The organism is Bradyrhizobium diazoefficiens (assembly GCF_016616235.1).
GTDB lineage: Bacteria > Pseudomonadota > Alphaproteobacteria > Rhizobiales > Xanthobacteraceae > Bradyrhizobium > Bradyrhizobium diazoefficiens_H.
Genome location: NZ_CP067100.1, coordinates 6259486 through 6315766, shown reverse-complemented (window position 1 = coordinate 6315766; position 56281 = coordinate 6259486). Strand labels below are relative to the sequence as shown.

The following is a 56281-nucleotide window of genomic DNA, read 5'->3' as shown; positions in this document are numbered from 1 at the left end:
GACGACAATATGATCGCTCATGTCGGCAAGTTTCGCGCTCGCGACTGAAACGCGGCCGTCGTTCGGCCGTGGCAGGACAAAGGCCGAGGCGATCGGCGCGATGGTCCGGCATCCCGCGATGATGCCAATCTCATAGTCGGGCGAGGGCAGACCAGCGAGCACCGGGTCCGGGACGGTCGTCAGCTGCAAGCCGGCGGGGCCGAAAACGGCGCGGTAGATCGAGAGCTCTTTCAGGAGATCGGCGACCTCGCTACCGCCGTTGGACGTGCCCAGCATCACGACGCGGCCGAGCCGTATCGGGCGGTGTCTTGCGATATAGACCCGCGTGAGCAGTCCGCCCATGGAATGCGCGACGAAGTGGACCGGGCCGCCACATTGTTTCGCAAAGCCGGCGATCGACAGGTGGATATCATCGGCAAGCGCGTCGCCGAGCACGCCAATTTGCTGCGCTCGCTGTTCGAGCACCGGATGGAGGACGACCGTCCTTATCCTGACGACATCCTCCAGATGGTGATGGACGCGTTCGCGCTGATGCATCCGCCTCTGGTTCGGCTGCTACCTGATGCGGATGATGTGAGAATCGCGCTGCTGTCCCGCACGCTGTTTTCCGCGGTGCATGGCATCATCTCGCTCGGCCTCGAGGAGCGCATGGTCGCGGTGCCGCCGCAGATGCTGCGTCAGCAGGTCGAGCAATTCCTCCACGCGCATCTGGCGGGTCTTGGGATCGTGCCGATGCGATAGGCGGACGCGTTGTCATGCGCGCGCGGCTTCACGCGGCCGGGGCGCGACCACGACGATGTCGGACAGGCTGCCCTCGACCTGGACACGGTTGCGTCCCTTCTCCTTGGCGCGATAGCAGGCGGCGTCAGCGCGCCGCATCGCGTCTTCAAGCGTGGTGTTGCGATCGGCGATGCAGGCGATCCCGACGCTTGCCGTTGCCGTAAAGCGACGCTCGCCCCAGGTGAAGCTGAACAATTCGAGCGACCGGCGCAGCCGCTCGGCGATGTCGATGGCGCTCGAGGGCGGGCACTGCGGCAGGATCAGGCTGAATTCGTCGCCGCCGAGCCGGGCCACCAGATCATGCGGCCGCCGGTCCTGTCGCAGCAGTTGCGAAACCTGGCAGAGCAGGCGGTCGCCGGCGAGATGGCCGCAGCTGTCGTTGACGTTCTTGAACTGGTCGAGGTCGAGCAGGATCAGTGCCAGCGGACCCGCCGCGGTGTTGTCCAACTCGGCTTGCAGGCGCGCCTCGAAAGCACGGCGGTTGGCAAGGCCGGTCAGCCAGTCGTGCGAGGCCTGAAAGGCGAGCCTTTCCTTCTCGGCCTGCAAGGCGTCCTCGAAGGCTTGTCGTTGCAGCACCAATCGCCGCGTGTGCCAAACCATGAGCACCATCAGCATCCCCGCAGTGATGACATTGATGCAGGTCAGCGTCACCTTGATGGCACGGGAGCCTTCGCCGAGCACGGTGGAGAACCGTTTCGCATGCACCGTGAATTGTCGGTTCAGCTCCGAGAGCCGTGACGACAGGACGTTCAAGCAGCCGCTGTCCTGTATAGGGCCATTTTTCAGCTCGGACCGGATGACCTCGCCGAAGACGCTCAACTCCAGCAGCATCGGATCGGTGGCGGCCCACTCCCGGATCGCCTCCTGGAGGAAGCTGACCTGGTTGAAATGGCGGAACAGCCAGATAAGGCCGGGGACGTCGTCGGGATGGTTGCCGCCTTGCAGGAAGCCGATGCGCGCAATTTCGACGTCGATCGGATCGCGCTCCAGCGCCCACCTTGCATACTCGTCGCCAATGGGAACGGCGAGCGAAGCCTGGTATTGCGCAAACTGGCTCGGCTCGCCCGACCGCAGATACAGGTTGAGGAAATAGACGGCGTTCTTCTGCGAGCGCGACCACAGCGCTTCGCCCGCTACATAGGCGCGGACCGAAGACATCACCTCGAGACTGAAGCCCGCGATCGCCGCCTGGAGCACGACGACCATCGCGAAAGGCAAGACGAGCTTGATGACGTGAAGGAAGTTGTTTCCCTTCGTCGAAGACGCTGTACTGCGAAACACCCTGCGTTCCCCAAATCGATCAACGACCCCCCGGTGGGGCGTTGCGCGTGCAACGTCAAGTAGAGCAAATGGTTGCCTTGCTCCACCTCGAAGGGGAGGGGGACCGCGTCGCAGGGTGAAGGCGCTGTGAAGTGGCTGCCTGCAGATCGCTTCAAATGCCCGAAGACCGGAACTGGCGCGGCGTCGGCGAACCAATGCCTCGCATTCGCAGCGTGCGATTTACCCGACCGTGAGAATTCTAGACCAGCACCGGCTTGCGCACGCGGCCGGCGTCGCCGAACACGCGCAAATAACGCTCGATCTCGGAGGGCATGCCGGTCGCCTTCTCCGGATTGTCGGAGAGCTTGACGGCCGGACGGCCGTCGACCGACGTCACCTTGCAGACCAGCGAGATCGGATCGAGGTTGAACGAGCCGTCCGGCGTGCAGCCGACGAAATCATTGGTGAGATTGGTGCCCCAGCCGAACGAGAGCCGGACGCGGCCAGAGAAGTGGTGATAAGTCTCTTCCATCGAGCCGACATCCATCGCGTCGGAGAAGACGAGCAGCTTGTCCTTGGGATTGCGGCCCTTCTTCTGCCACCAGGCGACGATCTCCTCGCCGGCCTGGATCGGCGGCGCGCTGTCGGGGCGGAAGCCGGTCCAGTCGGCAACCCATTCCGGCGCATCGCGCAGGAAGGCCTTGGTGCCGAAGGCGTCGGGCAGCGCGATCAGGAGATTGCCGCCATAGGTCTGGCGCCACTGGTCGAGGATGCGATAGGGCGCCCAGCGCAACTCCTCGTCGTCCCTGGCGAGGGCGGCTGCGACCATCGGCAGCTCATGGGCGTTGGTGCCGATGGCTTCGAGATCGTTGTCCATCGCGAGCAGCACGTTGGAGGTGCCGATGAAGGACGAGCCCAGGCCCTCCTTCACTGCCTCGACGCACCAGCGCTGCCAGAGGAAGCCGTGGCGGCGTCGGGTGCCAAAATCCGACAGCCGCAGATTCTCCAGCTCGCGCAGCCGCTCCACCTTGGTCCACAGCTTGGCCTTCGCGCGGGCATAGAGCACGTCGAGTTCGAAGCGGCCGCGGCCCTTCATCGCCGCACGCGAGCGCAGCTCGTTGAGGATGGCGAGCGCCGGAATCTCCCACATCGTGGTGTGGGTCCAGGGACCATGGAAATGCAATTCGTACTGGCCTTCGACCTTGCGCAGCTCGTATTCGGGTAGGCGGAATTCGGCCAGCCAGCGGATGAAATCCGCCGAGAACATATGCGTCTTGCCGTAGAAGGTGTTGCCGGCCAGCCAGATCAGCTCCTTCTTGGTGAAGCGGATGGTGCGGGCGTGGTCGAGCTGGGCACGCAGCTCGCCCTCGTCGATGATCTCTGCGAGCCGTACATGGCGCGAGCGGTTGATGACCGAGAAGGTCACTTTCTGATCCGGGTAGTCCTCCCGAATCATCTGCAACATCAATAGCTTGTAAAAGTCGGTATCCAACAGGCTGCGGATGATAGGATCCAGCCGCCAGCTGTGATTGTAGGTTCGGCTCGCAATGTCGGTCACTGTCATGGGAAGAATTCTAGCGTGGCTCCCTTTCCGCAACCAGTGGGTTTGGCGAGGGCCGGTCTTCCGAAAGGCGGGGTCTTGACGTCAGGCCTTCGCGACCGTCGCAGCAACGGTCTCGAACTCGCCCCGGATCCAGCGATGGGCCGGGTCTTTCTGATAGCGCTGATGCCAGACCATGAACATCGGCAGCTCGGCCAGCGTGCGCGTGCGCGAGGCCAGCGGTATTCGCGTCTGCGCGAAGCCGCGCATCACGCCGGAGGCGAGCAGGCTCGGCATGCTCGCCAGCATTTGCGAGCCGCGCAGGAAGGACGGCACGCCGGAGAAGCTTGGTACCGAGATCGCGATGTCACGGTGGAATCCGCTTGCCGCCAGCCGGCGGTCGAAGTCGAGCCGCTCGTTGTCGGTATAGACCACGGTGATGTGGCGCGCCGCGAGATATGCGTCGCGGCCCGAAGGAGCTGCACGCGCTCTGGGATCGAAATAGCAGACATAGCGATCGCTGAGCAGGCGCTTCTGCACGATGTCGACGCCGGATGGCGGCAGCGGCGTGATCAGGAGGTCGCAGCGGTTCTCGCGCAGCATCGCCGGCGAGGGCGATTGCGACGGGATGACGCGCAGGTTTAGGCTCTTCACTTGTGCGGCGACATGATCGAAAAACCGCGGCAGCAGCAGGTCGCGCTGGAGATCGTTCGCGGCGATCGTCAGCGACAGCTGCGCGCGCACGGGCTCGAAGCTGACGCCACCGGCAAAGCTGCGCATCTCGTCGATCAGCGCGCGCGCCTTCGCGGCCAGGGCCCGGGCGTGCGCTGTGGCGACGATGCCGCGGCCCGATTTGGCGAACAGCGGATCGCCCGCGATCCGCCGCAGCTTGTTCAGGCCGTGACTGACGGCCGATTGCGTCAAGCCGAGCCGCCTTGCCGCCGCGGTGACCGAGCCTTCCTCCAGCACGGCCAGAAATAGTTCGAGGGCATGGCCGTCGAGGGCCAAATGATCGATTTCCTTCATGGAATTGATTATAATCGATCTATTTATCTTGAGAATAGATCATCCCATGATCTCCCGATAAGCCGCGCGCCCGGTTTCAGGCGCCAAGGGAGAGACAACGCCGATGAATGTCCAGGCGCCAGCCTTGCAGGATCCCCGCCTCAACCGTCCCGAACCGTTCACGCCCCGCGATGAAGGTTTCTTCCAGCGCGACCGCTCGATCCACCCGCCGGCGCATGCGCCGGGCTACAAATCCTCGGTGCTGCGCTCGCCGCGCCAGCCGCTGCTGTCGCTGGAGAACTCGGCCTCGGAGATCACGGGGCCGGTGTTCGGCCACAACGATCTCGGCCCGCTCGACAACGATCTGATCCGCAACTACGCCAAGGACGGCGATCCCGTCGGCGAGCGCATCATCGTCCATGGCCGCGTGCTCGACGAGACCGGCCGCGGCGTGCCGAACACGCTGGTCGAGTTCTGGCAGGCCAATGCGGGTGGCCGCTACCGGCACAAGAAGGATACCTATCTGGCGCCGATCGATCCGAATTTCGGCGGCTGCGGTCGAGCGCTGACCGACGACACCGGCTACTACTATTTCCGCACCGTGAAGCCGGGTCCCTATCCCTGGCGCAACTATGTCAACAGCTGGCGCCCCGCCCACATCCATTTCTCGGTGTTCGGCTCGGGCTTCGCGCAGCGCCTGATCACGCAGATGTACTTTGAGGGCGATCCTCTCATTCCGGTTTGTCCGATCCTGACTACGATCCCGGACAAGGACGCGCTGGATCGCCTGGTCGCGCCGCTGGATCTCAACGCCTCGACGCCGTTCGATTCGCTCGCCTACCGCTTCGACATCGTGCTGCGTGGCCAGCGCTCCACTTATTTTGAAAACCGCACCGCGGGGAATTAGAGCCCATGCCGCAGCCGCTCAACTATCTCAAGGAAACCGCCTCGCAGACCGCAGGTCCCTACGTCCATATCGGCCTGATCCCCGCGATGGCGGGGTTCGATATTTTCGAGAAGAATTTTTCCAACGTGCTGGTAACGCCGAACACGCAAGGCGAGCGCATCACGCTGGAAGGCAAGGTGCTCGACGGCAGCGGCACGCCGCTGCGCGACGTGCTGCTGGAGATCTGGCAGGCCAATGCGGCCGGCCGCTACAGCCATCCGGCCGACCGCTTGGCCGGCGCGGTGGACGAGGAGTTTCGCGGCTGGGGCCGCGCCGGCTCGGATTTCGACAGCGGCCTCGTCACCTTCGAGACCATCAAGCCCGGCGCGATTGTCGACAAGACGGGGCGCAAATGCGCGCCGCACGTCAATATCTGGATCGTCGCACGCGGCATCAATATCGGCCTCAACACCCGGCTTTATTTCTCGGATGAAGAGGCCGCGAACGCCGCCGATCCCGTGCTCAATCTGGTGGAGCCGCCGCTGCGCCGCAAGACACTGATTGCGACGCGCAGCGAGCGCGCCGGCAAGGTCGTGTACTCCTTCACGATCAATTTGCAGGGGTCGGACGAGACGGTGTTCTTCGACGTCTGAGAATCCGGCGGATCGTCCCGCAGCATCACTCCACCCGGTCGCCGCGATGGATCGTTCCGCGCGTGAGGAATTGCGGCGACTGTCGCAGCTCGCGCGGCCGGTCGGCTGGATCTCGTCCCACTTTCGGCTTTAGCTCCGCCAAATCAATGAAGACGTCTGCCTGTCGGCGCAGGTCGTCGGCGACCATGGGCGGCTGGGTGGAGAGTGTGGAGACGACCGTCACGCGGACACCGCGGCGTTGCAGGGTCTCCACCAGCGAACGAAAGTCTCCATCGCCGGAGAACAACACGATCTGATTGACGTGCTCGGCAAGCTCCATCGCACTTACGGCGAGGTCGACATCCATGCGGCCCTTCACCTTGCGGCGGCCGGTGGTGGCGTCGACGAACTCCTTGGTGAGCTTGGTGACGACAGTGTATCCGTTGTAGTCGAGCCAGTCGATCAACGGGCGGATTGACGAATACTCCTGATCCTCGATGACGGTCGTGTAGTAAAAGGCCCGCAACAGTGTGCCTCGGCTCTGGAATTCGCCGAGGAGACGTCTGTAATCGATGTCGAAGCCGAGCGCCTTGGAGGTGGCATGGAGATTGGAGCCATCGATAAAGAGTGCGATCTTCTCAATTGAAGACATATGCACAAACCCCAGTTCCGCACGGAAGCCGGATGGTCCAGCCGAAATAGCGGTGTGTCGGCCGAAAGACATTGAACGCGCCGATGGCTTGCCGAAAAAGGCGGCGCAGGCGACCGGACAGGGGTGGCCGTCTTGCGCCAAGGTTAGGGAGGATCCACGCCACCAGCGCCAAGGCGCCGAATGTACCCACGCTAAGGCGCGCGCAGTCCAGGCTCAACTGTACGGAGGTAAACAGCCTCTATCCAAAGGATGGGACGCCATATACGAAAGTAAGTGGCTGCGCTGGCGACAGATGCAGTCGCGGCGCGCGGCGGATGCTGTCGAAGACGCCTGCCGATGAAGAGGACATCCAGCATTGCGGCTTCGGGTAGGCCAAGAGCCGCTGCCTCTTGCGTGTACTCGCCACCGCGCCTCAGGACTATCGCCGCCGCTTCAGTGCCTGAGCGAGACCAAAGTCTATGCAGAAGGCTCCTGTCCGTCTGGAACAAAATTGTTGCTCAACATTTGCCTCGGCACGTCCTCTTGGGAGAGGTGTGTCATGAGCAGGCTGCAAGAGCGCGAAACCGTTCCTGACGTCTACAATCTGTTTCTTGCTTCCGTACTCTTCATATCGCCATGGCTGTTCAAGCTGACCAACAGCCAGGGCAGGATCGATCTCTGGGTAACGAGCGCGATCATCGGCATCCTTTCGCTGGCGGCGATCATCGCCTATCGCGACTGGGAGGAGTGGATCAACGTCCTGATGGGCGTCTGGCTCATCGCCTCGCCCTGGCTGCTTGGATTCCCCAACACGCGGGCGATGCATCTCAGCATCGGCTTCGGCGCTGTCATCGTGCTTCTGGCGCTGCTCGATCTTTTCCTGCATTACGAGAAGAGACATCCCGAGATGGAGCCGAAGCAGGAGAGGGTGCACCAATAGCGTTGCCGAGCCCTGCTCAGCTTTCTCCGCCATGCAGCTGCGCGCGAAAGGCGCGCGGCGACAGCCCCGTGGCCGCGGCATAGACCCGGCTGAAATAAGCAGGGTCCTCGAAGCCGAGGGCATAGGCGATCGTCGAGACCGGCAGGTTGGTGTAGACGAGATTGCGCCGCGCCTCGCGGATCAGGCGGTTCAGGATCAGGTGCGAGGCGGTGTCGCCGGTCGCCGCCCGCGTGATCCGGTTGAGATGGGTTGGCGTAATCGACAGCGCGCGGGCATAGTCCGCAACGCTCCAGCGCTCCAGATGATGCTGCTCCAGCATCGCCTCGAAGCGGCGGAACAGTCCGCTCTCCGCGGCGCCTGCGCCGCCGCTCTCGCCGGTGAGCGCGCGTGCCACCAGGCCGATCATGGCTGATGACAGAGCCCGCAGCACATGGGCGCGGCCGAAATCGCGCGCGGCGTGCTCGGCGAAAATCTGCTTCATGGTGGCGCGGATCTGCGGCGAGCCCCGGACCACGGCCGATTGCGACAGCGCGCCGCGCAGGCCTTCGGCGGCGAGCAGCGCCTCGTCCAGAATCTCCGCGGCGATGGTCAGCACCCAGCCTTGCGTATCGGGCAAGAAGCGGAAGCCGTGGACATGGCCGACCGGCACGTTGACGATCTGCATCGGCTTGAGCGGCACCACGCGCCCGTCGAGCGTCGCCTCACCGCCGCCGCGCTCGATCAGCAGCACCTGGTGCAGCCGGGCATGGCGGTGCACGGCGAGCGTCCAATCGTGCAACACCGAGCGCGACGCGATGGTCTCGCAATGCACGACGTCGGGCAGATCGCCGGACTCGCCGAACAAATTGTAGACCCGGATTGCCGGGGCGGGGACTGTGGTTCTCATGTTCGAATAGTACAAGATAAAGGCGGAACCCTCCATCGGTCCGCAGCACTGAATCTGCAAAAAAGTGCCGACGGGAGGACGCAAAAATGAAAGTTCAGGTCTGCATCATCGGCGGTGGGCCATCGGGCCTGTTGCTGTCCCAGCTCCTGCACCTGAAGGGCATCGACACAATCGTGCTGGAGAAATACAGCCGCGACCACGTGCTGGCCCGCATCCGCGCAGGCGTGCTGGAGCACGGCTTTGCAAAATTGATGCGCGAGGCGCAATGCGGCGAGCGGATGGACCGCGAGGGCGAGATCCACAACGGGTTCGAGATCGCCCATGACGGCAAGCTCTCCCATATCGATCTGTACAAGCATTCAGGCGGCAATTCGGTGCTGGTCTACGGCCAGACCGAGCTGACGCGCGACCTCTACGAGGCGCGCGACCGTCTCGGCGGCAAAGTCGTGCACAACGCCGAGGACGTAGTGCCGCACGATCTGACGTCGGACCGGCCCTACGTGACGTACCAGTCGAACGGAGGGACCATTCGCATCGATTGCGACTACATCGTCGGCGCCGACGGTTTTCACGGCGTCAGCCGCAGATCGATCCCGAAAGACGTGCTGCGCGAATACGAGAAGGTCTATCCGTTCGGCTGGTTAGGGGTGCTGTCGCGCACCAGGCCGGTGTCGCCGGAGCTGATCTATGTGAAGCACGAGCGCGGCTTTGCGCTCTGCTCCCTGCGCTCACAAGTGCTGAGCCGCTATTACATCCAGGTGCCGCTGACCGACAAGCTCGAGGACTGGAGCGACGACGCGTTCTGGACCGAGCTGAAGCGCCGCCTGCCGGACGAGGTCGCCGGCCGCTTGATCACGGGGCCGTCGATCGAGAAGAGCATCGCGCCGCTGCGCAGCTTCGTCGCCGAGCCGATGAGCCATGGCCGCCTGTTCCTCGCCGGCGATGCCGCTCACATCGTCCCGCCGACAGGCGCGCGCGGGCTGAACAGTGCCGGATCCGACATCCATTATCTCTACGACGCCATGCTTGCGCACTATCAGCGCGGCGATGATTCCGGTCTTGCGGGCTATTCCGCCAAGGCACTCGCCCGGATCTGGAAGGCGCAACGCTTTTCGTGGTGGATGACGATGCTGCTGCATCGTTTCCCCGACCGTCTCGACTATGAGAACCGGCTCCAGCAGACCGAGCTGGACTATCTGCTCTCGTCCGAGACGGCACAGCGGCTGCTGGCCGAAAATTACGTGGGATTGCCGTTTTAGCGCGGCTTGTCTTCACCCTCCCCTGGAGGGGGAGCGTCGATCGCGCGCAGCGCGAGCGGGGTAGGGTGATCTCTCAACACGGGCACCGCTTGCGTGGAGAGATCACGCCACCCCGCTGCGCTCCATGCGCTGCGACCCTCCCCTCCAGGGAAGGGTGAGAGAGACCACTACTTCCCTTCCAGCGTATTGACCGGCGTCCACTCCTGCGGCGCTGGATTGGCGGAGAGGACTTCCGCGCGTTTGGCGAACAGCGCCGACGCGGCATCGATCTTCGCCATGCTCTCGAACGCATCCGCCGCCTTCGCAAATTCCCTTGCGCGCCAACAGGCCAGCCCCTCCGCATATCCGGCGGCCACCTTCGTCTGCTCGGCGCTCTCCGCGCCTTTCTCCGCCAGCGGCTCGAACACCTTAATGGCCTCGTAGCGCCCCAACACCCTGATCGCATCCAGCTCGCGCCAGGCAAAGTTGTCGCCGGTTTGCGCAACCGTTGCCTCCGACGCCATGATCGCGGTGCCGTAATATTTGTTGGCGCCCTCGAGGCGCGAGGCGACGTTCACCGTGTCGCTCATCACCGTGTAGTTGAAGCGGCGGCGGGAGCCGATGTTGCCGACCACGGCTTCGCCGCTGTTGAGGCCGATGCGGTGCGACAGTCCATGACCGGCGAAGGCGGGATTGTGAGCGTTGAGCTCTGCCAGTTTCTCGTGGCACTTCAGCGCGGCGCGGACGGCGTTGCGCGCATGGGCGGGATCGTCCGCCGGAGCGCCGAACATGGCGACGATGGAATCGCCGATGTATTTGTCGACATAGCCGCCATGGCTCTCGATGATGTCGGTCATGGCGGAGAGATATTCGTTCATCAGCCGCACCAGCTCGCCCGGCGTCATCTTTTCGGCGATGGAGGAGAAGCCGCTGAGGTCGGAGAAGAACATGGTGACGTTGCGCATCTCGCCGCCGAGCTCGGGCATCTTGCCGGAGGCGACCATGGTCTCGATGATTTCGGGGGCGAGATAGAACGCAAAGCTCTTGCGCAAGAAACGTTCGTCGCGATCGGCCAGTACGAAGCGGTAGCCGATCATCATCGCGAGCGCGGCGAGGCCCGCAAGCGCGGGCTCGGTCAGCGGCAGTGCCAGGGCGTGAACGAAGGCTGCGACGGCCATGGCGGCGTAAATGGCGGTGAGGCCGAACCACGCCATCAGCGCGCCGCTCGGTGCCAGCAGGCAGGCAGCGCAAGCGATGGTCCCCGCAAACAGGATCGTGAGAATGGTCCGCATAGGAAAGCCGAGCTCGGTCACGGCATCGTGCTCGATCAGGTTGCGGACCATTGCGGCGTGCACGAACACGCCGGCGACGTCACTACGCGCCGTTTGTGCGATGCTTGCCGGAGCGGGCAGGGCGCACCGCGCACCCGGCGCTCCGTCGTATCCGCCCGCGAGGCGCATCGATGTCAGCTTGCGGTCCTCGAAATTCAGCGCGGTGCCGAGCAGCACGATCTTGCCGTCGAAAGCGCGACGGAAGAAGTCCCGGTCGCCCTTCTCAAGGCAGGCGTGCAGGTCGGCGAAGGAATAGGTCGGGACGTCGCGGCCCGTACCACGGAAGTTGAGCGTCACTGTGTTGGGCACTGCGCTCGGGATCGTGTAGCCGGCCAGCGTCGTCACACCGGACGTTCCGGTCTCAGCTTTCGTACCAAGCGCACGCGCGGCGAGTTCGACTGCCATTGTGGGCACCGGCTGGCCGTCTATAGGAAAGCTCAACGGCATCCGCCGGATCACGTCGTCGGTGTCGGTATGGACGTTGAGCGCGCGGATGTTGCTTTTCACCGCCAGCTGCTGCGCGTGGTCGGGCCTTTCCGGATGGTCGTTGCTCAGGATCTCGCCGAGAATCAGCTTGCCGCCGTCGGAAAGTCGTCGCAGCACGATGAGGTAGTCACGGTCAAATCCTCTTATGCGGCTGCCGAAGGACGTATCGCCGAAGGGAATCTCCGACTGCTCGATCGAACTTTGAAAGACGACGTCGAAGCCGATCACCTTGGCGCCGCCGTCAGTGATGCTGCCGAGCACCCGGGCGATCTCGCGCGTCCAGGTCTGTGTCGGAGATCCCTTGAACGGCGGGGTGTCGTAGGTCTCCCCGTCGATCGCCACGACGACGACCGGTGACGTTGCTGGATCGCGGCCGTCACCGATGAGCTTGCCGCGCAGGGCGGTGAGGATGTCCAGTGAAAGGCCTTGCAGCGTCTGGAGCGGGGGAGACGTGAAGACTGCGCCCGCAACGAGCGCAATCGCGATCGCCGCAACGATATCCCGCCTGCCGATCCGCCGCATCGCCCTCTCGCCAGGCCGCCTATTCGAGCCGCAGCAGGCGCCCGACGATCGGCATCGGCGACGAGGTGGCGCTGGCATCGACCTGGAAGGCGTAGCGCTTGGCGCCGAGAATGGCGAGATAGCTGCCGCCGGGCGTCAGTGTCTTCCCGGCCTTGGCAAAGTCATAGAACTTGCCGCCGATCATGAGATCGTTCTTGAGCGGGATGCTGATGGTGGGCTCCTTGCCGTCGGTGCGCTCGATCACCAACGTGCTGCCGCTCTTGGCTTGCACCAGCGGGGCTGTGCCGTAGATCGTCGGCAGTTTGGCCGGCGTGCCCTTGGCGTCCGACCGCATCGTGCGGAAAGTCGTTGCGGCGCTCTGGTTCGCCTCGCGCTCCGACAGCTTGGCCGCATTGGTATCGCAGGGCACTTTTTCCCGCTTGACCTCGCCAAGCTGCACGGTGCTCTCTTCGGCGCCGACCAGCACGACGCCTTCGCTGATGGTCTCGCGCTGGCAGGATTTGAGGTAGCTCAGTGTGATGCCGGCCTTGGGGCCAAGCTTGATGATCTTGCCCGGCGCCACATAGTCCATGAACGCGATGCCGTCGACCTTACCTTGGACGTCCTCGACGATCGCGGCCGGGGTTTCCGCCAGAGCGGGGGCCGCAACACAGAACGCACCGACAAATGCACCGATCAGGCTTCTCATGGGAATTCTCATCCAGTTCGACCGATGTATGACCGGTCCCGGCCCTGGTCCGATGCTTAGCAGCGGCGCGCCCAGGCAAGTGTGACCAGAATCACTTTTGGTTGTTGGTGCCACCTTAGCAGGAACAGGTTCAAACCGGCGACGGGAGAAAACGCGGCCGCGGCAAGCTGTTGGCCGAATGGATCATGTCAGGCCGCCGGGACGTGCCCAGCCGAGCGGTCCTCGGCTGCACTCTCTATATTGGGAACGAGCGTCATATTGGGAACGAGCGTCGCCTCGGTCGTCTGATATGGCGTCGCTTGCCGCCCGGTGGCGATCTCGACAACCTCGTCCCAGCGCGACAGGAAGGCCTCGACGCAGGCCGGGTCGAATTGGCGGCCCTGGAGTTCGACCAGATAGTTGCGCGCCGCCTCGAGCGGCATCGGCTCCTTATACGGCCGCCGCGTCGTCAGGGCGTCGAAGACGTCCGCGACCGCGACGACGCGCGCGGCGACCGGGATCTCGTTCGCCCGAAGGCCGCTCGGATAGCCCGCGCCGTCCCAGCGCTCATGATGGCCTGCGGCAATTTGCGCACCGAGCTGGATCAGCTCGCAGCTGGAATCCGCCAGGATCCTTTCGCCGATCGTGGCATGGGTGCGGATCACCGCCATCTCCTCGTCGGTCAGCTTGCCGGGCTTGAGCAGGATGTTATCGGGAATGGCGACCTTGCCGACGTCGTGCAGCGGCGCGGCCAGATAGATGTCGCGGCAGAGACGGGCCGGCAAGCCGAGCTGCTCGGCGATGATGCGGCTGTAGCGGGCGACCCGCAGCGTGTGCTCGCCGGTGTCGTTGTCGCGGTACTCGACCGCCAGCGCGAGCCGCAGGATGATCTCCTCCTCGCGCTCGCCGAGCTTTCGCGTCGCAGCCGCGACTTCGCTGGCCAGATGCGCGGCACGGTCGTTGAGCTTGCGTACGGCTGCACCAAGCTGAATCAAATTCCGCAGGCGTACCGTCATCTCGACGCTCTGCGGTGCCTTGGGCAGGAAATCGGTTGCACCGGCCTGCAGCGCTTCCATCTTGACGTCATCGGTCTGTCGTGAGGTGATCATCGCGATCGGGATGTCGGCGCAGCCGGGCAGGCTGCGCAAGGCGCGGATGAAGCTGATGCCGTCCATATGCGGCATCTCGTAGTCGACCAGCACCAGGTCGAAGACGCGCTCGCGCGCGCAGGCCAACGCTTCCACGGGATCGAGGAAGGTCGTGGCCTCGACCAGACCTTCGGCTTCGATGTGACGTTTCAGGAAGTTGAGGACAGAGCGGCTGTCATCAACCAGGAGCGCTTGGGTCAGCATCGGCGGCCGGGCTCGTTCGGATGGCGAAGCGTGACCTCGACACATAGCCTTTGCGATTTAACGTGGAGCAAACGTTTCACCGGCATCACTGAAGTCTGCGCAGAACGCATGAGGTTTGGGCGGGGCATGCGCCCCTGCATGTCTACGCGAAGTTTTTTGGTTTGTTACCCGTAGTTGTACGGGGGTGCCCATTAGGGGTTTGAACACTCTCCGCACCGAATAGTCGTCGCGCGGGATTCGCGCGATGCGTGCAGCGAATCCCGGGGGAAATTTGGGGGACGAATGTCGTCTGATGTCACCGAGCCGAAGTGGTCCCTACGGCTGCCCGCGGATTGCAGCATCGCTGCGATCCGCAACGTCTATGACCTGATCCGCGAGGCTTTCGGCCGCCAGGACCGGCTCGAGATCGACTGCTCCAGCGTCGACAAGGCCGACGTGACCTCGATCCAGCTGCTGCTGTCGACCGCCAAGACCGGCGAAGCGCAGGGCCGTCCGGTGGTGCTCACATCATTCTCCCAATCCTTGCGCAACACCCTTCGCCGCGCCGGCTTTTCCAGCGAGGCGATGATTGATCAGCATTTCCCGCAAAAGAAAGATGGCACCTGATGGCCACGATTCTCACGGTCGACGATTCGCCCAGCATCCGGCAGATGATCAAGGTCGTGCTCGAGCCGGCCGGTCACAACGTGATCGAGGCCGGCGACGGCGCGCAAGGGCTTGCCAAGGCGCAGGCCGGCAAGCTCGACCTCGTGATCACCGACCTTAATATGCCTGTCATGAATGGGCTGGAGCTGATCCGGGCGCTGCGCAAGCTGCCGAGCGCGGTCGGCATGCCGATCGTGTTCCTGACCACCGAATCCAACGACACGGTGAAGCAGGAAGCCAAGAGCGCCGGCGCCACGGGGTGGATCACAAAACCCTTCAAGCCCGAGCAGTTGCTCGCAGTCGTCGGCAAGCTGGTGCGCGCATGAACGTGATGGACCCGACCGAGGTCTTCCGCCAGGAAGCCAGCGAGCTGTTCGAGGTCCTGGAAGGGGCCCTGCTCGACCTCGGCCAGCGTCCCGACGACCGCGAGCTGGTCGATTCCGCCTTCCGCGCCCTGCACACGATCAAGGGTTCGGGCGCGATGTTCGGCTTCGACAAGGTCGCCTCCTTCACCCACGAATTCGAGACCGCCTTCGACCGCGTCCGCAAGGGCGAGATCAAGCCGACCCAGGAGCTGATCTCGGTCGCGCTCGCCGCCAAGGACTATATCCGCGCGCTGATCGAGGACCCGCAGTCGACCGACGACATCATCGGCGAAGCCATCCTCGACGACCTCAAGCGCTTCGTCTCGTCCGACCAACCTGCCGCTCAAGTCGCCGAGATCGCGGAAGCGCCGCCGTTAGCGCCGACCGAGAGCAAGCAGGCCGGCTGGCATCTCTATCTGGAATTCGAATCCCACATCCTGCGCAACGGCTCCAACCCGCTCGACCTGCTGGAAGACCTCTGCAAGCTCGGCCCATGCTTCGTCGTGCCCGTCACCGACGGCATCCCGTTCCTCGACGAGATGGAGCCGGAAGACTGCTATCTGAAGTGGGACGTCAAGCTGCACGCCGCCTGCGACAAGGACGCGATCGACGACGTCTTCATGTTCGTCTCCGACGAGATGAAGCTGACGGTCTCGCCGCTCGCGCATGTCGAGACGCCCGCGCCGCTACCGCTGTTCCAGCTCCTCGACGAGGAGTCGGCTCCGGTGGTCGGGATGATCGCGCCGGCGGTCGAGCCGATTGCTGAGCCCGTCGCCGCGCAGTCCGTCGCAAAGGCGGAGCCCAAACCTGAAGTAAAGCCTGAAGCAAAGCCTGAGACGAAACCGGAAGCGAAGCTCGAATCCAAGCAGGATCGCGGCATCGCCACCGTCCGCGTCCAGGCCGAGCGTCTCGACGAGTTGATGGACCGGGTCGGCGAGCTCGTCATCGCCCAGGCGCGGCTGACGCAGCTCGCCTCCTCCGGCTCGGACCTCTCGATCAAGATGATCGCCGAGGAGATCGAGCGCCTGGCCTCCTCCTTGCGCGACACCACGATGGGCGCGCGCATGGTGCCGATCGGCTCGCTGTTCGGCCGCTTCCGCCGCCTCGTTCATGATCTGTCGCGTGACCTGTCGAAGCCGGTCGAATTCGTCACGACCGGCGAGGATACCGAGCTCGACAAGACCATGATCGAGTGCCTGGCCGATCCGCTGGTGCATCTGATCCGCAACGCGATCGACCACGGCATCGAGGACACCGCGACCCGCGCTGCCAACGGCAAGACCGAGCAGGGTCGGATCGAGCTCGCGGCCGTCCATTCCGGCGCGCAGGTGCTCGTGACCGTGAAGGACAATGGCGGCGGCCTCAACACCGCGCGCATCCGCGCGAAAGCGGAAGAGCAGGGCCTGATCGCCGCGGGCGCCGTGCTGACCGACCACGAAATCCACCAGTTCCTGTTCCACCCGGGCTTCTCGACCGCGCAGACCATCTCGGCACTGTCGGGCCGCGGCGTCGGCATGGACGTGGTCAAGCGCACCATCGAGAACATGCGCGGCTCGATCGACCTGTCGACCAGGCCCGGCCAGGGCACGACGGTGACGCTGCGCCTGCCGCTGACGCTCGCGATCATTGAAGGCCTCCTGATCCGCGTCGGCGAAGGCCGCTACATCATCCCGCTGTCGGCGGTGGAGGAATGCATCGAGCTGACCGCCGAGGACGAGCGCTCGCGCGGCCGCAACTTCCTCAACGTCCGCGGCAACCTCGTCCCGTTCCTGCGCTTGCGCGAGATCATGGCCGCTTCGGGTACACCCGACCGGCACCAGAAGACGATCATCATCTCGACCGGCGAGACCCACGTCGGCCTCGTCGCCGACCAGATCATCGGCAACCACCAGACCGTGATCAAGTCGCTCTCCAAGCTGCATTCCGACGTCACGATCTTCTCCGGCGCGACGATTTTGGGTGACGGCACGGCGGCGCTGATCCTCGACGTCGCCCAGCTCGTCACGCTGGCACAATCGAAGGTCGAGAAGCAGCACATCAACGAGGCGGCGTGATGAACGAGGGGCAAGCCGGCGAGCACCAGACGGACGCGATGCAGGTCGTGATGATCGGCCTCGGCGAGGAGAAGTTCGCCCTCGATGCCGGTCTCGTGCGCGAGATCATCGATCCCGTGCCGGTGACCAAGGTCGCCGGCGCGCGGGCCTTCGTTCCCAGCGTGATCAACGTGCGCGGCAACGTCATTCCGCTCGCCGACCTACGCATCCGTTTCGGCATGCCGCAGCTCGATAACTCGGCCGACACGCGCATCGTCGTGATCGAGCTCACGCTCGACGGCGAGCCGGTGCTTGTCGGCGTCACCGCCGACAAGGTCTACGAGGTCACCGAGATTTCGCAGACCGACGTGCAGCAGACGCCGCGCGTCGGCATGCACTGGAAGCCTGAATTCATTCGTTTCATCGCCAAATGGCGTGAAGAGTTCGTCATCGTTCCCAACATGGAACGCATTCTGAATTGAGAGCAGGTCTCGGGGGCGAGATCGGGAGGGGCTGAAGATGAGATTTACGGTCAAGGCAAAGCTTGCCAGCGCGTTCGGCCTGGTCATCGTCCTGTCCGCGCTTGCGGGCGGTGTGGCTTACATGAAGCTCGGCGACATGATGGCCACCGCAGACAGCATGGTGCTGCGCGCAACCCGGATGGAGAAAGCGATGCAGATCGAGAAGGACATCCTGCTTCAGCTTCGTGCAGAGAAAAACTCCATTCTCGGCACGGAAGCCCAGGCAGAACAGTTCGCCGCCGATGCAGTCAAGCTTCGCGAAGATGCGACAAAGACCAAGGACGAGGTTTATGCGCTGGCGAGCGAAGCCGGCAAGAAGCTCCTCGACAGCTTCGTTGTGGCCTATGCCAAGATGAATGCCTACCAGGAAGAGACGATCAGGCTGGGCAAGACCGACAAGGCCAAGGCGACAGAACGCTCGATGGGAGAAGGCCGCAAGGTCGTCGCCGATGCGATGGAAACGATGGGCGCCTATGTCGTCAACACGAAAAAGCAGATGGCGGAGCAGGCGGTCGAGTCAAAGATGGAAGGCCACCAGGCGCAACTCATGCTGATGACGCTGATCGGAGTCTCGCTTGCCGTGGCCATTGCCGCGGCACTCTGGATCTCGATCAGCATCAGCCGTTCGCTGGCGCGTGCGGTCGGTCTCGCAGGCGCAGTCGCTGCCGGCGATCTCAGCCAGACCATTCCCTCTGCCAGCAACGACGAGGTCGGCGATCTCATCAAATCGCTGAATGCAATGGTCGAGAAGCTCCAGCAGATCGTTCAGGAGGCGCTGACTGCCGCCCAGAACGTCTCGGCCGGCAGCCAGGAGCTGTCCGCCAGCGCTGAGCAGCTCTCGCAGGGCGCGACCGAGCAGGCATCGTCCGCTGAGGAAGCGTCCTCCTCGATGGAGGAGATGGCCTCGAACGTGAAGCAGAACGCCGACAATGCGAACCAGACCGAGAAGATCGCGGCGCAGTCGGCCAAGGATGCGGAAGCCACCGGCGTCGCCGTAGGCCGCGCCGTCAACGCGATGCAGACCATCGCCGAGAAGATCACCATCGTGCAGGAGATCGCGCGCCAGACCGACCTGCTCGCGCTCAATGCCGCGGTCGAGGCCGCGCGCGCCGGCGAGCACGGCAAGGGCTTTGCGGTCGTTGCGTCCGAAGTGCGCAAGCTCGCGGAACGCAGCCAGGCGGCTGCGGCGGATATCGGCACGCTGTCGACGGAAACTGTCAAGGTCGCGCAGGAAGCCGGCGATATGCTCTCCAAGCTCGTCCCCGACATCAAGAAGACCGCCGAGCTGGTCCAGGAGATCACCGCGGCCTGCCGCGAGCAGGACGTCGGTTCGGCGCAGATCAACCAGGCGATCCAGCAGCTCGACAAGGTCGGCCAGCAGAACGCCAGTGCGTCCGAGCAGGTGTCCTCGACCTCCGAGGAGCTCGCCTCGCAGGCTGAGCAGCTCCAATCGACGATCTCGTTCTTCCGCATCGAGCAGGGCGGAAAGGGCCACGCGGCCGCGCCGATCGATCGGGCGGTCAATCAGCTCCGCGCCAAGGCGGCCACCATGGCGGCCGCAGATCGGGGCGCGAAAAAGCCCGCGCCTGTCCGCAAGCCGGCCCGCGCGATGAAAGTCGCCGGCGGTGGCGGTTTCGCCTTCGATATGCATGACGGCGAAGACGACCGCGACGCCGAGTTCCAACGCTGATCTGCCGGTCCGGCCGCGTAGCCGGACCGCTCATTCGTGAAACCTGGGATCCCTGGACTGCACCATGGCCGCAACCTCGCAATATCTGACGCTCGGGCTCGCCGGCGAGACGTTCGGCATCAGCATCCGCAATGTCCGTGAAATTCTCGACATGCGGCCGATCTCGCGCCTGCCGCACGCGCCGAATTTTCTGCTCGGCATGATCGACGTCCGTGGCAGCGGCTATCCGATCGTCGATCTCCGAACCAAGCTCGGCCTGCCGGCCGTGGCGGCGACCGAGGCCACCCGCATCATCATCCTCGACGTGCCGATGAAGAGCCGCCTGGTCGGCGTCGGCTTCGTCGCCGATTGCGTGTTCGAGGTCACCGACATCGACGAGCAGGCGATCGAGCCGATTCCCGAAGTCGGTGGCAAATGGCAGTCCGACTATGCGGCCGGCATCGGGCGCAAGGGCGAGAAGTTTGTCATCATCTTCGATCTCGCCAAGCTGATGGCGCATGACGAGATCCCGGAAGGGCGCGAAGCCGATGCATCTCGCGCCGCGTGAATTGAGAAGCGTAAAGCGTTGCCGAGTAGAAATCCCAATTTGAACCGATGAGATTGATCATGAGATTCACCGTCAAAGCCAAGCTCGCCGGCGCCTTCGGCGTCGTCATCCTTCTGTTCATCGTGGCAGGCGCTGTAAGCTACATGAAGTTGGCCGACATGGCCGCGACCGCAGAGTCCATGGTGCTTCGCGCCAAGCGGATGGAGAAGGCAGCCGAAGTCGAAAATATCATTTGGCGGCAGCTCAGGGCGGAAAAAAACGCAATCCTGGGAACGCCAAGCGAAGCCGATGAATTCGCGTTGAACGCAGCCAAGCTCCGCGAGGACGCGACGAAGATCAAGGACGAGGTCTATGCGCTCGCCAGCGAAGGTGGCAAGAAACTGCTCGACAACTTTGCGAGCGCCTACGCCAGGATGAACGTCTACCAGGAAGAGACGATCAGGCTGGCAAAGACGGACAAGGCCAAGGCGACGGAGCGCTCGATGGGTGACGGGCGCAAGGTGGTCGCGGATGCGACGGAGGCGATGGGAGCCTATGTCACGAACACGAAGAGGCAGATGGCCGAGCAGGCTGTGCAGTCCAGTGAAGACAGCCGTCGCGCCCAGTTGATTCTCATCGTCCTCGTTGTCGTCTCCCTCATCGTTGCCGCGATCAGCGCAGTCTGGATTTCGATCAGCATCAGCCGGTCCCTCGCCAAGGCCGTCGGGCTGGCGGATGCTGTGGCGATCGGTGATCTCAGCCAGAAGATCGATGCTTCCAGCAACGACGAGATCGGCGATCTCGTGAAATCCCTGAACGCGATGACCGTCAACCTCAACAAGACCGCGGCCGTCGCGAATGAGATATCGCAAGGCAATCTGACGGTCGAAGCCAAGCCGCTGTCGGACAAGGACACGCTGGGTCTCGCGCTCGAGCGCATGGTGGAAAAGCTCCGGCAGATCGTGTCGGAAGCCCTGACCGCTGCGCAGAACGTCTCGGCCGGCAGCCAGGAGCTCTCCGCCAGCGCCGAGCAGCTCTCGCAGGGCGCGACCGAGCAGGCATCGTCCGCCGAGGAAGCCTCCTCCTCGATGGAGGAGATGGCTTCGAACGTGAAGCAGAACGCCGACAACGCCAATCAGACCGAGAAGATCGCAGCGCAGTCGGCCAAGGACGCCGAAGCCAGCGGTGCCGCGGTCGGACGTGCCGTCAACGCGATGCAGACCATCGCCGAGAAGATCACCATCGTCCAGGAGATCGCGCGTCAAACCGACCTGCTCGCGCTCAACGCCGCGGTCGAGGCTGCGCGCGCCGGCGAGCATGGCAAGGGCTTTGCGGTGGTCGCCTCCGAAGTGCGCAAGCTCGCCGAGCGCAGCCAGGCGGCTGCGGCCGAGATCGGAACGCTCTCGGCCGAGACGGTCAAGGTGGCGCAGGAGGCCGGCTCGATGCTGTCCAAGCTCGTCCCCGACATCAAACGGACGGCAGAGCTCGTCGAGGAGATCACCGCGGCTTGCCGCGAGCAGGACGTCGGCTCGGCGCAGATCAATCAGGCGATCCAGCAGCTCGACAAGGTCGGCCAGCAGAACGCCAGCGCCTCCGAGCAGGTGTCCTCGACGTCCGAGGAACTGGCCTCGCAGGCCGAGCAGCTCCAGTCGACCATCGCCTATTTCCGCATCGACCACGGCGCAAAGAGCCAGGCTCCGGCGCCAATCGACCGGGCGGTCAATCAGCTCCGCGCCAAGGCGGCCACCATGGCGGCCGTCGAGCGTCCGGCCAGGAAGCCGCAGGTTAAGCCGGCGCGCGCGATGAAGGTGGCCGGTGGCGGCGGCTTTGCTTTCGACATGAACGAGGGCGAGGACGATCGGGACGCCGACTTCCAGCGCTAAGACCCGTTTTAAGGGATCGGCCCGCCCTTCACCGGTGGGTCGATCCGGTTTCAGCAATTGCGTAAACACTCAGGATGCAAGATGGCCTGTTCGGCCCGATATCCAGCGCAGGCGGCGACCATTCCGGCTGGGGGCATGCAGCGATGATGCCCGCCGTGCAGGACACGGCCGTCCATCTGTCGGACCGTCACTTCCGGACCATCGCCGAACTGATCGAGGGCCAGGTCGGCATCAAGCTGCCGCAGGGCAAGCGGCTGATGCTGGAGGGACGGCTGCACAAGCGCGTGCGGGCGCTGAACTTCTCCGACCTCAACGAATATGTCGAGAACCTGTTCGATGCCGAGCATTTCAACACCGAGCTCACTCATCTCATCGATGTGGTGACGACCAACAAGACCGACTTCTTCCGCGAACCGCAGCACTTCACCTTCATGCGCGACGTTGCAATCCCCGCGCTGCTCAAGTCGCACGGGCGCAAGAACGCGAACCTGAAGATCTGGAGCTCAGCGAGCTCGACCGGCATGGAAGCCTACACCACCGCCATGGTGCTGGACGACATGACGCGGAACGGATCGCGTTTTCAGTACCGCATCCTCGGGACCGACATTTCGACGGCGGTGCTGCGCCTCGCCAAGACCGCGATCTACACCCGCGACGTGCTCGCCCCGGTGCCGGAAAACTTCGTGAAGCGGTATTTCCTGTCGTCCCGCGACAAGTCGCGGGATGAGGTGCGGGTGGTGCCCGAGCTGCGGCGCATGACGCATTTCATGCGGATGAACCTCATGGATGCGTCCTATCCGGTCGACCGCGACGTCGACATCATCTTCTGCCGCAATGTCCTGATCTATTTCGAGCGCGAGACGCAGCGCAAGGTAATCGAGCAATTGTGTAGCCATTTGCGGTCCGGCGGCTATCTCCTGGTCGGGCATTCGGAATCGATGATTCACAGTGCAGTGCCAGGTTTGAAGCAAGTCCAGCCAACCATTTTCAAGGTCTGATCGGAGCGCCGCCCAAGATGCCTAGGGAGAAAGTTCGCGTACTGATCGTGGACGATTCGGCGTCGGTGCGCCAAATCCTGCAGACGATCCTTAATGACGACCCCGATATCGAGGTGATGGGCACGGCGTCCGACCCGTTCGCCGCGGCGCGACGTCTCCAGAATGAAATCCCTGATGTCATGATCCTCGACATCGAGATGCCCAGGATGGACGGCATGACCTTCCTGCGCAAGATCATGGCACAGCGTCCGATCCCGGTGATCATCTGCTCCTCGCTCACCGAAGAAGGCTCGAACGTGATGTTCGAGGCGTTCGAGGCCGGCGCGGTCGACATCGTGCCGAAACCCAAGATCGACACGCGGCAGGCGCTGCTGGAATGCTCGACGCGGCTGCGTGAGGCCGTCAAGTCGGCGGCGCGCGCGCGGGTGCGCCCGCGGGCCGAGCGCCGCCTGGTCGAGAAGAAGCTGACGGCCGACGCCATCATCCCGCCGCCGGTGCAGGGCAGGGTCCGGCCGAGGACGGAAGGCATCGTGTGCATCGGTGCATCGACCGGCGGAACCGAAGCGCTCAATGATGTCCTCGAGATGCTGCCGCCGCATTGTCCGCCCATCGTCATCGTCCAGCACATGCCGGCGGGCTTCACGGCGGCTTTCGCGAAACGCCTCGACGGCGTCTGCCAGATCCACGTCAAAGAGGCCGAGGACGGCGAGCTGGTGCTGCCGGGCTGCGCCTACATCGCGCCGGGCGCCCGGCACATGCTGCTCCAGCGCATCGGCCTGCGCTATCAGATCGCGATCAAGGACGGCCCGCCGGTGTCGCGGCATCGCCCGTCGGTTGACGTGCTGTTCCGCTCGGCGGCCCAGCACGCCGGCGCCAATGCGCTCGGCGTGATCATGACCGGAATGGGCGACGACGGCGCGCGCGGAATGCTGGAGATGCGCAGGCTCGGCGCCGCGACCCGGGCGCAGGATGAGGAGAGCTGCGTCGTGTTCGGCATGCCCAAGGAAGCGATCGCCCATGGGGGTGTCGAGAAGGTGGTCTCGCTGCACCACATTCCGCGCGAGATCATGCTCTGGTACCAGGCCGGCCACGTCGCGGTGGCAGGTTGATTGCAATGTCCGTCATTCCGGCCAGCACGCTCACTGAGGCGACTGCGGCGATCGAGGATGTCTCGTCGCGCATCGAGGACGTCTTCGCGCGGGTCGGCCATGAGCTCGGCCGTGGCCACCTCATCTTCAAGGAACTGAACCAGGGTCTCGCGACGCTCTCGGAGGAGGTCTCCGGCGCCGAGATCGAGGGCGCTGCGACCGCCTTGCAGGAGATCGCCGCCCGGCTCAGCGAACTGGCCGAGGCGCTGCCGGCGGAGAGCGCCCTGCTGGAGAGGATCGGCAAGAGCACGGCCGAGGCGTCTTCGCTGCTCAAGCCGCTGTTCAAGCACATCGGGATGATCACGATCATCGCGCGCAGTGCGCGGATCGAGGCGGCCTCGCTCGATGGTGATCGTGAGGGTTTCCTCGCCTTCACACAGGAGGCTTACGATCTCGGCAAGGCGGTGCAAGGCTCGATCGAAGGCTGCGCGCGCGACCAGCAGCGCCTGTCCGATGCCGTTGTCACGGCCTCCGGCCGGCAGAAGGAATTCGAGAGCCGCTACGCCAGGCAGTTGGTGTCGGAGAGTGCCGAACTCGGCGCGGCCTATTCCGGATTGCGCGACCAGCGCAGCAGAAGCAGCCATCTTGCCGACCTCGCGGGCGCCAGCACCAGGAAGATCGCCGAGGCGGTCGGTGGCGCGATCATTTCTTTGCAGGCGGGCGATAGCGCGCGCCAGCGGCTCGAGCACGTCTGTCGCGGCCTCGGCCTTGCGTCTGAGTCTTCGCCGAGCCTCGTGCCCGAGCCGGTCGCGAGCGAGGACGGCGCGCGCGCGATCTGCCAGCTGCAGGCAGCCCTGCTCAGGGACGCCCAGCGCGAGTTCGGTGGCGACATCGGCCAGATCGTTCGCGCCCTGACGGCGATCCTGCACGATGCGGGCAGCGTCGTCGGCCGCGGCCGCACGCTGTTCGGCGCCGAGGAGGGCGGCTCCTCGTCGTTCCTGACGCGCATCAAGCAGACGCTGGCGCACGCCTCGACCCTGATCGCCACCTGCGAGAGCGCCGGCCGCGAGGTCGACGAGGCCTTGGCCATCGTCGAGGACACGCTGGCAAAATTTCGCCAGGCGATCGCCGGGCTCGGCGAGGCGACCGTCGACATCACGCTGATTGGCATGAATGCCGGCCTCAAGGCCAGCCATCTCGGCAGCCGCGGCAGCGCCTTCGTCGTGATCGCCAACGAGCTCAAGGCGACCGCCGATCAGGTCTCCGGCGGCGCAGGGCGCCTGCGGCCGGTGCTCGATGGCATCGAACGCTCGGCTCATGAGCTGAAACAGCTTCGTGTGCAGGGCGATCCGACGCAGCTTGCCAAGCTCGAGCCGCAGATCCTCCAGGCGTTGCGCGAAGTCGAGGCCGGCAACGAACGGCTCGGCAAGCTGATGAGCCGGCTCGTCGATGAAGGCGCGGAATTCGAAGGCCTGATGAATTCGGCGCAAGGCCTGATGACCTCGCTCGGCGAGGCCTCCGCGACTTTGCCTGCGGTTGCCGCGCGCCTCGATACGGCGAGCGCGGGCCCACAGCGGCCACGACCGCAGGCTCAGGATCAGGCGATGCTCGACGATCTCTTCGCTCGCTACACCATGGAGCGCGAGCGGGATGTCCATCGGGAATTCTTGCAAACGCTTGGGCTGGCATCGATCGCTACCGCGGGACGGGTGCAGGCGGTCGAGGCCGCGGATGACGGCATAGAATTGTTCTGACGTTCGCCGCCGCGCCTTTACGCACGCGGGTAGAAATTTGACGGGTTGGCTTTGCAGGGCGTTAACCGTGGCGAAATGCTCGCCGCATCGGTCATTGTCGCGCCCCAGAGTTGGTTGCAAATACGGGTGAGTTTTTGCGACGGATGTTTTTCATGCTGAGAGACGGCAAATACGCTGCCTGGTTCAGGACCCCGCGTGGCCAGGGCACCGGCGTCGTACATCTGGCCGAGGGCCGGATCTCGGGCAGCGACAGCTTCTTCACCTATGGTGGCTCTTATCGGGTCGACGAGCAGCGTTTCACGGCGGTCCTGACCACGAAACGCTATGCCGAGGGTCCGCCGACACTGTTCGGTCCGGATGAGGTCGAGGTCGAACTCTCCGGCCTGTGCAGCGGTGCGATGGCAACCTGCTCGGGCACGGCCAGGGAGGCACCTGGCGTGAAGTTCGAGGCGACGCTGATCTACAGCCAGGAAGATCAACCCGCCGCCGAGGCGCGATGCGAGATCGTAAAGCTCAATGACAAGTTGCCAAAGGGCCTCGACAGCCGGTCCTGGCCGGGTCACTTCCCTGGACCTTCGAAACCTTCCGTGTCCTAGTCTCGTTGCCGGATATGGAGGCATGCGAGCTATCCGGTCCTGGCAGGACGCCTTTAGCATTGCATTGACGTTGTTGCCTTGAAAAGACGCCGCGCCCGCGCCGAAAGCAACCGTGCCTTTAGACGTGAGACCTAATCTGAAGCTCGATAACGGTGGTGGAAGAACATGCCTCAGATCTGGATGACCTACGACGAACTCGCACGACTCTGCGACTGCAACAGCAGTGAAGCCAGGCTGCGGGCCATTCACCTGTCGCTTGACCGTCGCAAGAGCCGCGACGGGACGACGCGCGTCAAACTGGATCTGGCGTTGACGGCCAAGTTCTTCGCCTCCGTCCGCGAATCGGATTTCGATCTCGACAGTGCCATCGAAGCGCTCCAGGCCACGCATCGGCAGATGGCCGAACTCCTGACGCCGCAGGAGTTCTTCGACCGGCGCGGGGCGGCTTGAGCGGCCGCCCGGATCTGGCCATTGCGATTTCCGCCGAGATTCACGCTATAGCGGCCCCGAATCAGGCATAAATCCGCCACCGGAATTTCCGGCTGGGCCGCGGGGTTTCAACCCGGACGGGCATACAGCCTGCAGGAGGATGTCATGAGGAAGGCCGCTTATCGGGCGTGCGTGACGTTGGTGGGAACAGCGCTGTTGGGCGCGGGGACGATTGCCACAACCGTGCCAGCGAGCGCGGAGGTCGTGAAACTTCAAGCCGACCTCAAAGGCGGCAATGAAGTGCCTCCGAACAATTCGCCCGGGACGGGCAAGGCGGAAGCGACCTACGACACCGAGACGAAAATGCTGACCTACACGGTCACATATACCGGCCTGACCGGCCCCGCGATGGGTGCCCATTTCCATGGCCCTAGTGAAGCCGGCAAGAACGCCGGCATCGCCTTGCCGTTCAAAACGGTGCAGAGCCCAATCCAGGGCAACGCCACGCTCACGGAGACGCAGGCTGCGGATCTCCTGGCCGGCAAGTGGTACGCGAACATTCATACTGCCGCCAATCCAGGCGGTGAGTTGCGCGGACAGATGATGAAATAGAGGCCGCTGCCAAATCCAGCTCCGGCAGCTCGGTCCTGGCTACTGGCCTCGGTCCGGAGCGATCACGCTTGAGATCGCTCGAAAGGGCCGCTCAGCGGCAACGAAAGGGTCGCTATTTCGTCGCACTTTCCCGGCAATAACGTCACGCCGGAATTGATGTCGGACCCACCATGAAGCACGTGTTTCCTCTGGCTATTGCAGCAGCCCTGCTTTTTCATACCGATGCGCGCGCCATGCTTCACGACGCGTCGATCGACCATGACCTTGGCGGGGTCAAGAAGTCGTTCGAGATCATGTTGCACTCGCATAGCGGTCAGGCGACCGATCTTGGAACCGCGCGTGCGGTGGTTCGTGATCGGGAGCCACCGGAAGAACCGGTGAGCCGCTGACAGCGCGGCGTTTCAGCCAGGGCGAGAGCCCTAGGCAACCCCGATTGGTGATTTGGCGGAGCCGTGTCGGTCGCTATTGTTGACGACGGATTCCCATCTCTCTTTGCAATTGCGGCGTAAGGCCCAGCGCGCCCTCCGTTCGTCCCTGGCCGGTCCCGATGTTCCGGGACGTTGACGTCGGAGAGGAGGACGCTCCTGCGGACGTCGCGGCCGAGTTCGGCGAACTGGAATTGGTTCCGGAGTAGCCGCTGCGCACACCGTTCGAGTAGGTCCCCTGAGCTGCTGCCGGCACGATTGTGGCGACGAACAAAGCTCCGGCCAGGAGCATGTGAGGTTTGCCGATCATCGTTCGAATCCCTTCGGGCAGGCGGCGATTGTGAATCAGAAGCAATAGGTTGCCAGCTGCGCGTTGCCGCACCTTATAGCAGCGCGGGCCTGCCACGATATGGCCTAAAGTATGATCCGGAAAAGTGCGAAGCGGTTTCCCGAAAGGATCACGCTAAGACAATGGCCTAAAGCGCGATGACGATTCGTCGTAATCGCATCGCGCTTTAGGACGGCGGTCTCGGCAAGAAGGCGAGGATCGTCTGGGCCAACAGCACGCCCACGGTTCCACCTGCCGCTTTTTGCAGCATGTCCTGGAAAGCCGGATCGCGGTCGGGCGTGAACGCCTGCAGGACCTCCAGCCCGATCGCGATCGATATGACCAGGGCACAAGCCAGACCGAAGCGTCCGGGCAGCAGGAAGGAAAAGAGAAAGCCCAGCAGGCCGTAGGCACTGAATCGTTCGACAACGACGATCCAATAGGCCTCGTGATGGCCGATCAGGACCGGTCTACCCGTTAACTTCGCCAGCGTGGCGTATGTTATCAGGGCGAGGCAGATGGCTGCGGACGCAAAAACCGGGTTTCGAACCATGTTCTCACGATACCCCAATTCCACGCGGGGTACGGAGAAACCCTTTACTATCGTTAAGGAGTGCCGGCGGCCTTGCTCAAGGGAGCGCGGGGATCGACGCGCCATGGGGACGGGCACATCGTCGCGGAAGGCGACGGGCACGCACCCTTGGAGATCAGCCGCGACGGCCGCCCGACGCAACCCGGGGCATTTGAGCGACGTTTCCGCCCTGAGGACGGATCAGGAATTGTGGCGGCTGAGACGACGTGGAAGGCCGGACATAGGGCTTCCATTTGAGATATTTCGTGCGGCGTCGATGCGACACCACGGAGCGCGTAGCGTAGCCTGCACCGAACGCGATTGGCACGATGACGGCGAAGAGGACCAGATCGAGCATGCGGAAGTTACCATCATCGAGACGAGTGCCTCCGCGATACCGCAGCTGCTCAACATTCATAAGGCAGTTTTGCGGACTTCCGGTGACGTGCGATCACATGAATTTGCCCGCACGCCCCGGAACTTTTGCAAAGCCGGCAGTGCGAGGGCAATTGCGAGTCCTGGAGGACTTCGCACATGTGCGCTGATCCGGACATCGCCAGAGGCTCGAATCAAGCCCGTTCAGCAGGCCACGCGCTTCAACCTGCGTCGGCGGCGCCGTGAACGCGGTCGCGGACGCCGTAGCCTGAAGCAAATCCGGTCGCGAAAGCAGCAAACAGGGTGAGCAGTGCCAGCATGGGCCGTTCGAAGCATTTGCCGTGCCATGTTCGAATTCGGACGCTTGGCGCGTTCGCTGCGTGAAGACCGATGGGATGGCTCTAGGCGACGAGCTCGACATCCGGTGTCGTGCCCGTTGCCCGACTGCGTTGCTCGACAAGTTCGATGAATTTCCTGAACGGCAGCGGCGCGGCGACGAGATAGCCCTGGCCCTCTTCGACGCCGCACGAGATCAGCGCCCGGACCTGCGCCTCGGTCTCGACGCCTTCGGCGACGACCGTCATGTGAAAATCCCTGGCGAGTGCCACCAGCATCTCAACGATGGTCGTGGTCGAGGCGTCCACCGTAATGGTGTCGACGAAGAACTTGTCAATCTTGATCGTGTTGGCGCCGAGCCCCTTCAGCCGCGACAGCCCGCTATGGCCGACGCCAACGTCGTCGATCGCGACGCGGAAGCCATAGTCGCGCAGCTCGCCGACCACGGCTGCGGCGCGCGGCAGATCCTCGAGCTCGTCGCGCTCGGTGACCTCGACCACGATCTGCCGTGCAGAGACCTTTGCGGCCGCGACGGTGCCGCGAAGCTTGTCGACGAAGCCAGCGCTCAGGAGGTGCTTCGGCACGACGTTGAGCGAGAGCTTGAAATCCTTGTCGCTCCGCAAATGCGGCTGGAGATCGTCCAGCGCACGGCCGAGAATCTGCCAGGTCATGGCTCCGATCCGTCCGCTGGACTCGGCGAGCGGGATGAAGTTCATCGGCGGAATCACCGAGCCATCCTCGCGCAGCCAGCGGGCCAATATCTCGCAGCCTTTGATCTGGCCGGTCCTCAGGTCGAAGATCGGCTGGAAATACGGCGTGAACTCGCCGCGCACCAGCGCGCGGTCGAGGTCGGCGACGGGCCCTTCCATGCGCCTTGTGCGCGACAGGAGGACGCCGAACAGGACACCGAGTGCGAGCGCGATCGCCATTGCCGGCCAATAGGCCTCGCTGTTCCATGTGGACAGCACGGTCTTGTCGATGCGGATGGCCGTGCGCAGCGGATAGCGGTTGGAGCTCTTCTCGAACACGACGGAATGCGGCAGCGCCTTGTCGGCCTCGAGCGTGAACTCGCCAAGCTGCGCGCCATTGGTGAGCGCCAGCAAAACATCGCCATGTGCGCGCAGCTCCGCCGGCATGATGTCGAACAGGCTGGCATTGATGCCGAGGATGGCGACCAGCGCCTTGTTGCCGCCGATGTCCCTGAGCACGCCGAGCGCATCGCCGCCGAACTGCTCGACGCGGAACAGCATCACCTTTGAATTGCTGGAGGACAGCATGTCGGTGCGATCGACCCAGCCCTTGTCGAACTCGAGCGTCTCCGAATAAGCCGAGCAGATGACCGAGCCGTCCGCGTTGACGAGGCGGACGTCCTTCACGGCAGAGCGCTGATAGACGTGGAGCCGGATGGCCTGGAGCGAGGCGGGATCGCAGGTGGCGAGGCCGCGCCCTGCGAGCTCGTCGAGGCTGGCGGCGGCAAAGTCGACGGCGAATTCGGACCGGCGCAGCACCACCTCGGTCAGCTCGTCGAGCTGTCGTGCCTGCTGATCGTGGATGAAGCGTGTCGCAGCGAGATGACCGGCAAGGCCGAACGCCGTCGTGCCCGCAAGCACGAGCGCCGCCAGTGTGAGTTTTGGCCGCGCTGCTTTCATCCGGCCCAGGGGTTAAGAGAGGATTACCCGAACCCTACAGCCGGAGGCGCTAAATAAGGTTTAAGACGACCGCCCTTGCCGATGACTTGCCGATGTATGAACCAATATTCGCTGCGTCGCAGCGAGCCGGTTTGTCGTCGCGGCGTGTGGGTCACGCCCGGCGATATGGATGCGCCCTGAGCCGAACAGCGCTTGGCTGACCGCTCATGGGGCCGGCCCGACGGCGTTCCGGCCTGGTGACCCAGAGCCGTAGGACTACGAATGCAATGTTAAGAGCTAGCCAGATCGATGCCGCGATAATGAAATAATGCACCACAATGGAATCTCCGCCTTCTCAGCAGATTCTGCAGAGACAACGCGGAGCGCTGGGTGTGGTTCCCCAACTCAACGCAGCGGGCCTTCCGCTTGGCGGCTAGCTCTTCTTGGCGCCCTTGGATTTCAGCGACAGGCCGAGCCGCAAGGCCATGCGCTTGATCGCATCGGGCGAGCGACCGAGAAGCTTCGCCGCCTCTTCCAGCGATGTCGAAGACTTGGCCAACTCCATCAGCCGGCGGTCTTCCTTGAACGACCAGGGCCTGCGCGCCATAACCAAAATCATCCTCTCGTCGACACAACGACAAAGCCGCCAAGCGGACCCATGTTCGCTCGACGGCTTTGCTTGGGTGGGGCCGGGCTTGGGGCAGCCCGGGTGCGACAATGGATATGCGATCCCGCGGCGTTCGCAACAAACAACGCGGATTAAGCTAACCTCTCAACCTTACCGGGACGAAGTTGGTGCGCACCGCTCCGTAAGATCACGGTGTTTTCGCTAGCCTAGACCGATGCGTGCGCTCCGATAGCCGCGATCGAGGATGTTCTGCCACCATGTTCGGTTGTCGCAAAACCAGCGGACGGTCTTGGCAAGTCCGCTCTCGAAATCCTCGCGCGGCCGCCAGCCGAGTTCGCGTTCGATCTTGCCGGGGTCCATGGCGTAGCGGAGGTCGTGGCCGGGCCGGTCGGCCACGAAGCCGATCAGGCCGCGACGCTTCGCGGCACCAGGCGAAATCTCGTCGAGCAGATCGCAGATGCGCTCCACCACGTCGAGATTGGACCGTTCGCAGCGCGCGCCGATGTTGTAGGTCTCGCCGACCCTGCCGTGCTCGAGAGTCAGCGTCAGCGCTTCCGCGTGATCTGTGACATAGAGCCAGTCGCGGATGTGGGCGCCGTCGCCATAGACCGGCAACGGTTCGCCCGCCAGTCCGCGAATGATCATGTGCGGAATGAGCTTCTCGGGAAATTGGCAGGGGCCGTAATTGTTCGAGCAGTTCGTCACGATGGTGGGAAGCCCGTAGGTCTGCCGCCACGCGCGCACGAGATGGTCCGACGAGGCCTTGCTCGCTGAATAAGGCGAGTTCGGCGCATAGGCGGTGTCCTCGCCGAACAGGCCGTTGGGGCCGAGCGATCCGAACACCTCGTCGGTCGAGACGTGAAGAAAGCGGAAGCGCGCGCGGCGCGCAGGCGTCGATCCCTGCCAGTGGCGCAGCGCCTCCTGCAGCAGCGTGAACGTGCCGACCACGTTGGTCTGGATGAATTCCGCCGGGCCGTCGCTCGAACGGTCGACGTGGCTTTCCGCGGCCAGATTCATCACGGCGTCCGGCTGGTATTGCTCGAACAATGTCCGCAAACCGGCGGCATCGCCGATGCATTGCTGCGCGAAGACATAGCGCGGATGGCCAGACGCGCCGGGCAGTGAATCGAGGTTGGCCGCGTAGGTCAGCTTGTCGATGTTGACGATGCGCGCACCGGTATCGGCCAACAGATGCCGGATCACGGCCGAGCCGATGAAGCCCGCACCGCCGGTCACGAAGATGGTGATGCTCTCAAAGCGCATTCGGTCTCTGTTTCAGGAGCCGCCCGCCTCGCGCCCGAACGAGCGGTAGACCGACAGCAGATACTGGCCGTAGCTGCTCTTGGCGTTCTTTTGCGCCAGCTTCTCGAAGGCCGCAAGGGAGATGTATCCCTGCCGGAGCGCAATCTCCTCCGGGCAGGCGATGCGCAGCCCCTGGCGCTGCTCCAGGATCTGGACGAAGTGGCTGGCTTCGACCAGCGATGAATGCGTGCCGGTGTCGAGCCAGGCCATGCCGCGGCCGAGCGGCTGCACGTAGAGATCTCCACGCGCGAGATAGGCATTGTTGATGTCGGTGATCTCGAGCTCGCCGCGCGGCGAGGGGGTAATGCCCGCTGCGATATCCACGACATCGTTATCGTAGAAATAGAGCCCCGTGACGGCGACATTCGACTTTGGATTTACCGGCTTCTCCTCGATCGACAGCGCGCGGAAATCGCCGTCGAGCTCGACGACGCCATATTGCTCCGCGGACTTGACGGTATAGCCGAAGATCGTGGCGCCTTTCTTTCGCGAGGCGACCTGCACGAGCAGTTCCTGGAGGCGGTTGCCGTAGAAGATGTTGTCGCCGAGCACCAGGGCGACGGAGTCCTTGCCGATGAAGTCGCGACCGATGAGGAAGGCATCGGCCAGCCCTCGCGGGGTTTCCTGGCAGATATAGGAAAAGGAAAGGCCGATCTCCGCTCCGTCGCCGAGCAGGCGCTGAAACAGCGGTTGATCCTGCGGCGTCGTGATGACCAGAATGTCGCGGATGCCGGCCAGCATCAGCGTGGACAGCGGATAATAGATCATCGGCTTGTCGAAGACAGGCAGCAGTTGCTTCGACACGACGGCCGTCACAGGATAGAGCCGCGAACCCGTTCCCCCTGCCAGGATGATGCCCTTCATGCGCCCTCGGAGCTTTGGCTCAGCAACCGCCACTTGATAACGGATGGCACGGCGCATGCAAGCGGTTGTGGCGTCGCGACGTCATTTCACCGGCAAACAGTCGCGGGACCAAAGGCAGCGCTAGCATGCGAATCTGAAAAAGGGATTGTCTGCCAACTAACGCTGCAAACGTCGACCAGCCTTCTTGAGTTGGGCAAGCCGTATCGAGACCGATCGCTCAGAGCGCTCCAGTTTTGCGGCGATCAGCCGCAGCGGATGCCCTTCGGCATCCAATTTGAGCAGCAACGATTCCTGATCTTCGGTCCAGCGCGTACTCTTGTTGCGAGACATCACAATTTCGGCCGTTCTTGTCGCTTGGACAACCCGACGCTGAGGGTGGGGTTCCCTCCGTCTCGGACGACGAACTCATTCTCGCCCGAACCGAGATTAGCGCAATTGTTTCAGTTGCAGCAGGAGCGGAACGATAAACGCCTCCAAGTCTGCTCCCCGAAATATGTGCCCGGTAATGCCTGCGCCGGCTGCAGCCTCAATGTCACTCTGCTTGTCGCCAACCAATATGCTTCGGCCGATGTCGATGGAATGCCGCTTTACCAGTTCGTTGATCATGCCTGGCTGCGGCTTTCGGCAAATACATGCGTGCCGATACTCCGCAATGGTGCCCTCGGGATGGTGAGGACAGTAAGCGAACTCATCAATGCGCGCGCCAACACTTGCCAACTGGTCCGTCATCCATGCGTGAAGCCCTCGAGCCTGTTGTTCTGCATAGAAACCCCTTGCGACACCCGACTGGTTTGTCACCACAAAGGCAAGATAGCCGGATTGATTGACGGCTCGGACGGCTTCCATCGCGCCCTTGATCCATCGAATCTTGCTCGGCTCGAAAGCGTAGCCATCGTCCTCGTTGAGGACGCCGTCACGATCGAAGAATACTGCAGCCTGCATTGAAATCGCTCTATTCGCTGAACCGGCTTGTTCTCCGATCAATCTCGGCGAATCTCATTGGAAAATTGCCAGGCTTGGTTTCCGGCTAAGTCAGACGTCGTGTCCAGAACTTCGATGATTCGTCGCTCTGTGCCCGAACGATGTTGTAGTCCCGGAGCGCCTGGATAAGCTTGACGATTGCAGGTTTGCGATTGTCAAGAACCAGGTAATCTCCGTTTTTCTTTACGATGAGCACAAGGTGATGTTCGCCCGTCTTGCGGACGACGACCTCAGCCAGTAGCAACGCAGACGAGGCCCAACCCGCGTTCAACAAGAGGTGGCGCTTGGTCACAGCATAGTCTGCGCAGTTGCCCTCCACTGGAAAGATCTGCCAATTGAGATTGATCTCAGAGGCTCCATTCTCAACCGGTGTGATGCTGGTGTTTACCGCCGTGTTGACCAGATTCAGGTCATGCCAAAGCGCGAGATAGTCGAGTCGGGTTCTTGTCTCCTGCGTGCCCATGCGTTGGCTGCATTCCGCAGGAAGACGTTTACAAAAGAGCGTGAAGGCCATAGGTGGCAAAACGCGATCCTCTTCCGCGAACGCGGGGGATGATTCAAGGAGAACAAGCACCGCGGCGGCCAGTAGCCACTTCACGCACCCCATGATCGCAGTCCTCGTTTGGGTTCCGCCGTTGAAAGATGATGAGACGGCTATCGAGCGGAAGTTTGGCGAGAGATTGTGTGCACGACGAATTGGGTTGTGCAAAATCGCGACTCTTACCTCGATTGCAAGCAGACATGACCGTGGCACTTCAGTGTGTGTCGTCGTGCAATCATGCGACGCGATGCATTGCCCAAGAACTGCTGACCAGAGAACAGGCGTCAATTGACCGCCCAATGCTGCAAAAGGTGAAATCGGTTCGTCGAAAAAGCCTTGGACCTTTGACGGGAATCCAATGTCTGGCAGACACAGCTGAAACAATGAACTACGATGTAGCCGATGGCCAAACGATCGCGATATTCCGCATGAAAGCACATTTCGTTGCCATGATTGTGCTGGCCTTGATGGCGGAGGGCTGGGGCGGCCGGGTTCGGGCTGCCGACGAGGGCTCGACGAGTCCGAATGTCGAGCAAATGGCCAATGATCTCGCTCCTTCGGGGGATAGTCTTATCTCCCGCGAGGACTGGAAGCGCCGGATCGGGGAGGCGCGCTCACGTGCGAAGCGGGCGCGGCTGGACTGGCGGCTCAATGCGCCGCTGCGCATGGTCGCGCCGGATTCGCCGGAGAAGATAGCCACCGCGCGTGTGCTGAGTGACGACACGTTACAGCCAGGAGACATTGTCTCGACGGACAAGGGTTTCTTCCTGTTTCGCGGCCGTTCCGGCCCGGACGGCCAAGCTGCGGATCTCGTGCCGGTCGTTCCGCGTTAGATCGCGCGGCAATTCATTCTCTTGATCCAATTCAAGTGCGTGAAAATTGTCTCTCTGAATCATCTCTAGATCCCGCAACACGCTCTTGTCAGGGCGAGCGTCACGAGATCGTCGAATTCGTTCGGCTATGATCGCATAAACGAACGATGCGAATACGGGAATGCTTCAAAAAACTTGGGCAGCGTTGCCTCTCACCAAGATCAGAGAACGCGCATTCGAGGGCGCGTTCTTCAGTGTGGCGCTAATCGCAATGGCCGGCTGGGTCTATTTCATCACGCTGCTGGTAGTGAAACTATTTCTATGGTTCCTCGGTTGATCGTAGCGGGTGATCGATCTTCAAGCAGATTGCTGCCCAAGAGCTCTCGTGCCTGACAACAAAATCAGCAGCACTCATCATGATATCGACACAACTGCACGATGAGAATGCTGCGTCTGGGAGAAGGAAACGTTCCGCAAATGGAAAGACTTCCGAATGGCGCCATTCCTGATCCTGATCTTGGTCTTCTCAGCCGGCTTCGGAGTTGGTTACGCTGCCCGCGCCTGGCAATCGCGCAAGCGAAAGCATATGCGCCAAATCTACGCACCCTATGGTCCTTCGTCGCGCCCGGCCACGCGGCGGGCATTTTGAGGATATGCAACCAGTATTGGATTGCCTCGACCCGGACGTTTGCGGAAGTGAGTGGATAGCGAATACATCTCCGCGACGATAACCATGTATGGTTAGGTTAAATCGCGGCTCCCGTTGTCTACCGGGATGGTGGTGGCTAGGTTGCGCGCAGATTTGCAGGTCGATGATGCTTCTGCGCGCGGTTGAGTTGGGATTGGACCCGATGATCTGGCTCGTTGCCTTGGCCATCCCGGCTGTGGGTGGGCCGCTCTTCGTTTGGGCCTATGCGCGCCGACTAGGTGCGCTAAACGGTCCGTGGATCTGGGAAGAGGCGCGCCATGACTGACCTGAGGAATAACGCTCCACGCCGGTACTTTGTTGATGGAAGCGGACGGCGCGTCTTGATTGGCTTGACGCTCGAAGAGACTTTCGAGTTTGAGCGGCTGGATAGTCAGCCCGGTGTCCATTTTTCGGACGGCCAGCTTTCAGGCGACAAGGGGGGCCGGCGGCGCGTTGCGGTCGAGCAGCGCTGGCAAGAGCTATACGCCAAACACGAAGGTGCCTGGAAGACATGGGTGGCGCAAAGCCGTGAGGAGACCTTCGGAGGCTTTAGTCTTTATTAACCATCACGGACCCATTTTCTGGTCTGGCGCCTCCAACCGGAAAGCAACGCATGTTCCAGCTGTTCTTGCGGGCCCGTACCCACAACTTCCTGAGGGACCGCCTCGCAGGGGAGCAGCGGTTTCGCGCACGTTCGCCTGAGCGCGATGCTGAGACCGATCGATCGCGCATCGAGGCCATCATGGTCGCGATCGAAGATGCCTTGCATGCCGCGGAGCGGGAGCAATCGGGCCTGAATAACCGGGTTGAGGACGTCTTGGCTCGGGCGGCAGTGACGTTCGGCAATGGTGACGATGAATATCTCGAGCGCGAGGCACTCGACAGTCATCACCAGGATCTGTTCGACAAGGAGGTCCTGAATGGCCAGCGCCGGCTAAAAGAGCTCGGCGCCTCAATCGCCCACTTCAAATTTTTGAAGGCGGCGATGTTGAGCCGGTTTCCGGAGTTCAGATCACCGGTCAGAAATAACTAGCGGCAGCGGCGTTGAGTTTGGCGACCGCCAAGGTGGTCGCCGCAAACCAACTGCTCGCTGAATATCTCAATATTCCAGGACGCGCTCGGGAAAGGCCGGATGCGCAAATCGGGCGTAGCTTCGGATCCGGCCATAGGCATAGTTCGGATCGTCGTTTTTGGTGCGCGGATCGAAGCTCGACGGGTAATAGCGTTCGAGGCTCCGATGCCGCACGTGAACCACGATCGGGCAGCCACAGCGCGGGCCGCAATAGGGGTTCGGGCCGCGATCGATATACGGCACACGTGATACGTGGCGTACTGCAACAGGCGGGACCGCGTAGTCGGCGGCGAAGGAAGGCGCCGCGGAGATCGTCAGGCTCGACGCAAGCGCGAGAACTCCAAGAAAAGATCGCATGGCTGTATTTCCCCAATCCACGTTAACTTTAGACGGTCAGGCGCAAACGAGCAAGCCGGGGCCCTATGCATGATCCAATCGGCCTACCCACGCAATGTGGCGACGGAGGATGGGTCGATCGCCTTGACCGCTTGCTCCAGGAACTCCTTGCCCCGTTTCGATGCCCGCCGGTAGGCCAGCACAACGGCCGTTTTCAACTCCGCTCGTCGCGCCAGCATTAGTCGAACGTCGCCGCGCGCCAGCTCCGCCAAGTCGGGATCAATCAGGGCATCAAACTGGGTTGCGGTATCGAGACGCACCGGCATCAACCGCGTGTCGTTCGGTGCCGTAAAATACGTCATTTTCAGCGCCTCAAGCATGGCGGGCCCGCTGGGATCATGCTGGCTTTCGAGCAAGGCAAGGGCGAGCCATAGTTCGGCATCGTAGGGTGCCAAGGAAAGCGCCCGCTTGACGCGCGAACGGTCACGCATATTGTCGGGGGATGCGCCGCCTCCTGGCTTGCCTCGCTGGATCGTCTGCAATGCGGCTATCAGGGCGTGACTGCTTTCCAGATCCGACCTGACCAGTGGGACGGCTGGCAGCCAGTCCGGCACCTCACTGGCAGGGGGCGCAATCCGCGTCGGATCGGAGGGAAATGCCGGCCGGGGCACGGCGCTCAACTCCGCGGCTGCGGATAGTAGGCCGTAGCACCCTAGCGCCAGACCGAGGGTGACCAGGCAAATGCGCACGTTCACTAGAGGATTCATCGGGAAATAGGGCTCTCGTCACAGGGCTAGGAGACTATCGCCTTGGATGGTCAGCAAGGTCAAATTGCCAGTCGCGTAGGCTCCGGTATCGATGTTGACGCGGTTGGGACGGATGTCCGGCTCCTGGACCGGCGTGTGGCCGTGAACGATGTATTTGCCAAATTGCCTCTCGCTCTGGAGAAACTCCTCGCGGATCCAGAGCATGTCTTGTTCTTGTTGCTGCGCCAGTGGCACGCCGGGTTTGACGCCGGCGTGGACGAAGAAAAAGTCCCCACATACGAAGCGTAGCCGCAAGCTCTCGAAGAACTGGTGCTGGTAAGATGGAATCTTCATTGCGAGTTGCTGTACCAACTCGGTTTGCTCGGCTGCGTCGGGGTTGAGCGATGGGCGCAGGCCGTAGGAGGTCAGCGTCTGCAGGCCGCCGAATTGCTTCCACTGGTCGAGCTGTGACGGATCTTGCAACACCCCCGCTAGGAACGCCTCATGGTTGCCCTTGAGAAATACCGATTCGTGTCTACGACCGCGCTCGATCAGCAATTCGATGGTCCGGCAGGAATCCGGGCCACGGTCGATGTAGTCGCCGAGAAACACGTGAATCGGGCGTCTCGATCCGATGGTCGTCAGATCCCTGTCGATCACGATGAACATTTGCTGGAGCAGATCGGCGCATCCATGAATGTCGCTGATGGCGTAGATGCGAATCCCTTCTGGCAGTCTCGGCTTTCGCCGTTGGGTCTTCGAATGTGGCCATTTTAACATCTGGAGCGACTCTGGCGACCCGAGCAGGAGCGTGATTCGGACAGTTTGACCATACTCACATTAGTAAACAAATTCGGTACGCCATCAGCCGCATTTGATCCTAATTGACGGGCAAATCCGCCCGGAATTTCAAAACTTTACGTTTAGCGTCCTCAGCAAAGCAAAATGCGGGGATGCGATCATGCGTAAGCTTTCTGTATGGGTCGCCACGGCGATCGTGGCGATGTCGATGGGGTTCCGGGGGGCTGAAGCCGGATTGTTGGGCATGCCGATGGGTCTGCAGGCCGCGATTCAGCGCATCAAGTTCGAGACTCCAACGATGCCGCCCTTTGCCTTCCTTCAGTTCTGTGTCCGATACGAGGACGAGTGCCGGAAGCGGCCAATGTTTCGCGGCGGGCCGGTCAAGTTGACGGAAGAGCGTTGGGCCGAGCTGAAGCAGGTGAACCAGAGCGTGAATCGCGAGATCGCTCCGGAGCGGAATGACCTTGGCCTCGTCGCCGAAAAATGGCTGATCAATCCCGATCGCGGCGATTGCAACGACTATGCTGTCAGCAAGCGACACGAACTTCTCAGCCACGGCTGGCCGGCGCGTGCGCTTCTGCTCAGCGAGGTTGTCGTCAATTCGGGTGAACATCACCTGGTCCTGGTGGTTCGGACCAATGGCGGCGATTTTGTGCTCGATAACCTGACACCGCAGATCCGGCCCTGGTCGCGTGTGCCCTATCGCTGGGTGCGGATCCAGATGCCGACGCATAGCCGTCTCTGGGCGACGATCGCGGGGCGTGGCGTGTAAAGACGCTATTCCAGCTTGCTGGTTCGGCCGACGCTCTGCGAGAGGCCGATCCCGACGATCACCGCGGCCACGATTTGGACCGGGAGTGAAAGAAGGCTCGCGTCACAGAATGCTTCGGCGAATACGACCAGAATGCCGGCCGCGGCCGCCGAGGCGAAGAACGAATCCCGTCCCCTCCGCAATGCGCCGCGAAAGACGAAAACGAAGAGGTGGAGACCCAGCGCAGCGAAAATTGCAAATGCCGGCCATCCCCATTCGATTGCAATCGACAATGCCGTTGTGGGCGCCTCCTGTGGCACGCTGCCAAAATCGCCATAGACCGGCATCAGCGCAGGTAACGTCCCGACGCCGTTTCCAAGCCACGGCGTAGCCGACAGGATCCTGGCCGTAGCCGTGAGCGCGTCGGCATTTGAAGAGGCTGCAAATCCGGCTATCCCCTCGGCCGGGTTGCCCTGCAAATGAGGGAAAATGATCGCAACGGCGAGCCCGGTAACAATCAGAAACACGATTGTCGCAGGCCATGGCTGAACGCCGAGCCGGCGGAAGACAGCAACGAAGAACAGCGCCGTTAGCCCGAGGACAAGGGCCGCGATCGCGATACTCGGAGCAAGAATCCTGCTTGCCGCGGCCGCAACGATGAGGCCGGTCAGAGCCAGGCCGAGCCGGCCCACGAAGGGGAGGACAGTGGACGCGTCCTCCATGCCTTTCCGGCCCAGGCGTCGTTCGATTGTCATGATCGCAATCGCACAGTTACAGAGAGTCGCGAGGATGGCAGCCGCGACGAATATATCCGCGGCCGAGCTACCGGCTGGCGGAGTGATCCCCGCAAATGGCTTGATCTGGCCGATGAGGACTTCGGCGCACAAGATCGTCAAGACGATGGTCACGACAAAGAAGGTTGTCTCGGCCCACTTGCGATCCCTTGCGACGAGCGCCGTGGAGATCATGAGCGAAAGCATTGCCAGGTAAAGAATCAGGCTTCGCAACGTGGCGCCGAGGTCGACACTGACGTGCCCCCAGTTTGAAGCCTCGCCTATTGCCGCTGCCGCGGTCGACCAGATCGGGTTTACCAGCGAGGTAAACGGCAACGGGATGATCTGGATCACCATCCAGATGATGGGAAAGGCGATCGCGAGCGACACGCGACGCAGCAGCGGCCAAACGACCGAGAGATCACCCTGTGGAACGGTTGCCGCGGAGAACACGACGAGACCTGCTGCAAACAACGCGATTCCTTCTCGCGCGAGCGCGTCATTGACGATCGCAAGTGCGGGAATGGCAGCGACAAGTATGATGAGTAGTCGGAAGACGATCAGCAAGTTCAAAGGCTTCGGGTAGCGATGCGACGGTTTGACCGATCACATCTGACGCAATGATCTTTGAACTATTGCATATCCAAGGAACAACGCCAAACGCACGGCTTGTGTGCGCGAAGCATATGAGCGCGCCTCAGTCAGGTCGCCTCATTGCGTTCTTCTTGTAGAGGACCGCGACGGAAGCAGTCCGGGAGGTTTTCGGTCGCAGCGGTGCCCGCAAGCCGGTCAGCGTCGATTGCGCGAGCAGGCCGAAGGCGTAACCGAATTGCGGCGTCATTCCGACCAGCAATGCGTGCCCGCAGGCTTCGAGGACGGTTGCGTCGGAGCCGATGTCGGCAGTGAACCCGAGCAGAAGAGCCAACAACGATAGCGGCACGAGGATCCAGACGCGGAATGCCCACGCCAGGACCGCGCCCACGAGAAACAAGAAAATGGCGGCCAGAACCATGCAAAATCTCCGCCGCCACCATTTCACCCGGTTCCCTAAGAAAGGGTGAAATCGCTGCCTTTCGCGGCGCAAGCTCGCATTTTGGCTCGCTATTTGGTTAAGCAGGTTTGCGGCAGGGAACGAAGTGCGGCGGCCAGCCCTCGGATCGGCACGACGCCCTGGATCGGATTAGGACGTGCCGCAATCTCGATCGAAAGTTCCGTTGCAGCTTGCCAGGCGCCGCTTGCCAAGGTGGATGCGAGCCCCGGTAGCAGCAAGGCCTCCCCGCCCTGAATGACGGTCGCCTCGTATTCCGACCGCTTACTGTCGGTCTTTACAACTGCCGTTGGATGACTGCTCCGTGGAAGTGGTCCGAGCAGAATCAGGACCGCCTGGAGGCCGTCTTGGCCGCATCGCAGGCTCAATCCGGCGAGGCTGACATCCGATTTCGAGATGTCCACGACATGCATGATCGAGACGATCTCGGCGTTGCTGCTTGCATCACGCGTTTTAGCCAGTCGCCACCCATCGCCGAGCATTGTTGTTTGGGTTCGCGCATTGGCGAGTCTTGAGGCCTCCTCATCGCAGCTTTCAATTTGCCCGGCACCGGCGCCGGGCACGCAGTTCTGTAGCCGCTGCGCGCAAACGAGGCGCGCGCTGCTTATTAGTAGCACAAAAGTCAGGGCACATAAGGTGCCGAGCCGCATCTGGGTCATCGGTGAGGGGTGTTGATGTCGGTTCACGAGGATCAGCTTGACGGCATACTTACTTTGCTGGCAGGTATTTATCATAAAGTTTTGATGTGCTGCGTTGCGCAATTTTATTGCATTGCAACAAAATCTATGATTTTTAAAGTAAAAATAGACTTACCCGGCTGTATCGGGAGGCGACCTTGACCCCTCAGAGTTCGACCGACCTCGAGCAACGTGAGCGCTTTGCAAAGCGTGTCTTTGAAGCAGCGTCCGAGGAGCTTAATGGCCAATCTCCAACCGATAGCCCTGCGCAAATCGATCACGGCGGTCGCAGGCTGAAGCTTCCCTATTTTGCGCTTCAGAATGCTCTCGCCTTCATTGATGCGTGTCTGATCATCTCGGCGAGCCTGATCGGCGGCGGGCTTTATCAGATGCTCGTCATGGGGGATTTCAAGAATGCTGACCAGCTGCTCGGTGCGGGCATTACGGCGGCGTTGCTCTACGTGCTGATCGGCCAAGCCGGCGGCTTCTATGACCTGCGGACCGCCTTCTCGAAGAAGAAGGACGTCGGGCGGATTTTTGCGCAATGGGCGCTGGTGAGCCTGCTCCTTACTCTGCTCGCCTTCTTAATGAAAACCGGCGCATCTTTCTCGCGCGGTTCGATCATCTGCTTCGGGCTTTTGGCTTTGTCTTTGCTATTGTTGTCCCGGCGCATTTCCAAACGCTTTGTTGCGACCGCGGTTGCCGAGGGTCAAGTGCAGGGCCGGCGTGCGATCGTTCTCGGAACCCGCAATGAGCTTGCGACGCTTGGGGTCGATGAGCTTCTCGAACGATTCGGACTCACCGAGATCGATCGCGTGGTTTTCTCCAGCAATGGCGACGCCCGGTTCTCGATGACTGAGGATGAATCGTCTTCTCTTGACCAAGCACTGTCGATCGCGCGTGAGCGGGGCGCGAATGAAATCGTGCTCGCCTTCCCATGGAACGATACACGCAAGCTCGAGCTGGTTCGCGACCAGCTCAGGATTTCGCCCCTTCCAGTGCAACTGCTTCCCGATCGACGGATACGCGCGCTTGCCGAAAATCCCTCGTTCCGCCTGCGCAAATCGTTGTCAATTGAAATTCAGCGCGGTCCGCTTTCGCGAGCTGAGCAACTTTCCAAGCGGCTCGTCGACGTGATTGGAGCTGCGCTTGGTCTGATTATTCTCACGCCTTTGATGCTGCTGAGTGCGATCGCAATCAAGCTCGACTCGCCGGGACCGGTGTTCTTCCGTCAGCGGCGTAAGGGGTTCAACGCCAAACAGTTTCCTATCTTTAAGTTTCGTACGATGAGCGTGATGGAGGATGGAGCAATCGTCGTGCAGGCAAGGCGCTTTGATCCGCGGGTCACGAGGGTTGGGCGAATCCTGCGGCAGACGAGTATCGACGAAGTGCCGCAGCTTCTGAACGTTCTCTTTGGTGACATGTCATTGGTTGGGCCACGGCCGCATGCACTTGCGCATGACGACCATTATGGCGATTTGCTGTCTGCCTACGCGTTCCGGCACCACGTCAAGCCGGGCATCACGGGCTGGGCACAAGTCAACGGGTTTCGTGGCGAGACCGCGCGCGTGGAGCAGATGAAGGGGCGGGTCGACTGCGACCTCTGGTACATCAACAACTGGAGCTTGGCGCTGGATTTTAAGATTTTGGTCTTAACGTGCCTGGAGCTGGTGCGGTCTCGCAACGCCTATTAGTTGAAGTGCTGGCCAAGAAAGCGGCTTACGCGAGATTTCTTGGGCAGCGAGCTGCTGAATTGATAAACGAATCCGGCTAGCTGTAGCTGCGGCGCAACAAGTCCCGTTTACTTGCTGCCTGTCATCCAAATCGCGTTGACTCCATTAGACGTTTTGCCGATCCTCATTCCGCAAAATTGTGAATGGGGAATACCTTGTTTAGGGGCGCTTTTAGAGGGGCATTGACGTTGCTTGCTGCGCTATCTGCGGCGGGATGCTCACTTATGCCGAGCTCTGGCCCGGAAGATCATGTTATCAAAAGTGAAATTACGAGGGCCGGCCCGGACTATGGGCTGGTGAAGCTTACCGCCCCCGTCGTCGATATTCTCAAAGAGTACGGTCCGGGCGCCATTGCGGGGTCGTTCCCGGACAACCGCCCGCCGGCGTCAATCAAGTTCGGCATTGGCGACGTTGTGTCGGTTACCATTTTCGAGGCTGCTGCAGGCGGTCTCTTCATTCCTGCGGAAGCGGGTGTGCGTCCTGGCAACTTCGTTCAGCTTCCGAACCAGAACGTCGATTCGGCCGGCAACATCACCGTGCCCTATGCCGGCGCCGTGAAGGCCGCGGGCCGCACGCCGGGCGAGATCCAGCAGGATATCGTCCGTGCGATCGGCAATCGCGCCATTGAGCCGCAGGTCGTGGTCGCCCTGATCACGCAGAACACGTCGCTGATCAGCGTGCTCGGCGAAGTTAACACGCCGCAACGCTTGCAGGCCAATGCAGCCGGTGAGCATATCCTAGACGTGATTTCGCGGGCCGGTGGCATTAAGGGGCAGGGCTACGAGACTTGGGTGACGCTTGAGCGCAACGGCAAGCGTGCGACCGTACCGTTCGGTGCGCTGGTCTATCAGCCCGCAAACAACGTCTGGGTCCATCCCAACGACACGATCTATGTCTACCGCGAGCCGCAGGTCTTCCTGGCATTCGGTGCCCAAGGGCAGCAGGGCCAGTTCACGTTCGATATGTGGAAGATCAATATGGCGCAGGCACTGGGCAAGGCAGGTGGCCTGCTCGACGCGCAAGCCGAGCCGACAGGCGTTTACGTCTACCGGCGCGAGCCGCGTGAATTGGCCGAGCGGCTGGGCGTTGACTGCTCGAAGTTCGTCGGGCCGCTCGTGCCGGTGATCTACAACGTCGACCTCAGAGATCCGGCCGGTTTCTTCCTGGCGACCAAGTTCGACATGCGCGACAAGGACGTCTTGTTCGCTGCGAATGCGGCGACCGTGGATTCGGCGAAGTGGATGCAGTATGTGCGCCTGATCATCGCGACCGCCAACGATACGACCGTCGCGGCGAACAACGTGCAGATATTGAGAATCAACTCACGGCAGTGACGGATCTAGCCAGAAGCCTTCGGCGCTGGTCCGGTCTTGCTTCGCTAGCTTTGCTTTGTATGACGGTCATAGTCTCGCCGATGCCATTTGGCTCGGTGGGACTGCCGTCCATAGTGGTTTGGGTCGGCGTGCTTGGGGTCGCCGGTATGCTCGCGTCCTTTCAGCGATTGGGGCCAAGGCGCCCGGTCGTCCTTCTCGTCCTGTGGACATTTTGTGCCTGCTGGACCGCTGTCCTGTTGCTACAGACGTGGCCATCGCCTGCGTCGGATTGGCTCGATAATCCAATCTGGGCCGAGACGGCGAAGCTGCTGTCGACGGAATTGGAGCCGATCCCGTCCGCGATGCGGTATCAGCCGGTCCTATCTCAGGGACCGTTTGTGATCGCGATCCTGACGCTGAGTTGCGCATTCGTGCTCGGCGCGAAGGAAGCGTACGCGCGGGCGATTATGGCGGCATTTGCCTGCAGCGGCCTGCTCTATGCGGTTTTTGGCGTCGTCTCCTATCTGATCGATCCGTCCAAGATTCTTGGTTACGATAAGGACGCCTATCTCGCCGAGCTCACCGCGACCTTCTACAACCGCAACACGGCGGCGATCTATTTTGGATGCTGTGCGGTGGTCTGGCTGGTCTTCCTGTCGGAGCAATTCCGGCGGAGAAAACCCGGTCGCGCGAATTTCCAAGACTGGCGTGCCGTGCTGCACAGCGAGCTGCTGCCGCCGGCGGCGGCGGTGCTGATCTGCGTGGTCGCCATGTTCATGACCCGCTCGCGGGCAGGATCGCTGGCGTCGGTCGTGGGGCTGATCGTCGTACTCCTCGGATTCTTCTATCGATCCTTTGCCTCTCGCCGTGCGCTTCTGGTCGCAGGTATCGCGGCCGTTTTCGCAGCAGGCGTGCTGATCCAGTTCCTTGGCGGCGGGGTCGCCGAACGGGTCAGTGTTGAAGGGGTGTCGGATCAAGGACGGTGGCAGACCTATCTCTCGACCTGGCGGATCATCAAGGACTATCCTTGGCTTGGCACCGGTCTCGGGTCGTTTGCGTGGGTGTTCCCGGCCTACCGAAGCCCGCTGGTCTCGAGTTGGGGTGTCTGGGACCGCGCGCACAACACCTTTCTGGAACTCACCTCCGAGCTCGGGATCCCGTTCGCAGTCCTGCTTGCGCTGGGCTGGATCGCCATGATTGCGTGGCTGGTCCGCGGCGTTCTGACGCGCAGGCGAGGGGTTGGATGTCCGGCCGCCGCGCTCGGGGTCATGGTGGCTGCAACCTTGCATACGATGGTCGATTTTCCGCTTCAGATTCCGGCTTTTTCGATCGCCGTTTTCGCCATGGTCGGTGCCGGATTGTCGCAGTCGTTCCGGTCACGACCGGTGAGACGCGGCCCAAGCCGAATACAACCCGGTGACGGATGCGTGATTTCAAAAACCGCGTGACTTCGGCTCAATTAAGCAATTGGCAACAAATCGCCTCAGGGATGCCATCTTGCACTGCAAAATGTGCTACATAGCCTTGGCAAGGATGGTATAAATTAAGGAATTAGAGGAGTGCGGCATATGGGTAAGGCGGCAGCGCAAATGATTGGACGTGCTTTTCTCGCGACCGTTGCGACGACGGTTCTCCTTGGCCAAGGTGCGTGGGCGGCCTGTTTGGCGCCTGACAAGCAGATGTCGCCTCAGGCGATTTCCGATTTCCTGAATAACCCGGGCGCGCTGTTGAGCGACTCGGCGAACGCCAATCCGAACCCGAAGGCGGCGGGCGACAGCTTCACCAAGACCATCGAGAATTTGGTGGCGTCGGATCCGCGCACGCTGCCTGCGGTCATCGAAATGCTCAAGACGGCAAGCGTGGCGCAACAGGGTGCGATCGGCACCGGTCTTGGCAGCGCCGCCAATGATTGTAACGTCCCCGATCCGAAATTCGCGGCGGACATCGCGGAAGCCTTGGCCAAGGCCACCTCGACACCGGCCCAGACAAATTTCGCGCTGGCAACCGGCAAGCCGATCGGATCTGTTGCGGGTGGCGGTGCCGGCGGCGGCGTTTCCTCAGGCGGTGTCGGAGGCTCGACCAATCCGACAACGGTTGGATCCAGTAGTGGCACTGCCGCACCGTTCTCGTCGAGCGGGACCCCGACCACCGGGACGAGTTATTTCAGCGGCGGCGTTTCGGGAATCAGCGCCGCGTCGTCGTCCACGACGACGGCATCGAGCAGCGTGAGCCGATAGTCACCTGATCGATCTCTCGAAGCACCTCGAACGATAAGCCGGCGAGAGTCGGCTTATCGGTGTTGGGCCTATGAATAGGACGGTTCATGCTTCAAGTTGACCCAAAAGCGCTTCGATCTCCTCCAAGTGCACCGGAGCAGCCGCAGCGGGCGTCGGCAACGTCGCAGGACTCGCTGCTGGCCCTGAGAGCACTTATCCGGCGGCAGCTGCCCTTCATCGTGTTGACGGTCATCGTGTGTGTCGGCCTCGCTGGCGCCTACTGCATGACGGCGGAAAAGAAGTATACCAGCACGGCGGCGCTGATCATCGACAGCCGCAAGACGCAAGTCTTGAACCAGCAGTCCTCGTCGTCGCCGCTCGGCGTGGACACGCCGCTCGATTCGGCGACTGTCGACAGCCAAGTCGAAATTCTGAAATCGGAGAAGGTCGGGCTCGCGGTCATCAAGGATCTCGACTTGATCCACAATCCCGAGTTTATCAGCAACGAGAAGAGCTGGTTATCGTCGGTTTTTGGCCTGTTTTTCGAAAGCAGTCCGCTCTCCGAGCAGTCCCTCACGCGCATCGTGCTGATGCAACTCCAGAGAAATCTTTCCGTCAAGCGCAAGGCGCTGAGCTACGTCATAGAGGTCTCCTACAAGTCACGAGATCCGGAGCTGTCGGCTCATATCGCCAATGCGATCGCCGAGGCCTATTTCGTTGATGCACTCGAGGCGAAATATCAGGCGTCGAAGCGGGCGGCTAGCTGGCTCCAGGACCGTCTGAAGGAGCTACGCGCACAGGCTTCCGCCGCCGACCGCGCGGTCGCGGACTACAAGGCCAAGAATAACATCGTCGACACCGGTGGCCGGCTGCTCACCGAACAGCAGCTCGCCGAAACCAACAGCGCTCTGACGATCGCGCGGGCGCAGACTGCCGAAGCGCAGGCGCGTTACGATCGGCTCTCGTCGATTCTCAACGACGAAAACCGCGATGTGAACGATCTGTTCAAGGACATCGCCACGGTCACGGACTCGTTGCGCAACGACGTCATCACGCGGTTGCGCCAGCAATATCTCGACCTCGCGGCCCGTGAGTCTGATTGGTCGAAGCGTTACGGGCCCCAGCATCTGGCGGTGGTCAATATCCGCAACCAGATGCGGGAGATCCGCAAGTCGATTACCGACGAGCTCCGCAGAATCGGCGAATCCTATAAGAGCGACCTAGAGATCGCGCGCGCACGCGAAGCGTCCGTGCAGGCCAGTCTTAAGTCGACCATCGACCAGTCGAACGACACGAGCCAAGCACAGATCGTATTGCACGATCTCGACAGCAATGCGCAGAGCGCGAGGGCGCTCGCCGACAACTTCCTCCAGCTCTACATGCTGTCGGTCCAGCAGCAATCATTCCCGATGACGGATGCACGTCTGATCACGGAAGCGTCGCCGCCGCTGCGGCCCAGCGATCCCAAGACGATGCTCATTATCCTGGCGGCCATTGTTGGTGGCTCCTTGCTCGGCTTTGGAGTAGGCTGGACCAGGGATGCGCTTGACCAGGTCGTCCGCACCCGCGATGATGCCGAAGCCTTGCTGGGCGTCAGCTGCCTAGCTGTGACGCCGAGGATTGGCGGAGGCGATGGAAGAGGAAACAGGGCGTCCCTTGCCGGACGCATCAAACGCGCTTTCGGCTGGCTGCTCGGCACCAAAAAAGAACGTGATGCGCGGGGTGACGTGGGTAGCTTGGCTGCCATACCTTCCGCGAACGCGGCGACGGGATCAGGCGCCCTTACGGTCGTCGACGATGTGATGCGCTTTGTCCAGGATTCTCCGTTCTCCCGTTTCACGGAAGCGGTGCGATCGATCAAGGTCGCGGCCGACATTGCCTTCATGGATCACAAGTCCAGGGTGATAGGCTTCACCTCGGCGTTGCCCAACGAGGGAAAAACGACGATCAGCGCCTCCTTCGCTCAGATTCTAGCGCTCGCTGGTAACAAGGTCGTGCTGGTGGATGCCGATATTCGCAATCCATCCCTGACCCGATCGCTCGCGCCCACAGCAACACAGGGCTTGCTCGATGTCGTGCTAGGCAGGGTCGATCTCGATTCCGCGATTCTCAAAGATGCGGAGACCCAGCTCTACTTCCTGCCGACTGTCGTTCCGTCGCGGGTTGCGCAGTCGTCCGAGTTTCTGTCCTCCTCCGCAATGGCCAAGACCATGGAGGCGCTCCGTGAGAAGTTCGACTGGGTTGTCGTCGACCTGTCGCCCTTGACGCCGGTAATCGATGTTCGTTCGACCTCGCGGCTGATCGATGCCTACGTACTCGTCATTGAATGGGGACGCACGGACCGCGATGCGATCGTCAATTCGCTCAAGGACGCGCCGATGTTGCACGACCAGATCATTGGTACGGTTCTGAACAAGGCCGATGTGGACGTCCTGAACCGGTACGATTCCAACCGGGGCAATTACTACTATAAGAACTACTACCACCGGTACGGATACGTTGACTGATCGTCGATGAGGGGACTTCTCAGCCGGCTGGCGCTGCTCCCCCTCCTGGGCATCGGCGCTATTGCGCTACTGTGGGCCGGCGAGTTTGGTCCTCAATTCTGGGCCTATGCGCCGCTCGACGGGATCGCGTCGCGCATTGTTAGATCTGACGATTTGGCGACCGAGCTGCTCGACGACACTGTGCCGCTGCTCGACGCGCTCGAGGAGTCAAAGCGCTGCTTTCCGAGAGCGATGCACAATGCTGCGATCATTCGGGGACGAATGGTCCAGATTGCGGTCGACAATTCCGATCCCGAGCAGGTCAGACGAGCCGCCGGCGCTGCGAACGCTATTATCAGAAAATCCCTGAGTTGCGCGCCGACCGACCCGTTTCTTTGGTTCGCGTTGTTCTGGCTCGAAGGGATGCAGCATGGATTCAGCGATGAACTGGTCGGCTACTTGTCGAAGTCCTACGAGCTAGGCCCGTATGAAGGATGGGTAGGGCTCCGCCGCAACAAATATGCCCTGATCGTTTATCCATTGTTCCCCTCGGCGCTACAGGAGAGCGTCGTGAAGGAGTTCGCTGCGCTCGTCAATTCCGGCTTCATTCGGCCCTCGGCTGCGAATCTGATAGGCGCCGGCTGGCCCATTCACGACAAGTTATTGGCCGCGCTGGCCAACGTCAGCCCAAAATACAAGAGGCAGTTGGGAAATGATCTGCGCCGGGCCGGCGTCGAGGTCGACATTCCCGGCCTCATAATGCCCGAACTACGTCCCTGGCAGGTCGATTGACCCGAGCAATTGCGCGCCGAGGGGGCGATCTGCTTGGGCATTGGGGAACCGTGACCGTTAGCGGTCATTTTTGCACATAACCTTCCACTGGCATCGCTGAAATGCATCGCAAACCTGCTCCTCACGGCAGGAGGAGCGGCTACCAGCGAGCGGCGGCGGGCTGAGCCGGGGAGTCGACGGCCGCGTGCATGGGGTCGCGGGACAGATCGGCGCCACGTCATAGGAGTTGGTGCATACGGGCTGCATCTGTCCCTCGGCACAATTGCAATAGCAGCCCGCGACTGCGGTGGCCGTCTGAAGGGTCATCAGCATGGCGGCGGCTAGGACGACACGGAATTTCATTCGAAACCTCTGGCTTGCGACTGTCAGTCTGCCGTGCTCGTCGGTCCGAGCCGGACGCGATAGGCTTCAGTTAATAGTTTTGTATCGGTGGCCCTGGGCAAGTCAATCGGAGTGCGGATCAAGCGGCGTTGTGACATAAAGCTGTAAAGATCGCTCCAGCGGCTGCGCAGCGCCTCGCCAAAGCGGACGCCTCCTGGTCTCTGGTACTCTCGTTGCTGCTGCAGGGCACGTTTCAGCGCATTGCGCTGGGCATCGCTGTCCGTGGGCAATGCCAGTAGTGCAACGGCCTGCTCGGGATAGTTGTAGGCATAATCCCATCCCGCGATCAGAGCCCGCAGGAAACGCACCAACGTCTCCGGCTTTTGCCGTACGTTGGCTTCGCTTGTGACGTAAACGGTGCCCAGGGCATGAACGCCGTAGGCACGAGGATCGAGGGTGTCATACTCGATCCCGGCTTTCTCCAGCGCGAGGTCGTCGAGCCCGGAATGGCCGAGCACGACGTCGACGGAATTGTCCAACAATCCCAGCACTCCGGGATTAGCCGCCCGTTCGGCGATGGTTGACCTGGCTACCGAGTTCTTCGCGAGGAACCATTCGAAGATCAGTCCTGTATCCGAATTCAGATCGTATCCGATCGACTTGCCGGCAAGATCCTGCGCCGAGCGGATGTTCCGATCGCGACGAAAAAAGAATGTCGCCGAACTGTCGAGATAGTTGCCTGCGATGGCAACGAAAGGCGTGCCTGTCGCCCGAGCGATCAGGAAATCGCGGGCGTTCTGCAGACGAATGATAACGGTCGAGTCATCGTCGGAACTGCTGTCGCGCTCCTGAGGATTAGAAAATCTGACCGAAAGTCTCTGTTGGGCGAAGAAGCCTTCCTTGGATGCGACCAAGGCTCCGGCTAGCGAGATATCTCGCGGTGCGACCAGCTCCACGACCACGCGACTCGCCTCGGCATCGGCGCAGAGGCCGGTCGAGGTCAGGGGATGCAGCAAGAACGGAGCCAGGCAAACGGTAAAAAGACGAACATGGCGCAGCATTCCAAAGGGATGAGGCTCGTGTGGGACGATCATTGCAGATCAGGCCGGTTTAATTGAAATCCTCGGTGTACGAGAAACGAAAATCCTTGTCGGCGGAAAATCCCAGCGTCTGCTGACGTTTTCCATAGCCGGCAATCGTCGTCTTGAGGCAGGTGGTGGACTGATAATAGCACGCCTTGAGGCTGATCGGGTAACTGCAACTGTTAGCGATGATCAAGACGTGCTCGGTAATGTTTGGATTAACGATCTGCGGCCTGAGCATTCCATGGATGTCTACGCAGGGTTGTCCCGTGACCGTCTTGTGCTGATTAGGCGAGGTTCCAAAACGGTTCTTGTCATCCTTGTCAGGGAACGCGAGTCCTCCCGTACCGCCCACGATCGGGGGAGCTCCGAGCACCGGGCGCTGCGCCGTTTGGGCTGACGCAGCGCCGGCCTGAATGAGACCCGCTAGGGCGGCGGTGAGCAGGCCTATTCTGCCAGCCGCGCGCGAAAATTGAACTGACTTGAACCTATGCAATTTGAGCCTTCCTGTACCCAGTAAATCCGTGCAACCTGTCAATTTTAAGCCTAAATGCTGCACTGCATTGTAGCGGCGAACGTTATCGGGAATAGTCTCCGTGGCGGCCAACGGGCAAGAGTGATTAAGAGAAATGAAGCATCAGGAGCGGGGCAGAGCCGATCTTAGGAAGTGGGATCGTTATATCGGAATTCCAGCCGTGGCAGCCCTGTCTCTGGTCACGCCGAAGAGCAGGGTGCCTCAGCGGGTATCGAACGTCGGCTTGATTGCCCTTGGCGCAATCGGCGACACGATACTCTCCGTCGGGCCGGCCGTGCCGGTTCTCAGAAAAGCCTTCCCGGAGGCTTCAATATCTCTGTTCACTTCGCGAGCCAATAGCGGCATAGCGCCCCTGCTGCCGCCTTGCGATCGGCTCACCATCCTCCCGATATCCGATCCGCTGCGGTCGGTTCGGCTGCTGCGTAGTCAGAAGCAGGACATCCTGATCGATTTTACGGCGTGGCCTCGCATCGGTGCGCTGCTCTCACGCTTGTCCGGCGCGAAATTCACTCTCGGATTCGAGACTCGCGGACAACACCGTCATTTCGCATTTGATGCCACGGTCAGGCACTCCGATCAGATTCACGAATTCGAGAACTACGTGAATCTTCTTAGCGTCGTAGGAGCCGAGCGTCCCTCCTGGCCGCGCATCCAGCCTTCGGAGGCGGCGCGATCCAAGATCCGCAGCGAGTGGTCCAGGCAATACGTCGTCTTCCATCCCTGGGCATCAGGCTTCAAGAAGGAGATGCGCGAGTGGCCGATCGGTCATTGGCAGATATTGGCGCAGGCCCTGGTGCGGCAAGACTTCGACGTCGTGTTCACCGGCGGTCCCGCAGACGCAGAGACCTCCAGAGAGCTGGTTGCAGGCATCGATGTGCCGCCGGGCCGCGCCATCAATGTTGCCGGCAAGTACTCGATCGACGAGACGGCCGCTCTTCTGGAGGCGAGCTCCTGCGTCGTTAGCGTCAACACGGGAATCATGCATTTGGCCGCTGCGCTCGACCTGCCGATGGTTGCGCTGCATGGTCCGACGAATCCAGTGCGATGGGGACCGCTTAGCAAGCGCGCGTGCTCGATCAGCCCTAGGGGCGGCGAAACTGCATTCCTCAATCTCGGTTTCGAGTACCCAGAGGATTTCGAGTCATGCATGCACTTACTCAGTGTCGAGGAGGTGCTTGCCTGCCTGCGCGAGAGGATGGATTTGAGAGAGAGTGCCTGACGCGCAGGGGAAACCCGCGATCGGTCATCATCGTGCCCGCGTCGGGCGCGGAGCACGATCGCTTGCAGGCCCGCAAGGCTATTTCCTGACTCAGGCTGGCGTCGGTCCGTGAGTGAGTCCGCTAACCGGCCGCATGATCGTTGACGAGCTTGTGTTCGATCTGGTCACAGATTCCATGGGCCGACATCAGATGAATCTGCTGAACGACCGGCGTGTCCTCCGTCGGTGCGATCAGGATGTGGTCGCAGAACGCGCGCATGCTCTCGCCCTTGGCGCCGGTGAATCCCACCGTCACGAGGCCCTTCTCTCGCGCAACCCTCAACGCTGCGAGAATATTGGGAGACCGGCCGGACGTCGTGAGGCCGACGAACACGTCGCCGCGTTGACCCAGTCCTTGGACCTGACGCGCGAACACGTCCTCGTAGCCATAATCGTTCGCGATCGCCGTCAAGGCCGACGTATCCGTCGTCAGCGCGAGCGCTGCCCAAGCCACGCGCTCGAGTTTGTAGCGTCCGACGATCTCCGCGGCGATGTGCTGGGCGTCGGCCGCACTTCCTCCGTTGCCGGCCAGCAGCAGCTTGTTACCCCGCTTCAGAGCGGCTGCAATCTCATTGGCGATGGCGTGCAGAGTGCCGAGCAGATCCGGACTTTGGATCGCTTTGGACATCCCGGCGTACGAGCTTTGAAAGTGGAGTGCAATGCGATCTTGCGACAATGCGCATCATCCGTCGTTGATTGAAGTTCGGACCGATACCTGCCTGACCTGCGAGTCACCCGATGATTAACGAAGGCGACGGCATTGATCGAACAAGAACGGTGCCATGAGGCCTCTATAGCGTGATCGTTCCAAGAGGGTCAAACGTTCTCTACGATTAAGCAATGATCGAGGTAATGCTGGATTTGTCGTCGTTTGTGAGAGAATAGACACACATGCGCCCTCGTTTGGCGCCGATTGCGACATTTCGATGGACCATTTTCGAGAGCGCCGGGTGATCGGTACGTCGCGTTCAGATAACCCCAAAATGTAGGCCCGACTTTTGCTTTGCGATGTACTCAAAGTTGGTCCCGGATTCGACGAAGAAGCCGATTTCTTCAGCGCTTTTTAGTCTCGGATTGCTATAAAAGGAAGCAGTGATGAGCAGGTTTGCCGCGCTACCTCGTGCCAATCATCACGACTTGGTTTGCTGCTCAGATTCGTTATCGGCATTTCATACGAATGTCGTTGTTTCAGTTGAAACGACCACTTAGCTCCTTCGAACGGGCCCGGCACACGCGCACGGTTCATTTGGGTCATGATTTCGTCACGCTGTTTGGTTCTCCGATCACTCACCGCAGGCTACAGGGTTTCACATGTTCGACTTTGATGCGATCACGATCGCCATCCCCCGTCAGACGATCCTATGCGTCGGCGATCTGATGCTCGATGAATTCGTCTATGGCGAGGTCTCCCGCGTGTCGCCTGAGGCGCCCACACCCGTGCTTGCGGTCCGGCGAAGCCAGATCAATGTCGGCGGCGCCGGCAATGTCGCGCGCAATATCACCTCGCTCGGAGCGAAGTGTATTTTCGTCAGCCTCATCGGCGAGGACGTCACAGGCAGGATCCTG

The 56281-nt window shown here is 61.8% G+C and carries 57 protein-coding genes (1 of these 57 cut by a window edge); 31 read left to right on the top strand and 26 right to left on the bottom strand.

Translation table 11 applies throughout. From position 1 onward, the window contains the following. Nucleotides 1–132: 132 nt before the first annotated feature. Complete coding sequence (locus JJB99_RS36990; RefSeq protein WP_433995796.1) at nt 133–741, top strand: TetR/AcrR family transcriptional regulator; 609 nt, start codon at nt 133–135, stop codon at nt 739–741. A 12-nt stretch (nt 742–753) separates the two neighbouring features. Here the strand turns inward: JJB99_RS36990 and JJB99_RS30050 are convergent, their stop codons facing one another. The 3 genes from JJB99_RS30050 to JJB99_RS30040 all read right to left on the bottom strand — a co-directional run bounded on the left by JJB99_RS30050 (nt 754) and on the right by JJB99_RS30040 (nt 4606). Continuing rightward, complete coding sequence (locus tag JJB99_RS30050) at nt 754–2061, bottom strand: GGDEF domain-containing protein (RefSeq protein WP_200495847.1); 1308 nt, start codon at nt 2059–2061, stop codon at nt 754–756. 238 nt (nt 2062–2299) lie between these two features. Next, the gene (pncB, locus tag JJB99_RS30045; RefSeq protein ID WP_200495846.1) at nt 2300–3604 is read right to left on the bottom strand and encodes a nicotinate phosphoribosyltransferase; all 1305 of its coding nucleotides are present in this window, start codon (nt 3602–3604) and stop codon (nt 2300–2302) included. A gap of 81 nt (nt 3605–3685) precedes the next feature. Next, entirely contained in the window at nt 3686–4606 is a 921-nt protein-coding gene (locus JJB99_RS30040; RefSeq protein WP_200495845.1) for a LysR family transcriptional regulator, read from the bottom strand. Nucleotides 4607–4709: 103 nt separating this feature from the next. Here JJB99_RS30040 and pcaH point away from each other — a divergent pair, with 103 nt between their 5' ends. Together pcaH and pcaG are read left to right on the top strand one after the other, a co-directional pair. Continuing rightward, nucleotides 4710–5492, top strand: coding sequence for a protocatechuate 3,4-dioxygenase subunit beta (gene pcaH, locus JJB99_RS30035; protein WP_200495844.1), 783 nt, complete (start codon nt 4710–4712; stop codon nt 5490–5492). A gap of 5 nt (nt 5493–5497) precedes the next feature. Further along, nucleotides 5498–6124, top strand: coding sequence for a protocatechuate 3,4-dioxygenase subunit alpha (gene pcaG, locus JJB99_RS30030; protein ID WP_200495843.1), 627 nt, complete (start codon nt 5498–5500; stop codon nt 6122–6124). Between the two features lie 25 nt (nt 6125–6149). Here the strand turns inward: pcaG and JJB99_RS30025 are convergent, their stop codons facing one another. Beyond that, nucleotides 6150–6755: an NYN domain-containing protein gene (locus JJB99_RS30025; RefSeq protein WP_200500358.1), complete on the bottom strand. Its 606-nt coding sequence runs from the start codon at nt 6753–6755 to the stop codon at nt 6150–6152. 538 nt (nt 6756–7293) lie between these two features. Between JJB99_RS30025 and JJB99_RS30020 the strand changes: the two genes are divergently transcribed. Then, nucleotides 7294–7674 carry an SPW repeat protein gene (locus tag JJB99_RS30020; RefSeq protein WP_200495842.1) on the top strand — a complete coding sequence of 127 codons (381 nt, stop codon included), beginning with the start codon at nt 7294–7296 and terminating at the stop codon, nt 7672–7674. Nucleotides 7675–7690: 16 nt separating this feature from the next. On the opposite strand, the gene JJB99_RS30015 is transcribed toward JJB99_RS30020, so the two are convergent. Beyond that, nucleotides 7691–8596, bottom strand: coding sequence for a helix-turn-helix domain-containing protein (locus JJB99_RS30015; protein ID WP_200495841.1), 906 nt, complete (start codon nt 8594–8596; stop codon nt 7691–7693). A gap of 50 nt (nt 8597–8646) precedes the next feature. On the opposite strand from JJB99_RS30015, the gene pobA reads away from it, so the two are divergent. Beyond that, nucleotides 8647–9819 (top strand): 4-hydroxybenzoate 3-monooxygenase, encoded by a 1173-nt coding sequence (pobA, locus tag JJB99_RS30010; RefSeq protein ID WP_200495840.1) that lies wholly within the window; start codon nt 8647–8649, stop codon nt 9817–9819. A gap of 167 nt (nt 9820–9986) precedes the next feature. Here pobA and JJB99_RS30005 read toward each other — a convergent pair whose 3' ends face one another. The 3 genes from JJB99_RS30005 to JJB99_RS29995 form a co-directional block, all read right to left on the bottom strand. Continuing rightward, nucleotides 9987–12137 carry an adenylate/guanylate cyclase domain-containing protein gene (locus JJB99_RS30005; protein WP_200495839.1) on the bottom strand — a complete coding sequence of 717 codons (2151 nt, stop codon included), beginning with the start codon at nt 12135–12137 and terminating at the stop codon, nt 9987–9989. Between the two features lie 19 nt (nt 12138–12156). Then, nucleotides 12157–12825 (bottom strand): hypothetical protein, encoded by a 669-nt coding sequence (locus JJB99_RS30000; RefSeq protein WP_200495838.1) that lies wholly within the window; start codon nt 12823–12825, stop codon nt 12157–12159. A gap of 188 nt (nt 12826–13013) precedes the next feature. Next, complete coding sequence (locus JJB99_RS29995; RefSeq protein ID WP_200495837.1) at nt 13014–14156, bottom strand: HD domain-containing phosphohydrolase; 1143 nt, start codon at nt 14154–14156, stop codon at nt 13014–13016. Nucleotides 14157–14438: 282 nt separating this feature from the next. Between JJB99_RS29995 and JJB99_RS29990 the strand changes: the two genes are divergently transcribed. The 14 genes from JJB99_RS29990 (at nt 14439) to JJB99_RS29925 (ending at nt 27685) form a co-directional block, all read left to right on the top strand. After that, nucleotides 14439–14762, top strand: a complete 324-nt coding sequence (locus JJB99_RS29990; protein ID WP_200495836.1) for an STAS domain-containing protein — start codon at nt 14439–14441, stop codon at nt 14760–14762. Next, nucleotides 14762–15127 (top strand): response regulator, encoded by a 366-nt coding sequence (locus JJB99_RS29985; protein WP_008142319.1) that lies wholly within the window; start codon nt 14762–14764, stop codon nt 15125–15127. Before JJB99_RS29990 ends, JJB99_RS29985 begins: the two co-directional genes overlap by 1 nt. Then, nucleotides 15124–17220: a chemotaxis protein CheA gene (locus tag JJB99_RS29980; protein ID WP_200495835.1), complete on the top strand. Its 2097-nt coding sequence runs from the start codon at nt 15124–15126 to the stop codon at nt 17218–17220. The genes JJB99_RS29985 and JJB99_RS29980 overlap by 4 nt, the downstream gene beginning before the upstream one ends. Then, the gene (locus tag JJB99_RS29975; RefSeq protein ID WP_200495834.1) at nt 17220–17681 is read left to right on the top strand and encodes a chemotaxis protein CheW; all 462 of its coding nucleotides are present in this window, start codon (nt 17220–17222) and stop codon (nt 17679–17681) included. The genes JJB99_RS29980 and JJB99_RS29975 overlap by 1 nt, the downstream gene beginning before the upstream one ends. Before the next feature lie 37 nt (nt 17682–17718). Beyond that, nucleotides 17719–19410 carry a methyl-accepting chemotaxis protein gene (locus JJB99_RS29970; protein WP_200495833.1) on the top strand — a complete coding sequence of 564 codons (1692 nt, stop codon included), beginning with the start codon at nt 17719–17721 and terminating at the stop codon, nt 19408–19410. A gap of 64 nt (nt 19411–19474) precedes the next feature. After that, nucleotides 19475–19957 (top strand): chemotaxis protein CheW, encoded by a 483-nt coding sequence (locus tag JJB99_RS29965; RefSeq protein ID WP_200495832.1) that lies wholly within the window; start codon nt 19475–19477, stop codon nt 19955–19957. A 59-nt stretch (nt 19958–20016) separates the two neighbouring features. After that, nucleotides 20017–21819: a methyl-accepting chemotaxis protein gene (locus JJB99_RS29960; RefSeq protein ID WP_200495831.1), complete on the top strand. Its 1803-nt coding sequence runs from the start codon at nt 20017–20019 to the stop codon at nt 21817–21819. Nucleotides 21820–21962: 143 nt separating this feature from the next. Then, entirely contained in the window at nt 21963–22817 is an 855-nt protein-coding gene (locus tag JJB99_RS29955) for a CheR family methyltransferase (RefSeq protein WP_200500357.1), read from the top strand. Nucleotides 22818–22834: 17 nt separating this feature from the next. Continuing rightward, the gene (locus tag JJB99_RS29950) at nt 22835–23926 is read left to right on the top strand and encodes a protein-glutamate methylesterase/protein-glutamine glutaminase (RefSeq protein WP_200495830.1); all 1092 of its coding nucleotides are present in this window, start codon (nt 22835–22837) and stop codon (nt 23924–23926) included. A 5-nt stretch (nt 23927–23931) separates the two neighbouring features. Further along, nucleotides 23932–25659 carry a chemotaxis protein gene (locus JJB99_RS29945; protein WP_200495829.1) on the top strand — a complete coding sequence of 576 codons (1728 nt, stop codon included), beginning with the start codon at nt 23932–23934 and terminating at the stop codon, nt 25657–25659. A gap of 152 nt (nt 25660–25811) precedes the next feature. Beyond that, nucleotides 25812–26255, top strand: a complete 444-nt coding sequence (locus JJB99_RS29940; protein WP_200495828.1) for a hypothetical protein — start codon at nt 25812–25814, stop codon at nt 26253–26255. A gap of 165 nt (nt 26256–26420) precedes the next feature. Continuing rightward, a complete protein-coding gene (locus JJB99_RS29935) occupies nt 26421–26705 on the top strand; it encodes a hypothetical protein (RefSeq protein WP_200495827.1) in 285 nt (94 codons plus the stop codon). A 144-nt stretch (nt 26706–26849) separates the two neighbouring features. Continuing rightward, nucleotides 26850–27296 carry a CHRD domain-containing protein gene (locus JJB99_RS29930; protein ID WP_200495826.1) on the top strand — a complete coding sequence of 149 codons (447 nt, stop codon included), beginning with the start codon at nt 26850–26852 and terminating at the stop codon, nt 27294–27296. A gap of 170 nt (nt 27297–27466) precedes the next feature. Continuing rightward, nucleotides 27467–27685, top strand: a complete 219-nt coding sequence (locus JJB99_RS29925) for a hypothetical protein (RefSeq protein ID WP_200495825.1) — start codon at nt 27467–27469, stop codon at nt 27683–27685. A gap of 551 nt (nt 27686–28236) precedes the next feature. On the opposite strand, the gene JJB99_RS29920 is transcribed toward JJB99_RS29925, so the two are convergent. From JJB99_RS29920 to JJB99_RS29880, 9 genes are all read right to left on the bottom strand, one after another. Continuing rightward, nucleotides 28237–28602 (bottom strand): VanZ family protein, encoded by a 366-nt coding sequence (locus JJB99_RS29920; protein ID WP_200495824.1) that lies wholly within the window; start codon nt 28600–28602, stop codon nt 28237–28239. Between the two features lie 154 nt (nt 28603–28756). Beyond that, nucleotides 28757–28978, bottom strand: a complete 222-nt coding sequence (locus tag JJB99_RS29915; protein WP_200495823.1) for a hypothetical protein — start codon at nt 28976–28978, stop codon at nt 28757–28759. A gap of 418 nt (nt 28979–29396) precedes the next feature. Further along, complete coding sequence (locus JJB99_RS29910; RefSeq protein WP_200495822.1) at nt 29397–30980, bottom strand: EAL domain-containing protein; 1584 nt, start codon at nt 30978–30980, stop codon at nt 29397–29399. A 412-nt stretch (nt 30981–31392) separates the two neighbouring features. After that, a complete protein-coding gene (locus JJB99_RS29905) occupies nt 31393–31566 on the bottom strand; it encodes a hypothetical protein (protein ID WP_200495821.1) in 174 nt (57 codons plus the stop codon). A gap of 222 nt (nt 31567–31788) precedes the next feature. Next, nucleotides 31789–32850, bottom strand: coding sequence for a dTDP-glucose 4,6-dehydratase (gene rfbB, locus JJB99_RS29900; protein WP_200495820.1), 1062 nt, complete (start codon nt 32848–32850; stop codon nt 31789–31791). Nucleotides 32851–32862: 12 nt separating this feature from the next. After that, entirely contained in the window at nt 32863–33753 is an 891-nt protein-coding gene (gene rfbA / locus JJB99_RS29895; protein WP_200495819.1) for a glucose-1-phosphate thymidylyltransferase RfbA, read from the bottom strand. A gap of 156 nt (nt 33754–33909) precedes the next feature. Beyond that, on the bottom strand, nt 33910–34083 hold the full coding sequence (locus tag JJB99_RS29890; RefSeq protein ID WP_200495818.1) for a hypothetical protein: 174 nt from the start codon (nt 34081–34083) through the stop codon (nt 33910–33912). Between the two features lie 96 nt (nt 34084–34179). Beyond that, complete coding sequence (locus JJB99_RS29885; RefSeq protein WP_200495817.1) at nt 34180–34695, bottom strand: D-glycero-alpha-D-manno-heptose-1,7-bisphosphate 7-phosphatase; 516 nt, start codon at nt 34693–34695, stop codon at nt 34180–34182. Between the two features lie 85 nt (nt 34696–34780). After that, on the bottom strand, nt 34781–35341 hold the full coding sequence (locus JJB99_RS29880) for a transglutaminase-like cysteine peptidase (RefSeq protein ID WP_200495816.1): 561 nt from the start codon (nt 35339–35341) through the stop codon (nt 34781–34783). 134 nt (nt 35342–35475) lie between these two features. On the opposite strand from JJB99_RS29880, the gene JJB99_RS29875 reads away from it, so the two are divergent. From JJB99_RS29875 to JJB99_RS29865, 3 genes are all read left to right on the top strand, one after another. Further along, complete coding sequence (locus JJB99_RS29875; protein ID WP_200495815.1) at nt 35476–36108, top strand: hypothetical protein; 633 nt, start codon at nt 35476–35478, stop codon at nt 36106–36108. A 945-nt stretch (nt 36109–37053) separates the two neighbouring features. Continuing rightward, nucleotides 37054–37338 carry a hypothetical protein gene (locus tag JJB99_RS29870; protein WP_200495814.1) on the top strand — a complete coding sequence of 95 codons (285 nt, stop codon included), beginning with the start codon at nt 37054–37056 and terminating at the stop codon, nt 37336–37338. A 50-nt stretch (nt 37339–37388) separates the two neighbouring features. After that, on the top strand, nt 37389–37808 hold the full coding sequence (locus tag JJB99_RS29865) for a hypothetical protein (protein WP_200495813.1): 420 nt from the start codon (nt 37389–37391) through the stop codon (nt 37806–37808). 66 nt (nt 37809–37874) lie between these two features. Here JJB99_RS29865 and JJB99_RS29860 read toward each other — a convergent pair whose 3' ends face one another. From JJB99_RS29860 to JJB99_RS29850, 3 genes are all read right to left on the bottom strand, one after another. Next, the gene (locus JJB99_RS29860; protein ID WP_200495812.1) at nt 37875–38204 is read right to left on the bottom strand and encodes a hypothetical protein; all 330 of its coding nucleotides are present in this window, start codon (nt 38202–38204) and stop codon (nt 37875–37877) included. An 83-nt stretch (nt 38205–38287) separates the two neighbouring features. Further along, entirely contained in the window at nt 38288–38938 is a 651-nt protein-coding gene (locus JJB99_RS29855) for a hypothetical protein (protein WP_200495811.1), read from the bottom strand. 30 nt (nt 38939–38968) lie between these two features. Next, nucleotides 38969–39709: a metallophosphoesterase family protein gene (locus JJB99_RS29850; RefSeq protein WP_200495810.1), complete on the bottom strand. Its 741-nt coding sequence runs from the start codon at nt 39707–39709 to the stop codon at nt 38969–38971. A 94-nt stretch (nt 39710–39803) separates the two neighbouring features. Here JJB99_RS29850 and JJB99_RS29845 point away from each other — a divergent pair, with 94 nt between their 5' ends. Then, entirely contained in the window at nt 39804–40502 is a 699-nt protein-coding gene (locus JJB99_RS29845) for a transglutaminase-like cysteine peptidase (RefSeq protein ID WP_349628987.1), read from the top strand. A gap of 5 nt (nt 40503–40507) precedes the next feature. On the opposite strand, the gene JJB99_RS29840 is transcribed toward JJB99_RS29845, so the two are convergent. The 3 genes from JJB99_RS29840 to JJB99_RS29830 all read right to left on the bottom strand — a co-directional run bounded on the left by JJB99_RS29840 (nt 40508) and on the right by JJB99_RS29830 (nt 43063). Then, complete coding sequence (locus JJB99_RS29840) at nt 40508–41821, bottom strand: hypothetical protein (protein WP_200495809.1); 1314 nt, start codon at nt 41819–41821, stop codon at nt 40508–40510. Nucleotides 41822–41951: 130 nt separating this feature from the next. Beyond that, nucleotides 41952–42266 (bottom strand): hypothetical protein, encoded by a 315-nt coding sequence (locus JJB99_RS29835; RefSeq protein ID WP_200495808.1) that lies wholly within the window; start codon nt 42264–42266, stop codon nt 41952–41954. A gap of 89 nt (nt 42267–42355) precedes the next feature. Continuing rightward, nucleotides 42356–43063, bottom strand: a complete 708-nt coding sequence (locus JJB99_RS29830; RefSeq protein WP_200495807.1) for a hypothetical protein — start codon at nt 43061–43063, stop codon at nt 42356–42358. A gap of 74 nt (nt 43064–43137) precedes the next feature. Here JJB99_RS29830 and JJB99_RS29825 point away from each other — a divergent pair, with 74 nt between their 5' ends. From JJB99_RS29825 to JJB99_RS29800, 6 genes are all read left to right on the top strand, one after another. Further along, on the top strand, nt 43138–44673 hold the full coding sequence (locus JJB99_RS29825) for an undecaprenyl-phosphate glucose phosphotransferase (protein ID WP_200495806.1): 1536 nt from the start codon (nt 43138–43140) through the stop codon (nt 44671–44673). Nucleotides 44674–44936: 263 nt separating this feature from the next. Then, nucleotides 44937–46046 carry a polysaccharide biosynthesis/export family protein gene (locus tag JJB99_RS29820; protein WP_246775029.1) on the top strand — a complete coding sequence of 370 codons (1110 nt, stop codon included), beginning with the start codon at nt 44937–44939 and terminating at the stop codon, nt 46044–46046. A 377-nt stretch (nt 46047–46423) separates the two neighbouring features. After that, on the top strand, nt 46424–47473 hold the full coding sequence (locus JJB99_RS29815) for an O-antigen ligase family protein (RefSeq protein ID WP_200495804.1): 1050 nt from the start codon (nt 46424–46426) through the stop codon (nt 47471–47473). Nucleotides 47474–47593: 120 nt separating this feature from the next. Further along, entirely contained in the window at nt 47594–48262 is a 669-nt protein-coding gene (locus JJB99_RS29810) for a hypothetical protein (protein WP_200495803.1), read from the top strand. An 86-nt stretch (nt 48263–48348) separates the two neighbouring features. After that, complete coding sequence (locus JJB99_RS29805) at nt 48349–50748, top strand: polysaccharide biosynthesis tyrosine autokinase (protein ID WP_200495802.1); 2400 nt, start codon at nt 48349–48351, stop codon at nt 50746–50748. A 6-nt stretch (nt 50749–50754) separates the two neighbouring features. Further along, nucleotides 50755–51519 carry a hypothetical protein gene (locus tag JJB99_RS29800; protein WP_200495801.1) on the top strand — a complete coding sequence of 255 codons (765 nt, stop codon included), beginning with the start codon at nt 50755–50757 and terminating at the stop codon, nt 51517–51519. 365 nt (nt 51520–51884) lie between these two features. Here JJB99_RS29800 and JJB99_RS29795 read toward each other — a convergent pair whose 3' ends face one another. Together JJB99_RS29795 and JJB99_RS29790 are read right to left on the bottom strand one after the other, a co-directional pair. Beyond that, nucleotides 51885–52901, bottom strand: coding sequence for an ABC transporter substrate-binding protein (locus JJB99_RS29795; RefSeq protein WP_200495800.1), 1017 nt, complete (start codon nt 52899–52901; stop codon nt 51885–51887). Between the two features lie 49 nt (nt 52902–52950). Beyond that, complete coding sequence (locus tag JJB99_RS29790; protein ID WP_200495799.1) at nt 52951–53418, bottom strand: hypothetical protein; 468 nt, start codon at nt 53416–53418, stop codon at nt 52951–52953. 199 nt (nt 53419–53617) lie between these two features. On the opposite strand from JJB99_RS29790, the gene JJB99_RS29785 reads away from it, so the two are divergent. Then, on the top strand, nt 53618–54676 hold the full coding sequence (locus JJB99_RS29785; RefSeq protein ID WP_200495798.1) for a glycosyltransferase family 9 protein: 1059 nt from the start codon (nt 53618–53620) through the stop codon (nt 54674–54676). Nucleotides 54677–54797: 121 nt separating this feature from the next. On the opposite strand, the gene JJB99_RS29780 is transcribed toward JJB99_RS29785, so the two are convergent. Further along, on the bottom strand, nt 54798–55391 hold the full coding sequence (locus JJB99_RS29780; RefSeq protein ID WP_200495797.1) for a D-sedoheptulose 7-phosphate isomerase: 594 nt from the start codon (nt 55389–55391) through the stop codon (nt 54798–54800). A gap of 635 nt (nt 55392–56026) precedes the next feature. On the opposite strand from JJB99_RS29780, the gene rfaE1 reads away from it, so the two are divergent. Continuing rightward, on the top strand, nt 56027–56281 hold the beginning of the coding sequence (gene rfaE1 / locus JJB99_RS29775; RefSeq protein WP_200495796.1) for a D-glycero-beta-D-manno-heptose-7-phosphate kinase. The gene runs 1218 nt beyond the window's last position; the window shows 255 of its 1473 coding nt (coding positions 1–255); the start codon lies at nt 56027–56029; the stop codon falls past the right edge of the window.

Bases quoted from the DNA above. Each gene is read 5' to 3' on its own strand.
- pncB (WP_200495846.1), bottom strand. From the start codon at position 3,604: ATGACAGTGACCGACATTGCGAGCCGAACCTACAATCACAGCTGGCGG.
- JJB99_RS30040 (WP_200495845.1), bottom strand. From the start codon at position 4,606: ATGAAGGAAATCGATCATTTGGCCCTCGACGGCCATGCCCTCGAACTA.
- pcaH (WP_200495844.1), top strand. From the start codon at position 4,710: ATGAATGTCCAGGCGCCAGCCTTGCAGGATCCCCGCCTCAACCGTCCC.
- pcaG (WP_200495843.1), top strand. From the start codon at position 5,498: ATGCCGCAGCCGCTCAACTATCTCAAGGAAACCGCCTCGCAGACCGCA.
- JJB99_RS30025 (WP_200500358.1), bottom strand. From the start codon at position 6,755: ATGTCTTCAATTGAGAAGATCGCACTCTTTATCGATGGCTCCAATCTC.
- JJB99_RS30020 (WP_200495842.1), top strand. From the start codon at position 7,294: ATGAGCAGGCTGCAAGAGCGCGAAACCGTTCCTGACGTCTACAATCTG.
- JJB99_RS30015 (WP_200495841.1), bottom strand. From the start codon at position 8,596: ATGGAGGGTTCCGCCTTTATCTTGTACTATTCGAACATGAGAACCACA.
- pobA (WP_200495840.1), top strand. From the start codon at position 8,647: ATGAAAGTTCAGGTCTGCATCATCGGCGGTGGGCCATCGGGCCTGTTG.
- JJB99_RS30005 (WP_200495839.1), bottom strand. From the start codon at position 12,137: ATGCGGCGGATCGGCAGGCGGGATATCGTTGCGGCGATCGCGATTGCG.
- JJB99_RS30000 (WP_200495838.1), bottom strand. From the start codon at position 12,825: ATGAGAAGCCTGATCGGTGCATTTGTCGGTGCGTTCTGTGTTGCGGCC.
- JJB99_RS29995 (WP_200495837.1), bottom strand. From the start codon at position 14,156: ATGCTGACCCAAGCGCTCCTGGTTGATGACAGCCGCTCTGTCCTCAAC.
- JJB99_RS29990 (WP_200495836.1), top strand. From the start codon at position 14,439: ATGTCGTCTGATGTCACCGAGCCGAAGTGGTCCCTACGGCTGCCCGCG.
- JJB99_RS29985 (WP_008142319.1), top strand. From the start codon at position 14,762: ATGGCCACGATTCTCACGGTCGACGATTCGCCCAGCATCCGGCAGATG.
- JJB99_RS29980 (WP_200495835.1), top strand. From the start codon at position 15,124: ATGAACGTGATGGACCCGACCGAGGTCTTCCGCCAGGAAGCCAGCGAG.
- JJB99_RS29975 (WP_200495834.1), top strand. From the start codon at position 17,220: ATGAACGAGGGGCAAGCCGGCGAGCACCAGACGGACGCGATGCAGGTC.
- JJB99_RS29970 (WP_200495833.1), top strand. From the start codon at position 17,719: ATGAGATTTACGGTCAAGGCAAAGCTTGCCAGCGCGTTCGGCCTGGTC.
- JJB99_RS29965 (WP_200495832.1), top strand. From the start codon at position 19,475: ATGGCCGCAACCTCGCAATATCTGACGCTCGGGCTCGCCGGCGAGACG.
- JJB99_RS29960 (WP_200495831.1), top strand. From the start codon at position 20,017: ATGAGATTCACCGTCAAAGCCAAGCTCGCCGGCGCCTTCGGCGTCGTC.
- JJB99_RS29955 (WP_200500357.1), top strand. From the start codon at position 21,963: ATGATGCCCGCCGTGCAGGACACGGCCGTCCATCTGTCGGACCGTCAC.
- JJB99_RS29950 (WP_200495830.1), top strand. From the start codon at position 22,835: ATGCCTAGGGAGAAAGTTCGCGTACTGATCGTGGACGATTCGGCGTCG.
- JJB99_RS29945 (WP_200495829.1), top strand. From the start codon at position 23,932: ATGTCCGTCATTCCGGCCAGCACGCTCACTGAGGCGACTGCGGCGATC.
- JJB99_RS29940 (WP_200495828.1), top strand. From the start codon at position 25,812: ATGCTGAGAGACGGCAAATACGCTGCCTGGTTCAGGACCCCGCGTGGC.
- JJB99_RS29935 (WP_200495827.1), top strand. From the start codon at position 26,421: ATGCCTCAGATCTGGATGACCTACGACGAACTCGCACGACTCTGCGAC.
- JJB99_RS29930 (WP_200495826.1), top strand. From the start codon at position 26,850: ATGAGGAAGGCCGCTTATCGGGCGTGCGTGACGTTGGTGGGAACAGCG.
- JJB99_RS29925 (WP_200495825.1), top strand. From the start codon at position 27,467: ATGAAGCACGTGTTTCCTCTGGCTATTGCAGCAGCCCTGCTTTTTCAT.
- JJB99_RS29920 (WP_200495824.1), bottom strand. From the start codon at position 28,602: ATGGTTCGAAACCCGGTTTTTGCGTCCGCAGCCATCTGCCTCGCCCTG.
- JJB99_RS29915 (WP_200495823.1), bottom strand. From the start codon at position 28,978: ATGCTCGATCTGGTCCTCTTCGCCGTCATCGTGCCAATCGCGTTCGGT.
- JJB99_RS29910 (WP_200495822.1), bottom strand. From the start codon at position 30,980: ATGAAAGCAGCGCGGCCAAAACTCACACTGGCGGCGCTCGTGCTTGCG.
- JJB99_RS29905 (WP_200495821.1), bottom strand. From the start codon at position 31,566: ATGGCGCGCAGGCCCTGGTCGTTCAAGGAAGACCGCCGGCTGATGGAG.
- rfbB (WP_200495820.1), bottom strand. From the start codon at position 32,850: ATGCGCTTTGAGAGCATCACCATCTTCGTGACCGGCGGTGCGGGCTTC.
- rfbA (WP_200495819.1), bottom strand. From the start codon at position 33,753: ATGAAGGGCATCATCCTGGCAGGGGGAACGGGTTCGCGGCTCTATCCT.
- JJB99_RS29890 (WP_200495818.1), bottom strand. From the start codon at position 34,083: ATGTCTCGCAACAAGAGTACGCGCTGGACCGAAGATCAGGAATCGTTG.
- JJB99_RS29885 (WP_200495817.1), bottom strand. From the start codon at position 34,695: ATGCAGGCTGCAGTATTCTTCGATCGTGACGGCGTCCTCAACGAGGAC.
- JJB99_RS29880 (WP_200495816.1), bottom strand. From the start codon at position 35,341: ATGGGGTGCGTGAAGTGGCTACTGGCCGCCGCGGTGCTTGTTCTCCTT.
- JJB99_RS29875 (WP_200495815.1), top strand. From the start codon at position 35,476: ATGACCGTGGCACTTCAGTGTGTGTCGTCGTGCAATCATGCGACGCGA.
- JJB99_RS29870 (WP_200495814.1), top strand. From the start codon at position 37,054: ATGACTGACCTGAGGAATAACGCTCCACGCCGGTACTTTGTTGATGGA.
- JJB99_RS29865 (WP_200495813.1), top strand. From the start codon at position 37,389: ATGTTCCAGCTGTTCTTGCGGGCCCGTACCCACAACTTCCTGAGGGAC.
- JJB99_RS29860 (WP_200495812.1), bottom strand. From the start codon at position 38,204: ATGCGATCTTTTCTTGGAGTTCTCGCGCTTGCGTCGAGCCTGACGATC.
- JJB99_RS29850 (WP_200495810.1), bottom strand. From the start codon at position 39,709: ATGTTAAAATGGCCACATTCGAAGACCCAACGGCGAAAGCCGAGACTG.
- JJB99_RS29835 (WP_200495808.1), bottom strand. From the start codon at position 42,266: ATGGTTCTGGCCGCCATTTTCTTGTTTCTCGTGGGCGCGGTCCTGGCG.
- JJB99_RS29820 (WP_246775029.1), top strand. From the start codon at position 44,937: ATGCCGAGCTCTGGCCCGGAAGATCATGTTATCAAAAGTGAAATTACG.
- JJB99_RS29810 (WP_200495803.1), top strand. From the start codon at position 47,594: ATGGGTAAGGCGGCAGCGCAAATGATTGGACGTGCTTTTCTCGCGACC.
- JJB99_RS29805 (WP_200495802.1), top strand. From the start codon at position 48,349: ATGCTTCAAGTTGACCCAAAAGCGCTTCGATCTCCTCCAAGTGCACCG.
- JJB99_RS29800 (WP_200495801.1), top strand. From the start codon at position 50,755: ATGAGGGGACTTCTCAGCCGGCTGGCGCTGCTCCCCCTCCTGGGCATC.
- JJB99_RS29795 (WP_200495800.1), bottom strand. From the start codon at position 52,901: ATGCTGCGCCATGTTCGTCTTTTTACCGTTTGCCTGGCTCCGTTCTTG.